The 57,671-nt window shown below is 59.3% G+C and carries 50 protein-coding genes (2 of these 50 running past the window's edge); 14 read left to right on the forward strand and 36 right to left on the reverse strand.

All coding sequences use genetic code 11. From position 1 onward, the window contains the following. Positions 1-90 carry the 3' portion of a DUF3047 domain-containing protein gene (locus MLD04_RS07710; protein ID WP_248156517.1) on the forward strand. 633 nt of this gene lie to the left of the window's left edge, so the window shows 90 of its 723 coding nt (coding positions 634-723); its start codon lies beyond the left edge, outside the window; its stop codon occupies positions 88-90. On the opposite strand, the gene MLD04_RS07715 is transcribed toward MLD04_RS07710, so the two are convergent. The 3 genes from MLD04_RS07715 to MLD04_RS07725 form a co-directional block, all read right to left on the reverse strand. Then, a complete protein-coding gene (locus tag MLD04_RS07715; RefSeq protein ID WP_248156523.1) occupies positions 87-866 on the reverse strand; it encodes a substrate-binding periplasmic protein in 780 nt (259 codons plus the stop codon). The two genes, MLD04_RS07710 and MLD04_RS07715, sit on opposite strands and share 4 nt — an antisense overlap. 142 nt (positions 867-1,008) lie before the next feature. After that, positions 1,009-2,514 (reverse strand): sodium/proton antiporter NhaB, encoded by a 1,506-nt coding sequence (gene nhaB / locus MLD04_RS07720; protein ID WP_008940006.1) that lies wholly within the window; start codon positions 2,512-2,514, stop codon positions 1,009-1,011. A 160-nt stretch (positions 2,515-2,674) separates the two neighbouring features. Beyond that, positions 2,675-3,856 (reverse strand): acyl-CoA dehydrogenase, encoded by a 1,182-nt coding sequence (locus MLD04_RS07725; protein WP_248156525.1) that lies wholly within the window; start codon positions 3,854-3,856, stop codon positions 2,675-2,677. 220 nt (positions 3,857-4,076) lie between these two features. Here MLD04_RS07725 and MLD04_RS07730 point away from each other — a divergent pair, with 220 nt between their 5' ends. Genes MLD04_RS07730 through MLD04_RS07750 form a run of 5 tightly spaced genes read left to right on the forward strand, consistent with a single transcriptional unit; the run spans position 4,077 to position 9,023 of the window. Further along, positions 4,077-5,741 carry an AMP-binding protein gene (locus MLD04_RS07730; protein WP_248156527.1) on the forward strand — a complete coding sequence of 555 codons (1,665 nt, stop codon included), beginning with the start codon at positions 4,077-4,079 and terminating at the stop codon, positions 5,739-5,741. Positions 5,742-5,774: 33 nt separating this feature from the next. Then, positions 5,775-6,542, forward strand: a complete 768-nt coding sequence (locus MLD04_RS07735; RefSeq protein ID WP_248156529.1) for an SDR family NAD(P)-dependent oxidoreductase — start codon at positions 5,775-5,777, stop codon at positions 6,540-6,542. A 45-nt stretch (positions 6,543-6,587) separates the two neighbouring features. Next, a complete protein-coding gene (locus MLD04_RS07740) occupies positions 6,588-7,370 on the forward strand; it encodes an enoyl-CoA hydratase-related protein (RefSeq protein WP_248156531.1) in 783 nt (260 codons plus the stop codon). A gap of 25 nt (positions 7,371-7,395) precedes the next feature. Beyond that, a complete protein-coding gene (gene aliB, locus MLD04_RS07745; protein ID WP_248156533.1) occupies positions 7,396-8,532 on the forward strand; it encodes a cyclohexanecarboxyl-CoA dehydrogenase in 1,137 nt (378 codons plus the stop codon). An 11-nt stretch (positions 8,533-8,543) separates the two neighbouring features. Continuing rightward, positions 8,544-9,023 (forward strand): MarR family winged helix-turn-helix transcriptional regulator, encoded by a 480-nt coding sequence (locus tag MLD04_RS07750; protein ID WP_248156535.1) that lies wholly within the window; start codon positions 8,544-8,546, stop codon positions 9,021-9,023. A gap of 12 nt (positions 9,024-9,035) precedes the next feature. Here MLD04_RS07750 and MLD04_RS07755 read toward each other — a convergent pair whose 3' ends face one another. The 20 genes from MLD04_RS07755 to MLD04_RS07850 all read right to left on the reverse strand — a co-directional run bounded on the left by MLD04_RS07755 (position 9,036) and on the right by MLD04_RS07850 (position 29,512). Then, entirely contained in the window at positions 9,036-9,986 is a 951-nt protein-coding gene (locus tag MLD04_RS07755) for a 5-oxoprolinase subunit C family protein (protein ID WP_248156537.1), read from the reverse strand. Beyond that, on the reverse strand, positions 9,983-10,702 hold the full coding sequence (locus MLD04_RS07760; protein ID WP_248156539.1) for a 5-oxoprolinase subunit B family protein: 720 nt from the start codon (positions 10,700-10,702) through the stop codon (positions 9,983-9,985). Before MLD04_RS07760 ends, MLD04_RS07755 begins: the two co-directional genes overlap by 4 nt. Next, positions 10,699-11,454 (reverse strand): 5-oxoprolinase subunit PxpA, encoded by a 756-nt coding sequence (locus tag MLD04_RS07765; protein ID WP_248156541.1) that lies wholly within the window; start codon positions 11,452-11,454, stop codon positions 10,699-10,701. Before MLD04_RS07765 ends, MLD04_RS07760 begins: the two co-directional genes overlap by 4 nt. Before the next feature lie 21 nt (positions 11,455-11,475). Then, positions 11,476-12,846 carry an amidase gene (locus MLD04_RS07770; RefSeq protein WP_248156543.1) on the reverse strand — a complete coding sequence of 457 codons (1,371 nt, stop codon included), beginning with the start codon at positions 12,844-12,846 and terminating at the stop codon, positions 11,476-11,478. Positions 12,847-12,933: 87 nt separating this feature from the next. Further along, a complete protein-coding gene (gene glmS, locus MLD04_RS07775) occupies positions 12,934-14,766 on the reverse strand; it encodes a glutamine--fructose-6-phosphate transaminase (isomerizing) (RefSeq protein WP_248156550.1) in 1,833 nt (610 codons plus the stop codon). A gap of 30 nt (positions 14,767-14,796) precedes the next feature. Continuing rightward, complete coding sequence (gene glmU / locus MLD04_RS07780) at positions 14,797-16,161, reverse strand: bifunctional UDP-N-acetylglucosamine diphosphorylase/glucosamine-1-phosphate N-acetyltransferase GlmU (RefSeq protein ID WP_248156552.1); 1,365 nt, start codon at positions 16,159-16,161, stop codon at positions 14,797-14,799. Between the two features lie 138 nt (positions 16,162-16,299). Next, the gene (locus tag MLD04_RS07785) at positions 16,300-16,722 is read right to left on the reverse strand and encodes a F0F1 ATP synthase subunit epsilon (RefSeq protein ID WP_008940025.1); all 423 of its coding nucleotides are present in this window, start codon (positions 16,720-16,722) and stop codon (positions 16,300-16,302) included. 47 nt (positions 16,723-16,769) lie between these two features. Further along, complete coding sequence (gene atpD, locus MLD04_RS07790) at positions 16,770-18,161, reverse strand: F0F1 ATP synthase subunit beta (RefSeq protein WP_248156554.1); 1,392 nt, start codon at positions 18,159-18,161, stop codon at positions 16,770-16,772. 54 nt (positions 18,162-18,215) lie between these two features. Next, positions 18,216-19,085, reverse strand: a complete 870-nt coding sequence (gene atpG / locus MLD04_RS07795; protein WP_248156556.1) for a F0F1 ATP synthase subunit gamma — start codon at positions 19,083-19,085, stop codon at positions 18,216-18,218. A gap of 75 nt (positions 19,086-19,160) precedes the next feature. Continuing rightward, on the reverse strand, positions 19,161-20,705 hold the full coding sequence (gene atpA / locus MLD04_RS07800; protein WP_248156558.1) for a F0F1 ATP synthase subunit alpha: 1,545 nt from the start codon (positions 20,703-20,705) through the stop codon (positions 19,161-19,163). 28 nt (positions 20,706-20,733) lie between these two features. Next, positions 20,734-21,270, reverse strand: coding sequence for a F0F1 ATP synthase subunit delta (locus MLD04_RS07805; RefSeq protein WP_248156560.1), 537 nt, complete (start codon positions 21,268-21,270; stop codon positions 20,734-20,736). A 12-nt stretch (positions 21,271-21,282) separates the two neighbouring features. Beyond that, positions 21,283-21,753, reverse strand: coding sequence for a F0F1 ATP synthase subunit B (locus MLD04_RS07810; protein WP_248156562.1), 471 nt, complete (start codon positions 21,751-21,753; stop codon positions 21,283-21,285). A 47-nt stretch (positions 21,754-21,800) separates the two neighbouring features. After that, on the reverse strand, positions 21,801-22,040 hold the full coding sequence (gene atpE, locus MLD04_RS07815) for a F0F1 ATP synthase subunit C (protein WP_008940031.1): 240 nt from the start codon (positions 22,038-22,040) through the stop codon (positions 21,801-21,803). A 61-nt stretch (positions 22,041-22,101) separates the two neighbouring features. Then, positions 22,102-23,028 (reverse strand): F0F1 ATP synthase subunit A, encoded by a 927-nt coding sequence (gene atpB, locus MLD04_RS07820; RefSeq protein WP_248156564.1) that lies wholly within the window; start codon positions 23,026-23,028, stop codon positions 22,102-22,104. A gap of 9 nt (positions 23,029-23,037) precedes the next feature. Continuing rightward, on the reverse strand, positions 23,038-23,460 hold the full coding sequence (locus MLD04_RS07825) for a F0F1 ATP synthase subunit I (protein WP_248156572.1): 423 nt from the start codon (positions 23,458-23,460) through the stop codon (positions 23,038-23,040). A gap of 123 nt (positions 23,461-23,583) precedes the next feature. Further along, positions 23,584-24,459, reverse strand: a complete 876-nt coding sequence (locus MLD04_RS07830; RefSeq protein WP_248156585.1) for a ParB/RepB/Spo0J family partition protein — start codon at positions 24,457-24,459, stop codon at positions 23,584-23,586. Positions 24,460-24,518: 59 nt separating this feature from the next. Beyond that, a complete protein-coding gene (locus MLD04_RS07835) occupies positions 24,519-25,313 on the reverse strand; it encodes a ParA family protein (RefSeq protein WP_248156586.1) in 795 nt (264 codons plus the stop codon). Between the two features lie 20 nt (positions 25,314-25,333). Beyond that, the gene (gene rsmG, locus MLD04_RS07840; protein WP_248156595.1) at positions 25,334-25,978 is read right to left on the reverse strand and encodes a 16S rRNA (guanine(527)-N(7))-methyltransferase RsmG; all 645 of its coding nucleotides are present in this window, start codon (positions 25,976-25,978) and stop codon (positions 25,334-25,336) included. A 9-nt stretch (positions 25,979-25,987) separates the two neighbouring features. Next, positions 25,988-27,874: a tRNA uridine-5-carboxymethylaminomethyl(34) synthesis enzyme MnmG gene (mnmG, locus tag MLD04_RS07845; protein WP_248156597.1), complete on the reverse strand. Its 1,887-nt coding sequence runs from the start codon at positions 27,872-27,874 to the stop codon at positions 25,988-25,990. A gap of 339 nt (positions 27,875-28,213) precedes the next feature. Beyond that, positions 28,214-29,512 (reverse strand): MFS transporter, encoded by a 1,299-nt coding sequence (locus tag MLD04_RS07850; RefSeq protein WP_248156599.1) that lies wholly within the window; start codon positions 29,510-29,512, stop codon positions 28,214-28,216. A 222-nt stretch (positions 29,513-29,734) separates the two neighbouring features. On the opposite strand from MLD04_RS07850, the gene MLD04_RS07855 reads away from it, so the two are divergent. Then, positions 29,735-31,012, forward strand: coding sequence for an EAL domain-containing protein (locus MLD04_RS07855; RefSeq protein ID WP_248156600.1), 1,278 nt, complete (start codon positions 29,735-29,737; stop codon positions 31,010-31,012). A gap of 11 nt (positions 31,013-31,023) precedes the next feature. Here MLD04_RS07855 and MLD04_RS07860 read toward each other — a convergent pair whose 3' ends face one another. The 5 genes from MLD04_RS07860 to MLD04_RS07880 all read right to left on the reverse strand — a co-directional run bounded on the left by MLD04_RS07860 (position 31,024) and on the right by MLD04_RS07880 (position 39,516). Then, positions 31,024-34,173 (reverse strand): efflux RND transporter permease subunit, encoded by a 3,150-nt coding sequence (locus MLD04_RS07860; protein ID WP_248156606.1) that lies wholly within the window; start codon positions 34,171-34,173, stop codon positions 31,024-31,026. Positions 34,174-34,176: 3 nt separating this feature from the next. Beyond that, positions 34,177-35,271, reverse strand: a complete 1,095-nt coding sequence (locus MLD04_RS07865; RefSeq protein WP_248156608.1) for an efflux RND transporter periplasmic adaptor subunit — start codon at positions 35,269-35,271, stop codon at positions 34,177-34,179. A 211-nt stretch (positions 35,272-35,482) separates the two neighbouring features. Further along, the gene (locus tag MLD04_RS07870; protein ID WP_248156610.1) at positions 35,483-37,810 is read right to left on the reverse strand and encodes a bifunctional diguanylate cyclase/phosphodiesterase; all 2,328 of its coding nucleotides are present in this window, start codon (positions 37,808-37,810) and stop codon (positions 35,483-35,485) included. A 36-nt stretch (positions 37,811-37,846) separates the two neighbouring features. Then, a complete protein-coding gene (locus MLD04_RS07875; protein ID WP_248156612.1) occupies positions 37,847-38,671 on the reverse strand; it encodes a tetratricopeptide repeat protein in 825 nt (274 codons plus the stop codon). 284 nt (positions 38,672-38,955) lie between these two features. Beyond that, complete coding sequence (locus MLD04_RS07880; protein ID WP_248156614.1) at positions 38,956-39,516, reverse strand: DUF3833 domain-containing protein; 561 nt, start codon at positions 39,514-39,516, stop codon at positions 38,956-38,958. 251 nt (positions 39,517-39,767) lie between these two features. On the opposite strand from MLD04_RS07880, the gene MLD04_RS07885 reads away from it, so the two are divergent. Together MLD04_RS07885 and thpD are read left to right on the forward strand one after the other, a co-directional pair. Continuing rightward, on the forward strand, positions 39,768-41,588 hold the full coding sequence (locus MLD04_RS07885; RefSeq protein WP_248156616.1) for an acyl-CoA dehydrogenase C-terminal domain-containing protein: 1,821 nt from the start codon (positions 39,768-39,770) through the stop codon (positions 41,586-41,588). Positions 41,589-41,765: 177 nt separating this feature from the next. Further along, positions 41,766-42,701 (forward strand): ectoine hydroxylase, encoded by a 936-nt coding sequence (gene thpD / locus MLD04_RS07890; protein ID WP_248156618.1) that lies wholly within the window; start codon positions 41,766-41,768, stop codon positions 42,699-42,701. A 91-nt stretch (positions 42,702-42,792) separates the two neighbouring features. Here thpD and MLD04_RS07895 read toward each other — a convergent pair whose 3' ends face one another. The 7 genes from MLD04_RS07895 to rpmH all read right to left on the reverse strand — a co-directional run bounded on the left by MLD04_RS07895 (position 42,793) and on the right by rpmH (position 48,232). Further along, positions 42,793-43,461, reverse strand: a complete 669-nt coding sequence (locus MLD04_RS07895) for a TVP38/TMEM64 family protein (protein ID WP_248156620.1) — start codon at positions 43,459-43,461, stop codon at positions 42,793-42,795. Position 43,462: 1 nt separating this feature from the next. Next, entirely contained in the window at positions 43,463-44,209 is a 747-nt protein-coding gene (locus MLD04_RS07900; protein ID WP_248156622.1) for a glycosyltransferase family 2 protein, read from the reverse strand. A gap of 53 nt (positions 44,210-44,262) precedes the next feature. Next, positions 44,263-45,633 (reverse strand): tRNA uridine-5-carboxymethylaminomethyl(34) synthesis GTPase MnmE, encoded by a 1,371-nt coding sequence (gene mnmE, locus MLD04_RS07905; RefSeq protein WP_248156631.1) that lies wholly within the window; start codon positions 45,631-45,633, stop codon positions 44,263-44,265. Positions 45,634-45,710: 77 nt separating this feature from the next. Beyond that, positions 45,711-47,423, reverse strand: a complete 1,713-nt coding sequence (yidC, locus tag MLD04_RS07910; RefSeq protein ID WP_248156639.1) for a membrane protein insertase YidC — start codon at positions 47,421-47,423, stop codon at positions 45,711-45,713. A gap of 4 nt (positions 47,424-47,427) precedes the next feature. Next, a complete protein-coding gene (yidD, locus tag MLD04_RS07915; protein ID WP_248156641.1) occupies positions 47,428-47,676 on the reverse strand; it encodes a membrane protein insertion efficiency factor YidD in 249 nt (82 codons plus the stop codon). Beyond that, entirely contained in the window at positions 47,676-48,083 is a 408-nt protein-coding gene (gene rnpA / locus MLD04_RS07920) for a ribonuclease P protein component (RefSeq protein ID WP_008940053.1), read from the reverse strand. The genes yidD and rnpA overlap by 1 nt, the downstream gene beginning before the upstream one ends. 14 nt (positions 48,084-48,097) lie before the next feature. Further along, entirely contained in the window at positions 48,098-48,232 is a 135-nt protein-coding gene (rpmH, locus tag MLD04_RS07925) for a 50S ribosomal protein L34 (RefSeq protein WP_008940054.1), read from the reverse strand. Between the two features lie 646 nt (positions 48,233-48,878). Here rpmH and dnaA point away from each other — a divergent pair. From dnaA to gyrB, 5 genes are all read left to right on the forward strand, one after another. Continuing rightward, positions 48,879-50,333, forward strand: coding sequence for a chromosomal replication initiator protein DnaA (dnaA, locus tag MLD04_RS07930; protein ID WP_248156643.1), 1,455 nt, complete (start codon positions 48,879-48,881; stop codon positions 50,331-50,333). A 61-nt stretch (positions 50,334-50,394) separates the two neighbouring features. Next, complete coding sequence (gene dnaN, locus MLD04_RS07935; RefSeq protein WP_248156645.1) at positions 50,395-51,498, forward strand: DNA polymerase III subunit beta; 1,104 nt, start codon at positions 50,395-50,397, stop codon at positions 51,496-51,498. Positions 51,499-51,536: 38 nt separating this feature from the next. Beyond that, a complete protein-coding gene (locus MLD04_RS07940; RefSeq protein WP_248156647.1) occupies positions 51,537-52,808 on the forward strand; it encodes an ABC1 kinase family protein in 1,272 nt (423 codons plus the stop codon). Between the two features lie 114 nt (positions 52,809-52,922). Beyond that, entirely contained in the window at positions 52,923-54,056 is a 1,134-nt protein-coding gene (gene recF, locus MLD04_RS07945; RefSeq protein WP_248156649.1) for a DNA replication/repair protein RecF, read from the forward strand. A 72-nt stretch (positions 54,057-54,128) separates the two neighbouring features. After that, positions 54,129-56,543 (forward strand): DNA topoisomerase (ATP-hydrolyzing) subunit B, encoded by a 2,415-nt coding sequence (gene gyrB, locus MLD04_RS07950; protein ID WP_248156651.1) that lies wholly within the window; start codon positions 54,129-54,131, stop codon positions 56,541-56,543. A gap of 43 nt (positions 56,544-56,586) precedes the next feature. Here the strand turns inward: gyrB and MLD04_RS07955 are convergent. Next, positions 56,587-57,671 (reverse strand): IS3 family transposase gene (locus MLD04_RS07955; protein WP_248156653.1). Its coding sequence is split into 2 segments (ribosomal slippage): positions 56,587-57,449 and positions 57,449-57,671, totalling 1,215 coding nucleotides; it runs 129 nt beyond the window's last position; the frame shifts between segments, so codons are not numbered across the junction.

Genomic DNA, 57,671 nt, shown 5'->3' on the forward strand with positions numbered 1-57,671 from the left:
GGCATCGCCATCATGTCGGATTCGGATAATACCGGGGAGAAAGCCACGGCCTGGTACGGGGATCTGACCTTCCAGCCCCGGAACGACTAGCGATAGGCGGCCGGAAAGCCGGGGATGGCATAACCGGGGCCCACGATGCGAACCGGCGGCACTTCATCCCTTTCCACCAGCCTGAGGTAGGCATCGTCAAACGCGTCACGGAGAATCGCTGCCCGGGGCGCCGCCAGTGAGAACAGCCAGGCAGCGTCCCGCTCGCGGATTTTCGATTCTCGGACATTGTGATCGGGCATCGTGCTCAGCAATACCTTCACAGGCTCGTGGTAATCCAGCACATAATCCCCGCGACCCCGCCGCAGCATGTCGATGGCCGCCCGGTGGTTGGGGGCTTCGGTGACCCGGATGCTGTCCGATCCGTTCAGCCACTGGATCAGTCCCGCGTAGGTATAGCCACCAATGGCGATCACGGTCTTCCCGTTCAGCTGATCAAAGTGCTCCAGCGGCGCCGTGCCCTCCAGATACCAGGCACTCAGCTGGGTGACCAGGGGGCTTACCCAGCTCTCCAGCACTTCGCCCTCGAGAGCGGGAATGTCTGTCAGTCCGGGCCACAGATCCACGTTGCCATTCTGGAGATACAGATAGATGCGACTGACCGGGAGCAGCACGAATTCCGGCTCGTAGCCCGCCTCACGGGCCACTTTCCGCGTCATCTCGATCAGGCTTCCGGCCGCCTGGCCATTTTCATCCTGATATTCGATGGGGGGGAACTGGGTATATGCAATCCGGATTGTCCGGGATTCCGGCGTTTCGCCGAAGGCAAACCCACTCATCACGGCAAGCATGATGCCAATGCCCAGTACCCTGGACATTCGCCGCTTTCCGGACCCGAGGGAAAAACGCTGCTTGATACTACTGATCATTTATTGTTCAGCTCTTGCCGTACCGCCTTCGGATAAGACTAACAGAACTGGCAGAGTCTGCACTGACACTTGCCGCAAAACCGGGAGGCGTTCAAATATGGAACGTCACCAGGTACAGCCCGAGTCCTCCCATCACCAGCGTGTAGGGCAACGCCATCCAGACCATGCGGCCGTATGACAGCCGGATCAGGGGCGCTACGGCGGACGTAAGCAGGAACAGGAACGCGGCCTGGCCATTGGGCGTGGCGACACTGGGCAGGTTGGTACCGGTGTTGATGGCCACCGCAAGGTCGTGGAAGTGATCAAGACTGATCGCCCCGGCGTCGAGCGCCTGTTTCACCTCACTGATGTACACCGTCGCCACGAAGACATTGTCGCTGATCATCGACAGCAGGCCGTTGGCCAGGAAGAACATACCCGGCTGCTCGGACGGCGGCAGGGTCAGCACATAATCGATCACCGGCTTGAACAGGTGTTGCTCGTGGATTACCGCCACCACAGCAAAGAACACCACCAGCAGTGAGGTAAACGGCAGGGATTCCTGGAAAGCCTTGCCGATCTGATGCTCGTCCGTGACACCGTTGAACGCGGTGATCAGGATGATGACGAGCAAACCGATCAGACCCACTTCCGCCAGGTGGAAAGCCAGGCCGATCACCAGGATCAGCGCCGCGATTACCTGGATAAACAGCGCTGCCTGATCGGCCTTGGTGCGCTTGGCGTGTTCGTTTTCGGCAAAGTCCTCGAGCACCCGGCGAACCGGCTTGGGCAGGCGGCCGCCGTAACCGAACCAGCGCAGCTTCTCCAGGGCCCAGCAGGTTGCCAGACCGGCAACCAGCACCGGCAGACTGACCGGTGCCATGCTCAGGAAGAACTCCCCGAAATTCCAGCCCACCACCTTGGCAATCAGCAGGTTCTGCGGCTCGCCCACCATGGTGGTCACGCCGCCCAGCGCGGTACCGACCGCACCGTGCATCAGCAGGCTGCGCAGGAAGGAGCGGAAGTTTTCCAGATCTTCCCGGTGCAGTTCGATCACTTCCTCATCGCTGTTGGTGTTGTGATCGGAGTGATGGTAGCCCTTGCCCGACGCCACCTTGTGATAGACCGAATAGAAACCCACCGCCACGGTGATGATCACGGCGGTGACGGTCAGCGCGTCCAGGAACGCCGACAGCAGCGCCGCCGCGCTGCAGAACATCATGGACAGGCCGGTTTTGGAACGGATGCCAATCAGGATATGGGTGAAGGTCACCAGCAGGAGTTCCTGCATGAAGTAGATGCCCGCCACCATGAACATCAGCAACAGGATGACCGGGAAGTTGGTGAGTACCTCCAGGTACACCGCATCCGGCGTGGTCAATCCGATCAGCAGTGCCTCTACCGCCAGCAGGCCGCCAGGGAGGAGCGGATAGCACTTCAGTGCCATGGCCAGGGTGAAAATGAATTCGCCAATCAGCACCCAGCCGGCGGTGCCAGAGCCGAACAGCGTCATCACGATCGGATTGGCCACCAGGAACAGCAGGATGGTTTTCTTGTACCAGACGGGCGCTTTACCCAGGAAATTATGGCCAAAGCCGGCCATCACGGTTTTAGGCATCACGGACATCTTTTCATTGGTTTATTGGAATCGTGTGTCAGACGGCCCCAATCTTCCTTGATCTTTGTGAACTGCAGGTAATGAAAGAAAGGAGCGACCGCAGTTTAACCGATTAAGGGGGCTGTGCGGTCGCTTGTGGCCAAAATTTGGCCAGAGACGGTCAGAAAAATGCCTGAATGCCGGTCTGGGCGCGCCCCAGAATGAGCGCATGGACGTCGTGGGTACCCTCATAGGTGTTGACCACCTCCAGGTTCACCAGGTGGCGGGCGACCCCGAATTCATCGCTGATGCCGTTACCACCGAGCATGTCCCGGGCCAGCCGGGCAACGTCCAGGGCCTTGCCACAGGAGTTGCGTTTCATGATGGAAGTGATTTCCACCGCCGCGGTGCCCTCGTCCTTCATCCGGCCCAGGCGCAGACAGCCCTGCAGGGCCAGGGTGATGTCCGTCTGCATGTCCGCCAGCTTCTTCTGGATTAGCTGGTTGGCCGCCAGCGGCCGACCAAACTGCTTGCGGTCGAGCACGTACTGCCTGGCGGTGTGCCAGCAATCCTCCGCCGCGCCCAGGGCGCCCCAGGAGATGCCATACCGGGCCGAGTTCAGGCAGGTGAACGGTCCTTTCAGGCCACGCACGTCCGGGAACGCGTTCTCTTCCGGCACGAACACGCCATCCATCACGATCTCACCGGTGATGGAGGCGCGCAGGCCGACTTTGCCGTGGATCGCCGGGGCACTCAGGCCTTCCCAGCCCTTCTCCAGCACAAAGCCCCGGATCTGACCCTCGTCGTCCTTGGCCCAGACCACGAACACGTCGGCAATCGGGCTGTTGGTGATCCACATCTTGCTGCCCGTCAGGCGGTATCCGCCATCCACTTTGCGGGCGCGGGTGGCCATGTTGCCGGGGTCGGAGCCGTGGTCCGGTTCGGTCAGGCCGAAGCAGCCAATCCACTCGCCCGATGCCAGTTTGGGCAGGTACTTCTGGCGGGTCTCTTCGTTACCAAACTCGTGGATCGGCACCATCACCAGTGACGACTGCACACTCATCATGGAGCGATAGCCGGAATCCACCCGCTCAATTTCCCGGGCAATCAGGCCGTAGCACACGTAGTTCAGGCCGCTGCCACCGTATTGCTCAGGAATGGTGGCGCCGAGCAGGCCGGTCTCCCCCATTTCCCGGAAGATGGCCGGGTCGGTCTGTTCATTGCGGAACGCCTCCAGCACCCGGGGGCGGAGTTTGCTGTCGGCAAACTGGCGGGCACTGTCACGCACCATGCGCTCCTCTTCGGTCAGCTGCTGGTCCAGCAGCAACGGGTCTTCCCAATTGAAACTTGCCTGGTTGGCCATGTCGCTCTCCCGACGGTCTGTCTGATCAATGCAATGGCGATAGCTCCATTGTGGACATTCCTGCCCGCAATCACCAAGCGGATTGCTATTCCATATTCGTTTATAACAATATATTGACACATTAGCACAGGCAAGCCTATGTTGAAAGAGACAGCCGGGATTGGCCGGCCACGGCTCCACGAATGCCACAACAACAATACGGAGACATGAGGTAAACCCGATGGACAAAGGCATCTTCCTGACCCCCGAACGTCGCGCCGAGATGGTGAGCATCGGCGCCTGGAATGACAAGCTCATTACCGATTATCTGGACGACGCGGTGACAGCCACGCCCGATCGTGACGCCATCATTGGTTACCAGGTAACCCGCGATCAGCGAACGGTTCTCGATTACCGGACATTGAACGACCGGGTTACCCGAATGGCCGCGGGGCTGGCCGGCATGGGCATTGAAAAAGGCGATGTGGTGGCCTACCAGTTGCCCAACTGGTGGCAGACCACGGCGCTGCACCTGGCCTGCATGCGTATCGGTGCGGTCCTGAACCCGCTGATGCCGATCTTCCGGGAGCGGGAACTGCGCTTCATGCTCAAGCATGGCGAGGCCAAACTGCTGGTGATTCCCAAGGTGTTCAGGGACTTCGATTACGAAACCATGATCGACGGCATCCGGGCGGAATTGCCGCATCTGGAAACCCTGCTGGTGATCGGCGGCGAGGGGGATCGCAGCTTCGAACAACGCCTGCTCGACACCCCCTGGGAGGAAAAGCAGGACACCGCGGCGCTCTTTGCCGAGCGCAAACTGACCGCCGACGACGTCATCCAGATTCTCTATACCTCGGGGACCACCGGGGAACCCAAGGGGGTCATGCACACCTCCAATACCCTGTTCTCCAATGTGCGCCCGTACGCCGACCGGCTCCACCTGACCCCGGACGACCGGGTACTGATGGCCTCGCCACTGGCCCACCAGACCGGATTCCTGTACGGCATCATGATGCCGGTTTACCTGGGCTCCACCGCCATCCTGCAGGACATCTGGGATGCGGAGTACGTCTGCAAGGTAATCGCCGCCGAGAAACCGGCTTTCACCATGGCCGCCACGCCCTTCCTGGCCGACCTGGTGAAAGCCGCCCCGCGGCACGAAGGGGAACTGGATTCCCTGCGTATATTCGTCTCCGCCGGCGCGCCGATCCCCAGTGCGGTGGTGGAACAGGCCGGCAAGGTGCTGAAAGCAAAGATTGTCTCCGCCTGGGGGATGACCGAGAACGGCGCCGTCACCATGACCTGCCCGGAGGATCCCGCCGAGCGGGCCAGCCAGTCCGATGGCAAGGCGCTGCCCTACATGGAAATCCGGATCGCCGACTTCAAGGGCAACCCGCTGCCGGCCGGTCAGGAAGGCAACCTACTGGTCCGCGGCGCCAGTCAGTTCGTTGGCTACCTCAAGCGCCCCGAACTCTATGGCACCGATGAAGACGGCTGGTTCAGCACCGGCGACCTGGCCCGTATGGACAAGGATGGTTACATCCGCATCACCGGCCGCACCAAGGATGTCGTGATCCGCGGTGGCGAAAACATTCCGGTCGTGGAAGTGGAAAACCTGCTCTACAAGTTCCCCGGCATCGTCGATGTGGCCCTGGTGGGCTGTCCGGATGAGCGACTGGGCGAGAGGTTGTGTGCGTACGTCACCCTCGACGACAACGCCACAGACCTCACCCTGGAAGAGATCAAGACCTACCTGACCGAACAGCAGCTGTCGAAAAACTACCTGCCGGAGTACCTGGAAGTGATCGAGGCCATGCCGCGCACCGCCTCCGGCAAGATTCAGAAATTCAAGCTGCGCGAACAGGCAAAAGAGGTCCGCCTGGACCCGGCCAAACGCAGCTAACCCATTCATCGAACACGACAGGAGATGATCAATATGAAAGGCCTTAACGGAAAAACCGTCATCGTTACCGGTGGTGGCGGCGGCATCGGACGCGCCGTATCCCTGCGCTTTGCCGAAGAAGGCAGCCTGGTTGCAGTCCTGGACCGTGACGAAGCCACGGCGCAGGCCACGGTGGACCTGATCACCGAAGCGGGCGGCCAGGCCAAGGCCTACGCCGCCGACATCACCGACTATGCCGCCATCACAGACACCGTGGCCGCCATCGAAAGCGATCTGGGCGTACCCACGGTGCTGGTCAACAACGCCGGTTTCGACCGCTTCATGCCGTTCCTGAAAACCGAGCCGAAACTGTGGGATCAGCTGATTGCAGTGAACCTCACCGGTGCCCTGAACATGCATCACGTGGTACTGCCAAAGATGGTCGCCGCCGGGGGAGGCAAGGTGATCAACGTGGCCTCCGACGCGGCCCGCGTCGGCTCCTCCGGCGAATCCGTCTACGCCGCCTGCAAGGCCGGCCTGGTGGGCTTCAGCAAGACCGTGGCCCGAGAACTGGCCACCAAGAACATCTGCCTGAACGTGGTCTGCCCCGGCCCCACAGACACCGCACTGCTCAAGGGCGTGGCGGAAACCGCCCCGAATCCCGAGAAGCTCCTGGAAGCCTTCCGTAACGCCGTACCCATGAAGCGCCTGGCCCAGCCGGAAGATTACCCCGGGATCATCGCCCTGCTTGCCAGTGACGATGCCAATTTCATTACCGGCCAGGTGATCAGTGTGTCCGGCGGCCTGACCATGGCCGGCTGAGCGCCCTTTTCGAACAAACACGAGAACGAATCAGGAGAACGCACCATGAACTACGAAGACATCCTGTACGACGAAACCGACGGCGTCGCCACCATCACCATCAACCGCCCTGAGCGCTACAACGCCTTCCGGGGCCAGACCTGCATGGAGCTGCTGGACGCCTTTCATCGCGCCGGCTGGAACAAGGACATCGGCGTGATCGTTTTGACCGGTGCCGGCGACAAGGCCTTCTGTACCGGTGGTGACCAGGGCGCCCACGAGGGCCAGTACGACGGCCGCGGCCTGATTGGCTTGCCGGTGGAAGAGCTGCAGCGACTGATCCGGGAAGTGCCCAAGCCGGTGATTGCCCGGGTCAATGGGTTCGCCATCGGCGGCGGCCATGTGCTGCACGTGATCTGCGACCTTACCATCGCCTCGGAAACTGCCATCTTTGGCCAGGTTGGCCCGAAGGTCGGCTCGGTGGATCCCGGCTTCGGCACGGCCTACCTGGCACGCGTCGTCGGCGAAAAACGCGCCCGGGAGATCTGGTACCTGTGCCGCAAGTACAGCGCCCAGCAGGCGCTGGACTGGGGTCTGGCCAATGCTGTGGTACCGCTTGAGAAGCTGGACGAGGAAGTTCGCAAGTGGTGCGACGAGATTCTCGAGAAGAGCCCCACGGCGCTGACCATCGCCAAGCGTTCGTTCAACGCCGACAGCGACAACATTGCCGGCATCGGCGCTCTGGGCATGCAGGCCCTGAATCTGTACTACGAGACCGAGGAATCCCGTGAGGGCGTGAATGCCTTCAAGGAAAAGCGCAAGCCGGAATTCCGTAAGTACTACAAGTAAACAGTCCGATAGCCCGGAGAACACCATGAATTTTGGATTCAACGAAGAACAGAACGCCATTCGCGAGATGGTGGCCCGTTTCAGCACCGACGTGCTGGCTCCGGGCTATCGCAAGCGGGACCAGGCCGGAGTCATTGAAAAGGATGTGATCCGGCAACTCGGAGAGATGGGGCTGCTCGGCGGCGAACTGCCCGAAGATTTTGGTGGCAGCGGCATGGACTGCGTCACCAGCGGCCTGATCATCGAGGAAATCTCCAAAGGCGATTTCAACGTCGGCTACATTCCCCTGCTGACGTCCCTGAACGGCCAGATCATTGCCAGCCATGCCGCACCGGACCTGGCAGAGGAATGGCTGCGCGCCATGACCTCGGGCCAGAAGCTGGCCTGCATCGCCCTGACCGAGCCCCACGGAGGCTCCGACGCCGCCAACCTGCGTCTGAAGGCGCAGAAAAAAGGCGACGTCTATGTGCTTAATGGCGAAAAGACCTCCATCTCCATGGCCGATCAGGCGGACGTGGCGGTCGTCTTCGCCCGCACGGGGACGGTGGAGCAGCGCGCCTCCGGCATCAGTGCCTTCCTGGTGCCCATGGATTCCCCGGGCATCACCACCTCCCGGTTCGAAGACAACGGACAACGCGCCATCGGCCGGGGCTCGATTTTCTTCGATAACGTGGAAGTGCCGGAAAGCCACCGCCTGGGCGACGAGGGCAAAGGTTTCAAACAGGTGATGCAGGGATTCGACTACAGCCGCGCGCTGATCGGCCTGCAATGCCTGGCCGTGGCCCAGCAGTCCCTGGATGAAACCTGGCAGTGGCTGACCCAGCGCACCGCCTTTGGCCAGCACCTTTCAGCCTTCCAGGGCCTGACCCACCCGTTGGCGGAATACCAGACCTACGTTCATGCCGCCCGCATGCAGTGCTACCATGCGCTCTGGCTCAAGGACAACGGCCTTCCCCATAACGCCGAAGCCGCCATGAACAAGTGGTGGGGCCCCAAACTGGCTTTCGATGTGGTAAAACAGTGCCTGCTGGCCCATGGCCACACCGGCTGGGGCGAGGACCTGCCCTTTGCCCAACGCCTGCGGGACGTCCTTGGCCTGCAGATTGGCGATGGCACCGCGCAGATCATGAAGAACATCATCGCGCGGGAGTATCTTCCCTGACAGGAGCACAGATGATCGTTAACGAATCCGGCGGCATTCCCAACCGGCTGTTTTTCCGGCTGTTCCAGACCGGCAACATCCTGCAGCGGCAGGTCCAGAACGAGATGGGCATCAGCGCGGTGCAGTGGGCGGTACTGGGTGCCCTGTCGCGGGAGGGGTTCGAACAGGGTACCTCCTTCAACCAGTTGAAGGAGTACCTGTTTGTCAGCCGGCAAAACCTCGACGGCGTGCTCAAACGGATGGAGCGGGACGGCCACGTGGTGCGCGTGCCCGACCCGCAGGATCGTCGCGCCCGCCTGGTGGTGCTGACCGAACCGGGCCGCGCCTATTGGAACCGCCTGCAGGACACGATCACCGAATTCTACCGCCAGGCGCTGGAAAGCATGAGCTTCGACGACAGCGTGAGTCTGCTGCACCTGCTGAAGAAACTGCAGCACGATCTGACGGGTGTTGAGCTGTCGGTTGAGACGGAACAACAACCGGCCGATTAAGCCCTCCCTGTTTCAGACCCAATCCTCGATTCGGGCCCGGAAGGCCCGATACTCCTGAAGCGCCGCCCCCGATCCGGTCGCCTTGAGGCGCACTTCCTGCCCTGGTTTGCATTGGGCCAGACGGGACGCCGACAAGGGCGTCAGTGCGCCCAGTCGTGGATAGCCCCCGATGGTCTGGCGGTCATTCAACAGGGCAATCGGCTGTCCGTCGGGCGGCACCTGGACGCTGCCCAGATTAATGCCTTCCGATATCAGCGACCGGACACGGCAGTCGAGCCGGGGCCCCGTGAGCCGAACGCCCATCCGGTCCGCCCGCTCATCCACCTTCCAGCGGGCGTTGAATGCGTCGTAGAGGCTTTGCCCTGAGAATTCGGCGATTTGCGCACCGGGCAACAGCGACAATACCGGTTCGAGACTGAAATCCGGGCGAACACCGGACGGCGCCTGTTGGGTCGCGGTGTTGTTCGAAGGCCCGGCCGGGTGGACGGTGAGCTGGTCCCCGGTCTGGAGCTTGCTGCCCAGGCCGTCAAACCCGCCAAGTTGTTCGCGCATCACGCAGGCGACGCTCCCCATGACCGGTTCGGCGGCGAAACCACCTCGCACGGACAGATAGGCGCGCAAGCCGCTGACCGGCGACGCAAAGCGCAGGACCTGGCCCTCTTTCCAGACCACCCGTTCCCATAACGGCACAGGCCGTTGATCCAGGGTGGCGCCAAGGTCGGCACCGGCAATGGCGAAGGCCAGGTCTTTCTCGGCGACCAGTTCCAGGCCACCCACGGTGACCTCCAGTGACGCCGCGCCCCAGCGATTTCCAGCCAGCGCGTTGGCCCAGGCCCAGGAGTAGAGGTCTGCAGGCCCGCCCTGGGTCACGCCCAGATGACGCACCCCAAACCGGCCCGCATCCTGAAGCAGGGCCAAGGGCCCGGCCCGCAGTACCCGGACACCAATCGCCGTGTCAGTCATGGGCGCTCCTCCAGGGGCGTGATGTCGCCCCCCTGTCGCTCGAATTCCTCGCGGCTGACCGGAACAAAGCGGACTTCGTCCCCCACCTTGAGCAGGCTCAGATCCTCACGCTGACGATCAAACAGGCGTGCACAGGTACGACCCAGCAGATTCCAGCCCCCGGGTGTCGCCGCCGGGTAGGCTGCGGTCTGACGGGCAGCAATGGCGACACTGCCAACCGGCACCCGCTGCCGTGGTGTGTCCAGGCGGGGGCAATCCAGCCCGGGATCCGTCAGGCCCATAAACGCAAAGCCGGGTGCAAAGCCCAGGGCAAAGACGCGATAGCTCTTGCCGCTGTGCACCTGGATGACCTCTTCGATGGTCAGGCCGGTCTGCCCGGCAACCCGTTCAAGGTCCGGCCCGACGCTGGGGTCGTACCAGGTCGGCAGTTCGTGCACCTGCCCCCCGGCCACCCCGGACGTATCCGGTTCCAGATCGTCCAGCAACACCATCAGCCGGTCACGCGCCTCGGCAGGAGACAGGCTAAGCGGATCAAACGTGATCAACAGAGTGGTGTACGAGGGCACGATATCCACGAGTGCGTCGCCAAACGCCGTCCGGCACCGGTTCGCCAGCGCTGCCAGCCAGGACAGGTTGGCTTCGTCAATGTCGTTGAACAACCGGACGATCCAGCCGTCCAGGCCGGCCGGCTCCAGACGCGGCAACTTATCACTCATCGCTCGGTCTCCAGCGCCCGTATGGCCTGGCGGATCGCCTTGACCGCCGCAATGGATTCGTCGTTGTCGCCGTGGACACACAGGGTGTCCGCCTCCAGTACCAGGTCGCTGCCGTCGACGGCGGTCAGCGGCTCCCGTTTGGCAATACGAACGGCCTGATCGATGATCACATCGGTGTCGTGATGCACCGCTCCGGCCATCTTTCGGGAGACCAGACGCCCTTCACTATCGTAGGCCCGGTCGGCAAAGGCCTCGAACCAGAGCGACACTCCCAGCCGATCGGCGATCTCCTTCTCCATGCGGTTGTCCCGGGCGGCCATGGTCATCAGCGGCAAGGTATCGTCAAAGTCCCGGATTGCGCGGACCACGGCCTCGAACAGTTCGGGATCCTTCGTCATGTCGTTGTAGAGCGCGCCATGGGGTTTGACGTAATGCAGGCGTGTGCCTTCGGCCTGGCAGATCCCCGCCAGGGCGCCGATCTGGTAGAGCACAAGGTCTTCCACCTCGTCGGGCGAACAGGCAATGGAACGGCGTCCGAACCCCACCAGATCCGGATACGCAGGATGCGCACCCACCTTGACGCCATGTTCGATCGCCAGCCGGACGGTCCGGCGGATAACGTGGGGATCGGAGGCATGGAAGCCGCAGGCTACGTTGGCGAGATCGACATAGGGCATCACGTGCTCATCGAGCCCCATGACCCAGGGCCCGAAGCTCTCTCCCATGTCGGCGTTGATCAGTAGCCTGTTCATTGTCGGTCTCCTGAAAATCGGCTAATCGCTAGACAGTACTTTTTCGATGGCAGATGCGGATGCCAGGATCTGGCGATCGAGTCCATTACGGCCAATCAGCATCAGGCCACTGGGCAGCTCGTCACCGGTGTGATTGGGCAACGTTATGGCACAGAGGTCCAGGACGTTCGCAACGGTTGGATTGCGCAACACCAGCAAATTGGTGCGACCGTATACCTTGTCGTCCGAGAGATCACTCAACAGGGGTGGTTCGATCGGGACGGTCGGTGCCAGCAGACCGTCATAATCTGACAGGAAGGCGTCCGCCCGGGACATACTTTCAGCACGGAGATGCAACAGCGCCTGATAATCCGCGGCACTGATCAGGGCTCCCCGCTCCATCCGGGATTTTACCCGGGGATCGTACTGATCGCCGTGTTCCGCCAACCAGTGGCGGTGTCGAAAATACGCCTCGGCCGCGGTGAGTCCGCCACCGGCCAACAGCTCCGGCAGACGATCAAGCACCGGAACCTGCGCCTCGATCACAGTAGCGCCGGCGTCCCTCAAGCGCTTCAGGCTTCGCTCGAAGGCGTTACCCACGGCGGGAGATAACTCATCCAGCATATAGTTCCCGGGAACCACAAAGCGGAGGCCCTCCAGGTCCGGCCGTCGTGGCGGCGGAAAGGGTGTGCCCGCCAGTACGGCATCAAGACGCGCACAGCAGTCGACGCTCCGGGCGATCGGCCCGATGGAATCGTAACTGTCAGAGAGCGGAAAGGTGCCCTGGCGGGGAATTCGATATTGGGAGGGTTTGAATCCCACCAGGCCACAGAAGGCTGCCGGAATCCGGACCGAGCCCCCGGTATCGGACCCGATCGCTCCGGCCGCCATTCCCGCCGCCACGGCAACCGCCGAACCTGAGGAGGAGCCACCGGCGATACGGTCCGGGGCAAGGGGGCTGAGGGGCGTTCCGTAATGGGGGTTGAGACCGAGGCCGGAGTAGGCAAACTCGGTCATGTTGGTGTGTCCGGTAATGACCGCACCGGCTCTTCTGAGCCGGGAGACAATCAGGGCGTCGGTCGACGCAGTCTCGGACCACCATCGGGAACCGGAATGGGTGACTTCGCCCTGCACGTCGAACAGCGCCTTGATCGCAATCGGTAAACCGGCCAGTTCGCCAACGGGTACCTTTGCCTGGCGGAGGGTGTCCACGGCCTCGGCCTCGGCTCTGGCCGTCTCATCAAACCTTTTCGTATAGGCCTGATGAGCCGGTTCATCCCGGCGGTCAGCGGCGCTCAGGCAAGCGTCCAGTATCTGGGCCGCACTCCAATGACGCTGATCCAGTCCCTGAAGCAGGTCGCCGAGAGTAGCATCCGGAAACGACCGGTCAGTCGCGGTGTCGCTTTGAGCCATATTGTCACCATTGGTCTCTCTGAATTCCCGGATAGACCAGCGGTATCAAGACGATAAGTCGCGCTCGCCCGGAGCGGCAGCCTCAACCTATTCGACAGTGACGCTCTTCGCCAGATTCCTGGGCTGGTCCACATCCGTGCCTTTCAATACCGCCACATGGTAGGACAATAGCTGCAACGGCACCGTATAGACAATGGGCGCGGTAATCTCGTGCACCGAGGGCAACGAGAGCACATGGACACTCTCTTCCGGCCGGACCTTTGCGGCTTTGTCGGCGAAGACGAACAGCTCGCCGCCGCGCGCCCGGACCTCTTCGAGATTCGATTTGAGCTTCTCTACCAGGTCGTTGTTGGGCGCTACCGTAACGACGGGCATTTCCCCATCCACCAGCGCCAGAGGTCCGTGCTTGAGTTCACCGGCCGGATAGGCTTCCGCGTGGATGTAGGAAATTTCCTTGAGTTTCAGGGCACCCTCCAGGGCGACCGGGAACTGGGAGCCCCGGCCCAGGAACAGGCTGTGGTTCTTGTCCATGAATGCCCTGGCCATCTCGGCAATGTCGTTATCCAGGGCCAGCACGTCGCTGACCTGGCCGGGTAACTGATGGATAGCGCCGACGATATCGGCTTCCCGGGCCGCATCAAGGCCGTTGTGGCGGGCCAGTGCCAGGGTGAAGATCAGCAATGCGGTCAGCTGGGTGGTAAACGCCTTGGTGGAAGCCACCCCGATTTCAGGCCCCGCCTGGGTCATGATCACCAGATCCGATTCCCGGACCAGGGAACTGCCCGGAACGTTACAGATGGCCAGTGCCGCCCGGAAGCCGGCCTGTTTGGCCTGGCGCAGCGCGGCGAGCGTATCGGCGGTCTCCCCGGACTGGGAGATACACAGGAACAGGGTATCGGGCTGGATCACATGCTTGCGGTAGCGGAACTCCGATGCCACCTCCACAGAGCAGGGCACGCCGGCCAGTTCCTCGATCCAGTAACGGGCGACCATACCGGCGTGGTAGGAGGTGCCGCAGGCAATGATCTGGACGTGGCGGACGTTCTCCAGCAGGTTGGCGGCATCGGTGCCCAGGGCCTGTTCCAACACACGGGAATCGGTCAAGCGACCTTCCATGGTGGCCTTGATCACCTTTGGCTGCTCGTAGATTTCCTTGAGCATGAAATGGCGGTACTCGCCCTTTTCGGCAGAGTCCGTGCCGTGCTCGAAGCGCGCCACCTTGCGCTCGACCGGTGTGCCTTCTCGGTCATGGACGGATACGCCGTCCTTGCGAATATCGGCAATGTCGCCTTCTTCGAGGAACATGAAGCGGTCGGTGACCGGCAGCAGTGCCAGTTGATCCGAGGCGATGAAGTTCTCACCGATACCTACGCCCACAACCAGAGGGCTCCCCTCGCGACAGACGACCAGGTGGTCCGGTTCGTCGGCATGTACGACGGCCAGGGCATAGGCACCGCGCAAACGGGCAATCGCCGCCTTCACCGCGTCGTAAAGCCGGCCGAGATCACGGTAGTTCTTTTCAATCAGGTGGGCGACCACTTCGGTATCGGTTTGTGAGGAAAATTCAAAGCCGTCGGCCCGGAGCTCCTCCCGGAGTTCCTGATAATTCTCGATGATGCCGTTGTGAACGATGGCCAGACGCTCGCCGGACATGTGGGGATGAGCGTTCACCTGTGAAGGCTCGCCGTGCGTCGCCCACCGGGTGTGGGCAATGCCGAGGTGACCACTGAGGGGATTGCTGTCGATGGCATCGGACAACGCGGCAACCTTGCCCACTTCCCGTGCACGCTGGACAAGGTGCTTGCCGTCGATCACGGCCATGCCGGCGGAGTCGTATCCACGGTACTCGAGGCGGCGCAGGCCCTCCAGAAGAATGCCCTGGACGTCCCGTTCAGATACCGCTCCTACAATCCCACACATGTTGCTGTCACCTGCTCGTTAATCGTTCGTTTAGGCTTTTTTCGGTTTTTCCCAGCCGGCAATATTGCGCTGCCGTCCCCGGGCCACCGCCAGTTCATGATCCGCCACATCCCGGGTAATGGTGGAACCGGCTCCAATGGTGGCCTCGGCCGCGACTGTGACCGGCGCCACCAGAGCCGTATTGGAGCCGACAAAGACGCCATCCCCAAGCACGGTGCGGTATTTATTTACCCCATCATAATTGCAGGTGATGGTGCCTGCACCCACATTCACATTACGACCCAGTGAGGCATCGCCGACGTAGCTGAGGTGATTGATCTTGCTGCCCTCGCCTACGACGGCCTTCTTGGTTTCAACGAAGTTGCCCACCTTGGTATTGGCCGCCAGTTCCGTACCCGGGCGCAGGCGCGCAAACGGCCCAATCTGGGCGTTGTTACCGATCACTGCGCCTTCGATCACGCTGTTTGCCTTGATCTCGGTGCCATCGGCGATGCTCGAGTCCTTGATGACACAGCCCGGGCCGATGGTCACATTGCTGCCCAGGTGCACCCGGCCCTCAAACACCACGTTCACATCGATCCACAAATCGTTGCCGATGGTCAGTTCACCGCGCACATCCACCCGGGCGGGGTCGGCCAGGCTGGCGCCTTCTGTCATCAGGCGTTCAGCCTGCTGGCGCTGGTACCAGCGTTCCAGTTCGGCCAATTGCAGACGGTTGTTGACGCCCTGTACTTCGAAGGCGGTGAGCGGCTGGGAAACCGTCACACCCATGCCCTGTTCCACCGCCAGGGCAATAATATCGGTCAGATAATATTCCCCCTGGGCATTGCGGTTCGAAAGTGTGGGCAGCCAGCTTTTCAGGTGCTTTGCGGACACGGCGAGAATGCCGGTATTCACCTCATGGATGGCCTGCTGGTCGGCGCTGGCATCTTTCTGTTCCACGATCGCACGGACGTTACCATCACCGTCCCGGACAATCCGGCCATAGCCGTGGGGGTTATCGAGGTCTACGGTCAACAGCGCCAGCGTCTGGTCATCGAGACCGCTCACCATCGCTTCCAGGGTTGCGGCACCGATCAGGGGCACATCGCCGTACAGAACCAGAACCCGGGCGTCGTCCGGCAGTCCGGGTAGCGCCTGGGCAACGGCGTGGCCGGTACCCAGCTGTTCTTCCTGCAGCACCCAAGTGACCGAGGCATCGTCCAGGGACTCACGAACCCATTCCGCGCCATGACCGATCACGGTGTGAATTTGCTCCGCCCCGAGCTGCTTTGCCGTGTCAATAACGTGGTGCAGCATTGGCTTTCCGGCAACCGGATGCAGGACCTTGGGCAGGGCGGATTTCATTCTCGAGCCCTGGCCGGCGGCCAGGATCACAACGTGTAACGGGCTCATGGACACTTCAGGCTCCCGGTCTGTTCATGATGTCAAAAAAAACCGCAACCTTCGGGGCCGGAGTTCCGACGCCGGGCGTCGGGGTTCCAGCCGCTCAGGATGCGGCTTTGGTGTTCGGCAAACCCGAAACGAGATGGTTTAACGCATCTTGTTCCGCAGCTGCTGAATGGTACGAAGCTGCGCAACAGCTTCCGCCAACTCTGTAGCTGCACGGGAATACTCGAATTCACCGGTCTTGTTGGCAAGCGCCTTTTCCGCCTGTTTCTGGGCTTCAAGGGCAGCAGCCTCGTCAACATCCTTGGCACGAACGGCTGTGTCTGCCAGCAAAGTCACCAGATTGGGCTGGACTTCCAGATATCCGCCGGATACGTAAAGAATCTCTTCTTCACCACCCTGCTTGATAATCCGAACAGGACCAGGCTTCAGTGCGGTGAGCAGGGGCGCGTGACCCGGGGCAATACCCAGGTCACCGTCCGAACCCGCTGCAATCAGCATTTCAACCAATCCGGAATAGATCTTTGTTTCGGCACTTACTACGTCACAATGTACGGTCATACTCACGTCAGTCGCCTCTTTGATCGATCCGGAAACTAGGTACTCGGGTCAGATTACTCGCCCTTGCCCTTCATTTCCTTCGCTTTCTCGACCGCCTCCTCGATGCTGCCGACCATGTAGAAGGCCTGCTCGGGCAGGTCATCGTAGTCGCCGTTCAGGATGCCCTTGAAGCTGCTGATGGTTTCCTTCAGCGGTACGTACTTGCCGGGCGCTCCGGTGAAGACCTCGGCAACGTGGAACGGCTGGGACAGGAAACGCTCGATCTTCCGGGCACGGGCAACGGTCAGCTTGTCGTCTTCAGACAGCTCGTCCATACCCAGGATCGCGATGATGTCCTTGAGTTCCTTGTAACGCTGCAGGTTGGTCTGTACGCCGCGAGCCACTTCATAGTGCTCGTGACCGATGACCAGCGGATCCAGCTGACGGGAGGTGGAGTCCAGCGGGTCGATCGCCGGGTAGATACCCTTGGAGGCGATGTCACGGCTCAGAACCACGGTCGCATCCAGGTGCGAGAAGGTGGTTGCCGGAGACGGGTCGGTCAAGTCATCCGCCGGTACGTAGACCGCCTGGATGGAGGTGATGGAACCGTCTTTGGTAGACGTGATCCGCTCCTGGAGCTGACCCATCTCTTCCGCCAGAGTCGGCTGGTAACCTACCGCAGAAGGCATACGGCCCAGCAGTGCAGATACCTCGGTACCGGCCAGGGTGTAACGGTAGATGTTGTCAACGAACAACAGTACGTCACGACCTTCGTCACGGAACTTCTCGGCCATGGTCAGGCCGGTCAGTGCCACACGCAGACGGTTTCCGGGAGGCTCGTTCATCTGGCCGTAGACCATCGCTACTTTATCAAGGACGTTGGAGTCCTTCATTTCGTAGTAGAAGTCGTTACCTTCCCGGGTCCGCTCACCAACACCCGCGAATACGGAGAGACCGGAGTGCTCTTTCGCGATGTTGTTGATCAGCTCCATCATGTTTACGGTCTTGCCCACGCCGGCGCCGCCGAACAGGCCAACCTTACCACCCTTGGCGAACGGGCAGATCAGGTCGATAACCTTGATGCCGGTTTCCAGGAGGTCGGCGGAAGCCGACTGGTCGGCGTAGCCCGGTGCCTTCCGGTGGATGGCCCAGCGCTCTTCCTCGCCGATGTCGCCCTGCTCGTCGATGGGACGACCCAGAACGTCCATGATCCGGCCCAGGGTCTGAGTACCCACGGGTACGGAGATCGGCTTGCCGGTGTTTTCTGCTGTCAGGCCACGCTTGAGGCCCTCTGTGCTGCCCATTGCGATGGTACGAACAATACCGTCACCCAGCTGCTGCTGGACTTCCAGGGTTGTTTCGCCACCTTCAAGCAGCAGTGCGTCATATACCTTGGGTACGGAGTCACGTGGAAATTCCACGTCGATAACCGCGCCAATGATCTGAACGATTTGTCCGCTACTCATGCTCGGTTCCTCGTTATATTGAAAGTCAATAAAACCAGTTGGATCGTGGCCGCCTTAAACTGCGGTCGCGCCGCTCACGATCTCTGAAATCTCTTGGGTGATGGCTGCCTGACGTGCCTTGTTGTAGGCCAACTGAAGCTCGTCAATGATGTTGCCGGCGTTGTCGGTCGCACTCTTCATGGCAATCATCCGAGCGGCCTGCTCGCAGGCCAGGTTTTCCACCACGCCCTGATACACCTGAGATTCGATGTAACGTATCAGGAGGCCATCGAGAATCGGCCGGGCATCCGGCTCGTAGATGTAATCCCACTGGCTTTTGTTGACGTCTTCACCGCTCTCTTCTTCCTTCGGCAGCGGCAAAAGCTGACTTACCGAAGGCGTCTGTGTCATGGTGTTCACAAACTCGTTGCTCACCAGGTACAAGCGGTCAATCTTGCCTTCCTGAAACGCGTCCAGCATCACCTTGACGGTACCGATCAGCTGATCGGCACTGGGCGAATCGCCCAGGTGCGTCAACGCAGAGATGACGTTGCCACCGTAGTTGCGGAAGAAAACAGCGCCTTTTTGACCGATCGCACAAAGATCAGCCTCGACGCCCTTGTCCTTCCACTGTTTCATATCGCGAACCAGTGCCTTGAACACGTTGATGTTCAGACCACCACAGAGCCCACGATCAGATGAAACCACGATGTAACCGACACGATTGGCCTCACGCTCGTCCATGAATGGATGGGCGTACTCGGCGTTGGCCTTGGCAATGTGCCTGATCACCTGCTGCATCTTTTCCGCATACGGGCGAGTTGCCTGCATACGCTCCTGAGCCTTACGCATCTTACTCGCCGCCACCATTTCCATGGCGCTGGTGATCTTCTGCGTGCTCTTGATGCTGGAGATCTGATTACGTATTTCTTTTCCGACGGCCATAACTCACTGCCTTTTCAAGTTAGACACTCGAGCCCGAAACCAACAGAGCCCGCCGGAGGGGCGGGCAATCTGTGTTTACCAGGTCTGAGTGGTCTTGAATTTCTCAATTGCAGCTTTCAGGCCTGCGGCGATTTCGTCGTTGTAATCGCCTTTCTCGTTGATCTTGGCCAGGAGCTCACTCTGTTCAGTGCGCATCCAGTCCAGCAGGGCGGCTTCGAAAGACACCACCTTTTCTACATCAACGTCGTCCAGGAAACCTTCGTTTGCTGCGTACAGAACCGTACCCATTTCAGCCACAGACATCGGGCTGTACTGGTTCTGCTTCATCAGTTCGGTAACGCGCTGGCCATGCTCAAGCTGCTTACGGGTCGCGTCGTCCAGGTCAGACGCAAACTGGGCGAACGCCGCCAGTTCACGGTACTGAGCCAGGGCGAGACGGATACCGCCACCCAGCTTCTTCATGATCTTGGTCTGGGCCGAACCACCTACCCGGGAAACCGAGATACCCGCGTTCATCGCCGGACGAATACCGGAGTTGAACAGGTTGGTCTCCAGGAAGATCTGACCGTCGGTGATGGAGATCACGTTGGTCGGTACGAACGCAGACACGTCGCCGGCCTGGGTTTCGATGATCGGCAGAGCCGTCAGGGAACCCGTCTTACCTTTGACTTCGCCGTTGGTCAGCTGCTCTACATACTCGGCGTTCACGCGGGAGGCACGCTCCAGCAGACGGGAGTGCAGGTAGAACACGTCACCCGGATAGGCTTCACGGCCCGGCGGACGACGCAGCAGCAGGGAGATCTGACGATACGCAACGGCCTGCTTGGACAGGTCGTCGAATACGATCAGGGCGTCTTCGCCGCGATCCCGGAAGTATTCACCCATGGAAGTACCGGCGTACGGCGCCAGGAACTGCATGGCCGCCGGATCGGCAGCACCCGCCGCAACCACGATGGTGTGGTCCATGGCGCCGTGCTCTTCCAGCTTGCGCACAACGGCGGCAATGGAAGACTGCTTCTGACCGACAGCAACGTAGATACACTTGATGCCGCTGTCTTTCTGGTTGATGATCGCGTCGATCGCAACCGCGGTCTTACCGATCTGGCGGTCACCGATGATCAGCTCCCGCTGACCACGACCGATCGGCACCATGGTGTCGATGGCCTTCAGACCGGTCTGAACCGGCTGATCAACGGACTGACGAGCGATAACGCCCGGCGCCACTTTTTCGATCGGAGCAGTCAGGTCGGTGTCCAGATCGCCGTTACCGTCGATCGGGTTACCCAGTGCGTCCACAACGCGGCCGAGCAGTTTCTCGCCCACGGGAACTTCCAGGATCCGGCCGGTACAACGGACCTTCTGGCCTTCCGCCAGACCTTCATAGTCACCCAGAACAACCGCACCTACGGAGTCACGCTCAAGGTTGAGCGCCATGCCGAAAATGCCGTTGTCGAATTCAATCATCTCACCGTACATGACGTCGGCGAGACCATGGATCAGCACGATACCGTCGGAAACCGACAGGATGGTGCCTTCGTTACGTGCTTGAGAAGAAATATCGAGTTTCTCGATTCTCTTCTTGATGATGTCACTGATCTCGGATGGATTCAGTTGCTGCATGCCTTTATCCTCAAACCGTTATCTGCAATCAGGAACCTATCGCTTCCGCCAGCTTTTCAAGCTTGCCCCGAACCGAGGCGTCGATGACGACGTCGCCCGCGCGAATCACAACTCCACCAATCAGCGACTTATCGGTAGTGGTAGACAGGTTCACTTTACGGCCCAACTTGCGGGAGAGTGCTTCCACCAATTTGGCGTCTTCGTCGCTCGATACATCGAACGGAGAAGCCATCTCAACATTCACAGAACTCTCCAACTGAGCCCGCAATCCTTCGAACAAGGCATTGATTTCCGGCAAGAGGGGCAATCGCTTGTTCTCAGCCAGCAACGCAATGAAATTGCGTCCCTGCTCTGACAATTTACCCTCGCAGAAATCGGCGAATGCCGACGCTTTTTGCTCGTCCGGAAGTGTTGGATGCATCACCAGAGCTTTTGCCTGGGGATCGCTTGCCACCGCACTGGCGAACGCAAGCATCTCGGACCACTCGTCGAGTGTTCCGGAGTCCTGCGCAACCGCGAAGGCGGCGTTGGCGTAAGGCCGGGCTAGCGTTATCAACTCTGCCATGTCAAACCTCGTTTACAGTTGCGCAGACAGCTTGTCCAGCATCTCGCTGTGAGCTTTGGCGTCGACAGAAGTTTCCAGGATCTTTTCTGCACCGATGACGACCAACGAGGCCAGTTCCGCGCGCAGGGCTTCCTTCGCACGATTCTGCTCCCGTTCAATCTCGCCACGAGCCTGAACCAGAATACGCTCGCCTTCTTCGCGGGCATTCTCTTTGGCTTCGTCGATCAGTCGGGCTGAACGCTTGTTGGCTTGCTCAATGATCTCGGCCGCTTTTTGTTTGGCTTCACGCAGTTCCTGTGACGCTTTTTCCTGCGCCAGCTCCAGATCACGATTCGCGCGGTCAGCCGCGCTCAGGCCATCGGCAATCTTCTTCTGCCGGTCTTCCATAGCCTTGGTGATCGGAGTCCACACGTACCGCATGGTAAGCCATACAAATACGGCAAACGCGATCATTTGGCCGATAAATGTAAGGTTAAAACTCACACCGCTTCTCCACTAAATGGAATGAATTAGGTGGTCAATTTCGGTGCTTAGCCTGCAACAACGAACAGGATGTAGAGCCCCAGACCAACGCCGATCATCGGTACCGCGTCAACAAGACCCATTACAACGAAGAACTGGGTACGCAGCATCGGGATCAGTTCCGGCTGACGGGCACCGCCTTCCAGGAACTTGGAACCGAGGATACCTACACCGATCGCGGCGCCAACGGCTGCCAGACCCATCAGGATACCGCTTGCCAATATGATCAGAGCTTGTGCTTCACTCACTGTCTTATCTCCTACTTAATGGTTTAGCTTGGGTTAGTTGGTAAATGGATGTAGAACGATTTTAGTGGCTCTCACCAGTCTCGAACGACTGTGCCATATAGACGATGGTAAGAACCATGAAAATGAACGCCTGCAGAGAAATAATCAGGATGTGGAACAACGCCCAGACTATCTGCAGACCACCGCCAAAGATGCCCAGCGCCGGTCCGGCACTATACATCAGGGCAATCAGAATAAAGATCATTTCACCCGCATACATGTTGCCGAAAAGCCGCAGCCCGAGGGAAACCGGCTTGGCAATCAGGTTTACGAACTCGAGAACAAAGTTGATCGGAATGAACAGCGTCTGAACCACCGGGTTCTTGTGGCTGAACGGGTGCTTCGTCAGCTCACCCACGAAGCCGCCGAAACCTTTCTCCCGGATGCTGAAGAACAGGATCAGCAGGAAGACGTCGAACGCCATACCGAGGGTGATGTTGGGATCGGTCGACGGGACCACCTTGAAGTAAACGTGATGCGGGTCCATCCCGAAAACGTGCTCGCCAACCACGGCGGCTGCCGCCGGCAGCAAATCGACCGCAATGAGGTCCATGAAGTTCATCAGGAACACCCAGACCAGAATGGTCAGGGCCATAGGGGCGATGAGGGGATTCTTGTAGGGGAACATGCCTTTGACGTTATCCTGGACAAAATCCACGACCATCTCGACAAAGTTCTGGAATCCGCTGGGCGTATCAGAGGTCATGTTCTTCGCGACTTTCCGGAACATCACGAAGAAGATCAGCCCCAGCAGAAGGGACCATCCCATCATGTCCACGTGAATCGCCATGAAGCCCATCTGGCTGGCTTCGTGGCCATTCTGTGCCAACGTCCACACCGCCTGATCCTGACCAGGACGGGTGCCGGCCGGCAGCTGCCCAAACGTCAGGTTCGTGAGGTGGTGATCGATATAACTGCCCGCAGTTAAGGTCTCGCTTTCTCCTGCCATGTCAGTCTCTCAAGCCCTAAGTTTCAAAGATTTAGACCCCCAAAGCGCCGGGGCCAATGAATTCGTCAGCAACACCAGGATGAACGTGATGAAGAACATCCTGGCGTCCAGGGGATCTGCCCACTTAAAAACGGCCGCGAAACAAAGAGCCGTGAGCACTAACTTGACAACCTCACCCCGATAAAACGCTTTTACAATACTGCCTATCGCCCGAGCCGGCCGATAGCGAAAAACCTGTTGTGTGAACAAGGCGTTGGGCAGGGTGTAAGTCAGCCCTCCCAGTAACGCCGAATAAGCCATAACCAATCCGGCCATCAGATACCCTGCGATGGCCATGGCCAGGGTCACCCCCAATTGCACCAGGATCAGGCGATGAACCGGGGGACGCATTCTGTCCGTTTTCTGTCCCGGTTTTCTGCGTGAAATCTGCATCGTCCTGGCCACCTGTCGGGTTGCCGGCCACTTTCTGGCTTTCATGTCAACGGGGCGGGATTATATGTGTTAAGTGAGGCAGGTTCAATATGAACTGTTGTTAATCGAACACGAAAAATCCGCTTACTTGATATGGCCCAGAATGCCATCGAGTTCGTCGAGACTGCTGTATTCAATCACCAGCTTTCCCTTGCCCTTCGCGCCATGGCTGATGGCAACGCGGGCGCCAAGCCGCTCGGCCAGATCGTCCTGCAGGCGACGGATGTTCGGATCGGTGTCCTGGGAACGGTTATTCGACTTTTTGGGGGTTTCCTGCTGGAGCCGGCGGACCAGCGCTTCGGTCTGACGAACCGAGAGCGATTTACCCACCACCTGGCGAGCGACCTGCATCTGCAATTCCGGCGGCAAGGTGAGCATGGCCCGACCGTGGCCCATTTCCAGATCACCGTGTTCCAGCATCAGCCGGACGTCTTCCGTCAGGCCGATCAGGCGCAGCAGGTTGGTGATGGTGGTGCGGGACTTGCCGACGGCTTCGGCCACCTGGGCCTGGGTCAGGCCGAATTCGTCCTGCAGACGCTGGAGCGCAAAGGCTTCTTCAATAGGATTGAGGTTTTCCCGCTGGATGTTCTCGATCAGCGCCATGGCAATGGCGGCATCGTCCGGAACGTCGCGGATGATGGCGGGAATGTGGTCGAGTTCCGCCATCTGGGAAGCACGCCACCGACGCTCGCCCGCGATCAGCTCGTAGCGCCCTTCATCAATCGGGCGGACGACGACCGGCTGCATGACCCCCTGCTGACGGATCGAGTCGGCCAGCTCCTGGAGCGCGGCGGGATCCATATCCCGGCGTGGCTGGTAGCGGCCACGCTGGATCAGATCAATGGGAACGTCGCGAAGTTCACCGTCGTGATCCTTCACTTCCTGGTTCAGGTTCACCCTGGAGCCCTGAAGCAGGGCGCCCAGCCCGCGTTCACCCAGTCCTCGTTTCTTCGCCGCCATGGTGTCTGTCATTCTTCCCGTTGAAATCGTTATCGATGCTGTTCCGAAGGCGGCCTATGTTACACCGCAACCGGCGCGGATGTCTTTTTTGTGCCATGGCGACGCACCATTTCGCCGGCCAGTGCCAGGTAGGCCACGGCACCCTTGGAGGCACGATCGTATTTGAGCGCCGGCAGCCCGTAACTCGGCGCCTCGGCCAGACGGACGTTACGGGGAATCACCGCACGGTAGACCTTGTCGCCAAAATACTCCGCCAGCTGCGCTGACACATCGAGGGTCAGACTGTTCCGGGGATCGTACATGGTACGAAGCAGGCCTTCGATCTGGAGATCGGGATTCACCGTCTCCTGGATCTGTTCAACGGTGTTCATCAGGGCGGCCAGCCCCTCCAGTGCGTAGTATTCGCACTGCATGGGAATCAGTACGGAATCGGCCGCGGAAAGCGCATTGACGGTCAACAGGTTCAGCGAGGGCGGGCAGTCGATCAGGATGTAGTCGTAATTGTCCCGGACCTTGTTCAAGGCCAGACGTAAACGGTGTTCCCGGCCGATCTCGTTCATCAGCTCCACCTCGGCGGCGGTCAGATCGCCATTGCCGGGCATCAGGTCAAAACCCGCTGTGTCCACAGTAATGGCGACATCCGCGACTTCCGCCCGCTTGGTCAGCACGTCGTAGCCGGAGAGTTCCAGGGCATTCTTGTCCACGCCGCTGCCCATGGTGGCATTGCCCTGGGGATCCATATCCACCAGCAACACCCGGCGTTTGGTGGCAGACAGGGAGGCAGCCAGATTGACGCAGGTGGTGGTCTTGCCCACACCGCCTTTCTGATTGGTCACTGCAATCACGCGCGCCATGTTTTACCTCCTGTTGCGGATTACCGGGAATGCTCGGCCCGGGCCACGAGCAGCAAATGTCGCTCGCCATCGGCCCCGGGTACCTCCAGTGAATGGCTGGATTTTACCTGCCAACCGGCCGGAAGGGCAGCCACCTCATCATCCGGAAACTGACCTTTCATGGCAAGGAACTCTCCCTCAGTTGCCAGCAAGGGACCGCACCAGGTGACCAGGTTTTCCAGCGCGGTGAACGCCCGGCTGCTGATCTGGGCAAAGGGTTCGGACGGCTGGCAATCCTCGGCCCGGCCGTGGATCACGTCCACGTTATCCAGTCCCAGTTCCAGCACGCACTGATTGAGGAACCGGGTTTTCTTGCCGTTACTGTCAAGCAGCGTGAAATTCGTCTCCGGCAGCGCAATGGCCAGCGGAATGCCTGGCAGGCCGCCACCGGCACCCACGTCCAGCAGGTGATCGGTGGTCACCCACGGGAGAATACTCAGGCTATCGAGCAGTTGCCGCGACACCATCTGACGCTCGTCCCGCACCGCGGTGAGGTTATACGCCTTGTTCCATTTATTAAGCAACGCCAGGAAGGCCAACAACTGTTGTTGCTGGCCCTCGGTAAGAGAAAGCTGCATTCGGGCCAGTCCGTCACGGAGCTGACCCTGCCAGAGAGAAAGATTCATGGGTGGAGATCAGGCACTCTGCTTGCGCAGCAGGTCCCGCTTCTTCAGGTACACCAGAATCTGGCTTACCGCGGCGGGTGTCACGCCCTGAATCCGTGAGGCCTGGGCGACCGTCTCGGGCCGGACATCCTTGAGCTTCTGCTTGATCTCGTTGGACAGGCCACCAATCACATCGTAATCCAGATCAATGGGAAGCGACGTGTTCTCATTCTTGCGCAGGCGTTCGATCTCGTCCGCCTGACGGGAGATGTAGCCCTCATACTTGATCTCGATTTCGACCTGATCCGACACGTTCGGATCCTCGGCCCGCTCGCCGCCGATGTCAGCGATCTGGTCGTAGGCAATCTCCGGCCGGCGCAGTAGTTCCGCCAGGGAGTGATCCCGGTTCATGGGCTGCTTGAGAAAACCATTGGCCCGCTCACCCGCCTCGGTGTCGGGATGAATCCGGGTGGATTCGAGCCGGCTGCGTTCCCGGGCGATACCTTCACGCTTGTCGTTGAACTTCTGCCAGCGCTCGTCATCCACCAGGCCGAGGTTGCGACCGGTCTCGGTGAGGCGCAGGTCGGCGTTGTCTTCCCGCAGGATCAGCCGGTATTCCGCGCGGCTGGTAAACATCCGGTACGGCTCGTTGGTGCCCATGGTGATCAGGTCGTCCACCAGAACACCGAGGTAGGCTTCATCCCGGCGCGGATACCATTCGTCTTTTTCCTGGGCCCGCAGGGATGCGTTGATGCCCGCCAGCAGGCCCTGGGCACCCGCCTCTTCATAGCCGGTGGTGCCATTGATCTGGCCAGCAAAGTACAGGCCCTGGATAAACTTGGTTTCCAGGGTGTGGCGCAGGTCCTGCGGGTTCAGGTAATCGTATTCGATGGCGTAGCCCGGGCGTGTGATGTGGGCGTTCTCGAACCCCGGAATCGAGCGCACGGCCGCCAGCTGGATATCGAATGGCAGGCTCGTGGAAATACCGTTGGGGTAGAGTTCGTTGGTGGTCAGGCCCTCGGGCTCCACGAAAATCTGGTGCGAGTCCTTGTCGGCAAAGCGGTTCACCTTGTCTTCAATGGACGGACAGTATCGGGGGCCGACGCCTTCAATATTGCCGGCGAACATCGGCGAGCGGTCAAAGCCGCTGCGAATGATGTCGTGGGTCTGCTCGGTGGTCCGGGTGACATAACAGCAGATCTGCTCCGGATGTTCTCCCCGGTTGCCAATGAAGGACATGACCGGAAGCGGGTTGTCACCCCATTGCTCGTCCATCACCGAAAAATCGACGGACCGGGCGTCAATCCGCGGCGGGGTCCCGGTTTTCAGCCGCCCGACATTGAACGGCAATTCCCGCAGACGTTTGGCCAGCGCGTTGGCCGGTGCGTCACCGGCACGGCCGCCGGAATGGTGCTGCATGCCGATGTGGATAACGCCGCCCAGGAAGGTCCCGGTGGTCAGGACCACGGTCTGCGCATTGAACCGGATACCGGTCTGGGTCACGACACCCACCACACTATCGTTTTCCACAATCAGATCGTCCGCCGCCTGCTGGAACAGCGTCAGGTTCGGCTGGTTCTCGAGCATGTGACGAATGGCCGCCTTGTACAGCACCCGGTCGGCCTGGGCACGGGTGGCCCGCACGGCCGGCCCCTTGCGGCTGTTGAGGACGCGGAACTGGATGCCCGCACGGTCGGTAGCACGGGCCATGGCGCCGCCCAGTGCATCGATTTCCTTGACCAGGTGGCTCTTGCCGATCCCGCCGATCGCCGGATTGCAGGACATCTGTCCCAGGGTCTCAATGTTGTGGGTCAGCAGCAGGGTTTGCGAACCCATGCGCGCGGCCGCCAGCGCGGCCTCGGTACCGGCATGGCCACCACCAATGACAATGACATCGAAACGGGTCGGAAACTCCACTCTTCACCTCGGAAATCGGGGGATAAAAACAGGGAGGCGAGTATAACGCCTCACCCGGCAAATTGCAGTCGGAATGCGCAAATTTTAACCAGATACGGCAAGCCTTCAAAGGGCCGGCCCGGCCCCGGCTGTTGAAAACCGACTCAAAAGCGGCTTGAGGGCGTAAGTAATATCCGAAATTTGCGGTTTTTCAGTTGCTTGTCGGCATCTTCTCAGAAAAGTTTTCAAAAAGTTTTCCACAGGAAAAACGACCCGAAAAACACCACTTATAACTCATTATAGTATTGTTTTTATTAGATATTTAGTAATTGTTTCAGAGTTTATCCGAAGGTTGTTCCATTATTTGTCCACAGGATGAGCGCCGGATCGGCGCCGGAGTCGCCAGACCACCAGCAGTACCGCAGCGTTGGTAACAGACAGGATCAGGAAGAACTCGGGAATCGACCGGCCCAGCCCACCAAGCACCACCATTCCCGCCAGGGCGCTGGCGACCATGAACAGCGCATTGATCACGTTAAGCGCGGCAATGATCCGCGCCCGCTTCGGGGCCGGGGTCTCGTGCTGGATGAAGGCATAGAGCGGCACGATAAACAGGCCACCGCAAACGCCGATGCCCACCAGGTCCACCAGTACCCTGAAATAGTCCGCATCCAGGAAAAATGTCTGCCACGACGAGGCCACGGGCGTCACGGGCACGGCAAAAAACACATCGACGCCGAACAGGGTCAGTCCCAGTGCGCCCCACGGCACCGGCACGAGGGTGATCCGGTGCCTCGTCAGACGCTCACAAAGTACCGAACCGATCGAGATCCCCATGGTGAAAAGCGCCAGCAGCAGAGTAACGACGGTCTCATCGCCGGCCAGGTTGGTCTTGGCAAAGTTCGGAAACTGCGTCAGGTAGGCCGCGCCCAGAAACCAGAACCAGGAAATCGCCAGTATGGCCAGCAATACCGGCCGACGTTCCGAGGCAACCAACATCAGATGCCAGGTTTCTGCCATTGGGCGGAAGCGGACACGGAGCTCCCGGTTGTCTTCGCCGGTGTAGGGCACCTGGCATGCTGCCAGGTAACCCAGGATTGCCATGACAATGACTCCGATGGCCGTCACCTGCGCCGCCATCTCGAATCCCATGATCAGGCCGGCAGCGATGGTCCCGAGCAGAATGGCGACAAACGTGCCCATACCGACCAGGCCATTGCCACCCACCAATTCGTCGTCCGCCAGCACCCTCGGAAGAATGGCGTATTTGACCGGGCCGAAGAACGTGGACTGGGTGCCCATCAGAAACAGCAGAAACAGCAGCCAGCCGTACCAGCCAAACCACAGGCCGATCGCTGCGAGGCCCATGATTCCGATCTCCGCCAGTTTCACCAGGCGGATAATCCGGGACATTTCATAGCGATCCGCAATCTGGCCGGCGATTCCGGAGAACAGGAAAAACGGCAGAATGAACAGGAACGCCGCCAGATTGACCACCAGGTTCACCGACAGCCCCATGACGCTGCCCGCGCTGTAGGTAATCAGCAACAGCAGGGCATTCTTGTAGAGGTTGTCGTTGAACGCTCCCGAGAACTGGGTGAGGTAGAACGGCAGAAACCGGCGTTGACCAAACAAGCGAAACTGATTGTTGGGAGGCATGGGTATTCCTGTCCTGGTGCATTCCTTGGTAGTCATTCGTCCGACTCGCACCATTCCGGTGCAAGGTGTGCGGTCAGACAATCCCGATAACGTTGCGCGGGCTCACCAGTGCGGGCCCTTGTCACTGTCTGGCACGGAATTCGCCTGTGCATAGAGTTCCATGAATTGACTTGTGTGGCCAGGACGGCTCGCCAAACATCAACAGCCTACAGGTTCCTGACCATGAGCAGTGTCGTCAGACTCTCACGGCGTAAAGACCGGCGCGGACGAACCGCCGTCATGCCGGATCTTGTCGAAAGCCACGATTTCCAGTCGGTCTACCAGCCCATACTCAGCCCGACGCACCAGAAACTGGTGGGCTACGAAGCCCTGGTCCGGATCCGGCAACGGGACGGCACACCGGTATCACCGCCCGAACTGTTTGATCAGGCCCACCACAGGGACCAGACCGCAACCCTGGACCGGCACCTTCTCAATCTCCACCTGGGTAATTTTCCGGCGGAGGATCAGTCCGCCTGGCTGTTCCTGAACATCAACCCGCACTCATGCACCCATCCGGAAACCTCCCTGGACCATCTGGCCGACCAGTGTCGGGATTTCGGAATTCCCCCCGACCGGATCGTTCTGGAACTGGTGGAAACCGCATCGGAAAATCCCGAAGCCCTGCTCCGTTTCATCGACAGGGCCCGGGAACAGGGTTTCCAGATCGCGATCGACGATTTTGGCATGGGTGACTCGAATTTCGAACGTCTCTGGCGGATCAACCCGCTGATCGTGAAGCTCGATCGCAGTCTGCTGGTGAACGCCGAGCAGAACAACCGGGCGCGGCTGCTGCTCGAGAGCCTGGTGCATATGATCCGGGAAAGCGGCAGTCTGGTGTTGCTGGAGGGTATCGAGACGCCGCAGCAGGCCCGCATTGCACTGTCCACCGAGGCGGACCTGTTGCAGGGGTTCCTCTTCGCCCGGCCAGGGGGGATATCCGAAACTACGTCGAAGGAGACCGAGTCCCGGCTGAAAGCGGTGGTGTCCCAGTCCAGCGAATGGTCGCTCAAGGACAGCCAGGATCACCAGACCTATCTCCAGCTACTGCGTTTTGAAGTTCTGGAAGCCTGCCACCTGATCGTCCGGGAGGTACCGTTTGCCACCGCCTGCCAACGCCTGCTCCGGCTCGATGGGGTCAAACGCTGTTTTGTGCTGGACCGGAACGGCATCCAGCTGGGCAACCTCGCCCGGGCGAATCCCGACCTCCAACGGGCAAGGTTCAACCCCCTGTATGAATCCGCCGGTGCCTGCTGGGCCCACCGGGAATATTTCATCAACGCCCGGGAACGACCGCAACAGGTTACCTGTTCACGGCCCTATGTCGGCCTGCCGGATGCCAGACGCACCGTTACCTTATCCACAACCCTGCCGTCGGCTTACCAGCATGAGGTTCTGTGTGTGGACATCCATCCCGACGCGGTCTTCGGGGGCCAGCTGACCTTCCCCGATATCCTGTAGCCAGGGCCCGCTCAGAAATCGTCCGCCCGCTTTGACGGCGTCGATGTCATACCGGCCGCGCCGCCACTGCCCACCGAGGCCTGGCGTTCCAGCTCCCGTTCCACCGCATTGGCGGATTTGGCGAACCGGGCAAGAAGGTTGTACAGCACCGGAATCAGAAACAGCGTCAGGGTCGTCGCGAAAACCAGCCCACCAAGAATGACCATGCCGATGGCGGCCCGGCTTTCGGCACCCGCACCGGTGGCAACCACGAGCGGCACCGCGCCGAAGATCGTGGAAATGGTGGTCATCAGCACCGGGCGGAACCGCAGAACCGCTCCCTCGAGGATGGCGTCACGAACCTCGTAACCCTTGTCCCTGAGCTGGTTGGCGAACTCAACGATGAGGATGCCGTTCTTCGCCATCAATCCCAGCAGCATGATGATGCCGATCTGACTGTAAATGTTCAGACTGATGCCGGACCAGAGCAGCGCAAACAGGGCCCCGGTAACCGCCAGTGGAACGGTCAGCATGATGATCAGGGGATGGATCCAGCTCTCGAACTGCGCCGCCAGCACCAGGAACACGATGATGAACGCCAGGCCGAAGGTAACGTAAATGGCGTTGGAGGATTCCTGGAACTCCCGGGACAGTCCCTGGTAACTCACCCGGGCCTCGGGTGGCAGGTTATCCACAGCCAGATTGTTCAGGTAGGTGAGCGCCGACCCCAGGTCGTACCCTTCCGCCAGGGACGCGCTGATCACCACCGCGGGCAGCCGGTCGATCCGGCGCAGGTCCGGATTGGCGCCGATTTCCCGGACCGACACCAGGGATTGCAGGGGGATCAGACGACCACCGTCCCGGGGCCGCAGGAAAATCTGGCCCAGGTCTTCCGGTGTGGCCCGGTCACTGTCAGCCGCCTGGACAATAACATCGTACTCCCGGCCCCGATCCAGATAGGTCGTCACCTGCCGGGAGGCGAGCATGGTCTGCAGGGTCAGCCCCACGTCCTGCACGGTGATGTCCAGGTCTGCCGCCCGTTCCCGGTCGATATTGACCCGTAACTCCGGCCGGGTCAGTTCAAAATCGGTCTCCAGGTTCAACAGTTGTGGATTGTCCTTTGCCCGCTCAACGATCTCCTGGCTCCAGCGCTGGACCGATTCGTAGTCCGGACCCGCGACCACGAACTCCACCGGCTGGCTGAAACCACGCTGGCCCAGACCAGGCGGATTGATGGCCACGGTGCGAACGCCGGAAATATCCCCGAGTTTGCGTCGGATCTCGTTGGTCACCTGCTGCTGTTTGATGTCTCTCTGCTCCCAGGGAACCAGCCCCATGATCATGAACGCGTTGTCTTCCTCATCCCGGAAGCCAACGATGGACAGCAGGCGGTTGGCAATGCCGTCGTCCAGATAGGGCAACAGTTTTTCTTCCGCCTTGCGGACATAGAAATCGGTGAATTCGACGGTGGAACCGCGGGGCGCCTTGGTGGGCATGATAATGACACCCCGGTCCTCGGTCGGAGCCAGCTCCTGGGGCAGTCGCGGGAAAATGGCCACCGCGGCAATCAGCCCGGCCAGACCAAGGCCAATCAGCAGTCCCGGCCGGGCGAGCGAGAAGCGCAACAGGCGGGCATAGCCCTGGGTCAACCCGTTCAGGACTTTCTCACTGGCGGCCCACAACCGGTGCCCCTCGGCGGTCTCCGGACTGTGCCTGAGCCATTTCGAGCAGAGCATTGGCGCCAGGGTCAGGGCCACCACGCTGGAAACCACCACCGCCGCCGCCAGGGTGAACCCGAATTCGGCAAACAGCCGTCCGATGTTGCCTCCCATAAAGGAGATCGGCACGAACACGGCCACCAGGGTCAGGGTGGTGGCAATCACCGCAAACGCCACCTGTTTCGCACCCCGGTAGGCGGCCAGTAGCGGTGGCTCGCCATTGTCGATGCGGCGCTGAATGTTCTCCAGCATGACGATCGCGTCGTCCACCACGAGACCGATGGCCAGGATCACCGCCAGCAGGGTCAGGACGTTGATGGAAAAGCCAAGGAATCCCAGACCGATAAAGGCGCCAATCACCGCCACCGGAATGGTCACGGCCGGAATCAGGGTCGCGCGCCAGGAGCGCAGGAACAGGAAGATCACCAGGATGACCAGGGAGACGGCAATCGCCAGGGTGGTCATTACTTCCTTGATCGATGCCCGGATAAAAATGGATTCGTCGTAGCTTTCGGCAATGGACACTTCCGGGGGCAGTGTGTCCCGGATCCGGTCGAGCTCCGCCCGAACCGCGTCGGAGACCGCCACGGTGTTGGCCTTGGACTGCCGGATAACGCCCATGCCGATGGCGGTCTGACCATTGGCCCGAAGACGGCTGACATCGGACTCTACCCCCATCTGGACGTTGGCAACGTCGTCCAGGCGCAACAGGTCATTGCCATCCCGGCGAATCACCAGGTTTCGAAACTGCTCCACGGTGGATAACCGGCCCTCTGCCCGGACGGTGAAATTACGGGTCGAGGAATCCACCGAACCCGCCGGCAATTCCACGTTGTTCGCCCGCAACGCCTGCTCCACCTCGGCCACGGTAATATCCCGGGCCGCGAGGCGCTCCCGGTCCAGCCAGATCCGGATGGCATAACGCCGCTCGCCACCAATACGCACATCTGCCACGCCATCCAGCACGGACAGGCGATCTGACAGCACCCGGTCGGCATAGTCACTCAGCTCTGCGCTGTCCCAGACCGAGCTGCGCAGGGTGATCCACATCATTGGCCGGGCGTCGGAATCGGCCTTGCGCACCACCGGTGCATCGGCCTCGTCGGGCAGCTGGTTGGCCACCCGTGAGACAGCATCCCGGACATCGTTGGCGGCAATGTCCACATCCCGGGAGAGGTTGAACTCGATGCTGGTCCGGGATTCGCCCTGCTCGGTGGAGGATTCGATGGAGCGGATGCCTTCGATGCCACTGATGGCCCCTTCGATCACCTGCGTAATCTGGGTATCCACAACCTCCGCGGCGGCCCCGGTGTAATCGGTGGAAATGGACACCACCGGGGGATCAATATCCGGGTATTCCCGGACCGGCAGGCCCATCAGGGCGGACAGGCCGAAGACAACAATCAGCAGGCTGAGGACCGTGGCGAAGACCGGCCGCTTGATGGAGATGTCGGAGAGGATCACGGATCAGGACTCCCGCGCGGGATCAAACCGGTTCGGCGGTATCGCATTGTCCCCCTCGAGGACGCGAATCCGGTCTCCGGAGCTGAGCCGGTCCTGACCGGTAACAATCACCGGATCGTCCGGTGCCAGCCCGGAGACCACTTCCACCAGACCGGGCTTGCGGGAGCCCAGCGTCACCGAGGTACGTCGGGCGACGCCATCGCGGGCCACGAACACAAAGGTCTCATCGCCCCGGACCAGGACGGCCTGTTCCGGAATGACCAGGGCCTGGCGCTGCTGCAGGGTCAGGGTGGCGGACATGAACTGGCCCGGACGCAACCGGCCTTCGGGGTTGTCGATCCTGGCCCGGACCGGCAGCGTCCGGCTCAGCTCGTCTACCCGGGTCCCCAGTTCCACCAGTTCGCCCTCGAAGGTTTCGCCCGGATAGGCCGGGGAACTGCCCCGGACCTCCTGCCCCTGGCGCACATGCCCCAGGAACCGCTCGGGTACCGAGAAGTTCAGTTCCATCTGTTCCGTGGAGTCCAGCGTGGTGATACGGGTGCCGGCGGTGATATAGGCGCCGATGGAGACATCCGAAAGCCCGACCACACCCTCGAACGGCGCCCGGATCCGGTGGTTCTCAAGGCTCACCTGGGCCGCCTGACGTTGCGCATGTGCCACATCGACGGCGGTCCGCAGTTCGTCCACCTGGGACTGGGAGATGCTGTTGTTGGAGCGCAACCGGGACGCGCGTTCCAGCTGACGGCGGGCGTCCGCCAACCGGGCCTCGATTTCCGCGATATCGGCACGGGCCTGACGATCATCCAGGCGCAGAAGCAGTTCGCCCTGTCGGACCCGGGCACCGGCCTCCAGATGGATCGCCACGACCCGGCCACTGACTTCGGTGGTCAGCCCGACCGCATCCGGGGCTTTCAGATTGCCCACTGCGTTCACCACATCCCGTACCCGTTCTTCGTGGGGCAGGAGGGTGTGCACGGCAGCGGGTGGCCGCTCCCGGCTGGCCTGGGCAGCGTCTCCCTCACTCAGATTCAGGTATACCATTGCCCCGGCAACGGCCACCGCAACCAGACACAGCGCAACCAACCACTGTTTCCACATAGGCTTTCCAGACGTTCTCTAATCGGTTTCTTCAGGTGATGTCCGGGCATGGCCGGCGCCTGAGTGAGCAAAACGCACCAGCGACATTATAGAAACCGCGACCGGCTTCCACAGCCCGGGCGAGGCGCTTTGCACGACTTTTACACTTTCAGTCCCGGAATGGCATTCGGGTGTGGACTGGTAATAGATACGTCAGGCAGGGCCCCGGCGATCAGAGTTCCGGTCGGGCCATACCGAAAAACTCACCCTGGGAGAAATCGATGCCCAATTCTTCAACCCGGGCCTGTACCTGTTCGTTATGAACAAACTCTGCCACGGTCTGGATATTCAGGCTCCGGGCAAACTGGACAATGCCCCGGGTAACGAGAAGGGCAGTCTCGTCCTCATGAATGTGGCGAATCAGACTTCCGTCGATCTTGATGAAATCGACTTCCATACTCAGGATGTGACTGAAATTGGAGTAGCCGGTCCCGAAATCGTCGATGGCGATACGGCAGCCGTAGGGACGGACCTGATCAATGAACGAGTGGATTTCGTCGTAATTTTCAATACCGTCTGATTCCAGAATCTCGAAAATGACGCGGTGACCCATTCCCGACGCCTTCAGAACGGTCAGAATCCGGTCCACGGTGGTGGGATCGGCGATATCGCCATAGGACAGGTTGATCGAGAACTCTTCGTCCCGCTCCCGGAAGATCTGGAAACACTGTTCCACCATCAGTGCCGTAATGGCGCGGTTGAGCCGGAGTTTGTAGGCAATATCAACAAACCGGCCGGCGCTGACAATATCGCCATTCGGCTCACTGATCCGCACCAGACATTCGTATTTGGTGATCCCTCCCCGCCGGTTGTCATGAATCGGCTGGAACCAGGGCACCAGGCAATTCTGGGAAATGGCCTCCTTCAGGCGATTGGCCCAGAACAGGTTGTGCTCGTAGGACTCTTCGATACCACTGTCCGGATCGTGCAGGCGTTTGTATTGCCCCTGTTCACGGGCCAGTAACACCGCCGTCTTGGCCTGACTGACCAGCTGGTCCGCGGGTGCACCGGCCTGGGGTGTCTCGCGAATCGCCATCCCGACGCTGGCATCAAGTGCCAGGGGCTGATTCTTCCACTGCACCCGCTGTTCCGACACAAGATCCCTCATGGCATCCGCCATTGTCTGGACCTCCTGCTCGGAGGAGAACTCCATCAACACCGCGAACTCATCGCCCGGCAGGCGATAAATCGATCTGACCGAACGGTATCGCTTCAATTCTGAAAACCGGGTGGCAATGGCGATCAGCACATGATCACCACACAGTGTCCCAAACAGGCTGTTAATCTGATTGAACCGATCCAGGTTCAACAACAATAATGCAGCGCCCTGGCGGGCTTTCAGATCCCTCAGGAGGCGGGCCCGGTTTGGCAGCCCGGTGAGTTCATCCGTGTAGGACGCCTGGAGTTCCCGAATCAGAACCACAATACGGTAAACCAGAAAACCACTGATCAGCAGCAGGGCGGCTACCGTGGCCAGAAGAATCTGCCGGTTGATCTGCTCCATCGGCCGCAATACTGCCATGACCTCGGCCTCCGGTACGCCCGCTCCGTAGACCATGCCACCAGCGGTGCCGGCGTAATAGAGTTCGTACCTGATCCCGGCCACATCCAACGACTGATCGGCGAGGCTCGATGGTCCATCCCCGGAGCGATCGGCCAGGGAATCGCCCAGATGCCTGGCCAGAATGGCATCGATCAGCGCCTGTTCCTGCCGGCTGTCCTCACCCTGACTGAGGCTCGACAGGTTTCGGTTATTCTGGTCATTGAGGAACGCAAAACTGTTAGGCGTTACGGTTACCTGACTGACCAGATCGATAATACTGCTCGCGTTCCACTCTGTGGTGGCCATACCCAGGAGGCGACCGTTCTGGTCAAACATCGGACTGGCAAGGGCCAACACGGCACGCTCCGTACTGAGATCAAAATACACCGGCGACCAGTAGACCTGGCCGGTCCTGGCGTCGTTCAGTTCGGGTCCATCGCCGAGGGTATGGGCATACCAGGGCGCTTCATGGTAATCAACGTAGAGGGCTTCGGTGTTCTGCCGAACCGGTTCCCGGTTATCCGGCGCCACGGTGTAATAGGGCATATAGCTGCGACCACCCTCGCCCAGTACACCCGGCTCGAACCAGAGACCTGCCGCCGATACACCCTGCAAATCCGCAAGATGTGCCTGCAGCGCCTTTTCGATGTCGGCCCGAAGCGAGGCGGTGTCCGACGCAGCCCGGTTCGCCGACAAGCGGTAAAAACTTTCTCCGATGTTGGCAAGGGTGACCGTATAGCTGACCAGGGCTTTCTGCCGCGCATCGATTCTGGCCAGCCCGGCCGACACCACTTGCCGGATTTGCTCACGACGCAACTCGGAGAGGGCGTCCTGGGAATAACTGAGGTTGAGGCGGGACAACAACAGGAGACCGGCAAGAAAAACCACGATCAGACTGGCAAGCAGCCACAGGATGACATGCCTGAGTGTGGGAGCCCTCAAAAATCGAAATGGCATTCGCTCGTCCTCTGGGCCCGTCTACCCGGTGTCTGATCAGTGTTTTGCCCGGGCAGATTGGGTGAGTAGCGCCTGGAGGGCAGTCTGGGCGTCCTCATTCCCGAGATCGATCGCCTTTCTGTACCATTGCGCGGCAAGCTCAGTGTCGGCTTCAACGCCCAGACCTGATTCGTACAGCCGACCCAGGACCAAACAGGCTTCTGCAGATTGCGGCGCTGCTCTCCTTGCCCAGGCCACGGCTTCCGGATACTGCTCGAACGCCCGGGAGATAACGGCCATATTGGCCTGCGCCCTGACATCACCTTGCTCGGCCGGTTCCAGGCAGGCCTGTTTCGCCTCTGTGAAATTCCGGATGCTGGTAAGCAGATAACAGTTGCTGCGCTCACTGGGTGCAAGTTTCGGGTTCTTGTCGGTCTGCCCCGACGTCGCCCTGTGCTGCCTGACGCGTTGGGCAAAATCACGGACCTGCTGCGGGCAGGAGTATTGATAGCCGGCCCGGTAGGTCTCCAGCGAAGCCTCGGTCGGCGGTTTGCTGTCGTACTTTCGGGCCACAGCTTCGCAACGTCTTGCCCGCTCCTGCCTGACGTCGTTGACCAGGGCGGCCCGCGACCGATCACCTTCATGGGCGCGAAGGTAATCCGTCAGCGGGTCGATGTAAGGCTGGTTGAACAGGGAATTCCGTTCCGCCTCGAGGGTGATCATGGTTTTATCAGTGCCAGCGGTCCGATCCGTCGGCTCCGAAGAAGGCCCGGCGGTCGAAGCCGGCTCAAAGGTGGCACAACCCGACATCAGCAGCGCAAGCGCCACCACCAGGCAGCCCGGATGGAGGTGAAATTTTCGGTGATCAGAACCTGAGGCCATGGTGTCGGTTACCAATGCAAACACTGCTGGAAATTGTGCATTCAGACCATCGGCCCAACTCGCGCCGGTAATCTGTTCGTGCGTCCTGCGCAGCCCTGAGATCCCCGGCCAACGATTCGCCAGCACCATCGCCTCGAAACTGATTCTCTCCCTGCAACGTCGTCTGTTCAGTGGGCTCGGACAGGCCGGAACCTCACCAGGTCAGCAACCACGATACCGTGATTGTTTCAGATATGCCCACATAAGCTCAAGGCTGCCTTTCGCAGGGACGCCACGACAGTCCGTTACTGCTTCTGGATCACCAGCACCAGTTCACCGACATCGACACCCCATTTACTCATGGTCGTCTGGTTGATCACGGTTCCCGGGGCCACCAGATACATCCAGTCGTCCATACGCAGGTCAATGGTGCCATCGCCGTAGGCCACCCTCAGGACATAGTTCATATTGATGGCGTTGCCCTGCCAGCGCATGGTTCCCGGTTCCACCACATCCCCGGCGTTGGCACGGTACCCCTCATCGTTGGGCGTCAGCGTCCAGACCCGTTTCTGGATCTCACCATCGCTGAACCGGAACACCTCGTTCAGGGTTCCCACACCATTGCTGTCCCACGAGGCCTCGATGTCTGCGTCAAAGGTCCGGATGACTTTCCCCGAGAAATTTTTCACCACACCACGGGCAGACAGGGTGCCCTGGAAAAACTGCTGGGGCACCAGCGTTGGGGTGCGCCCCCGGTAATCGTCGAGCGACGGAGACGCACAACCGCTCAGGATCGCCACCGCAAAAGACAGACACACCAGCGTTTTCAGCTCAGATTTCCATGCTCGAACCGCAGACCTTTGCATGATGTTTTCACTCCCCGATTGTCGCGTTGGTCGGAACAGACTCCACAGTGCATACGCTGGGCGCTGGCGCTTCGATCAGACGAGTACGGCCGTCAGAGTCTGGTGTCGTCATTTCGGCCAATTGTCTTTGGTGACAGACCGACCGGTGCTTTTCGTCAATGGCAGACCGTGGGGATTGGCGTAAAACAAAAAGCATTGGAGGACCACCTCCCGCGGAATTCATCACAGATAATCGTTACCGAGGATTCGTTATGCCGGTTTACAAGGCGCCCTTGCGCGACATGAAATTTCTGCTCAACGAAGTGTTCAACTACCCCGGGCATTACGCGTCCCTGGAGAGCGGCGCGAACGCGACGCCGGACATTGTCGATGCCATTCTCTCCGAGTGCGGCCGCTTCTGCGAGGAAGTCCTGAGCCCGCTGTACCAGTCCGGCGACGAGGAAGGCTGCAAACTCGAGAACGGCGAAGTCACCACGCCCGCCGGCTACAAGGATGCGTACAACCAGTACATGATGGGTGGCTGGCAGGGTCTGTCGGCGCCAGAAGAATACGGTGGCCAGGGCCTGCCGGCCTCCATGGGCCTGTTCAAACAGGAAATGATGGGTACCGCCAACTGGCCCTTCTCCATGTATCCGGGCCTCTCGCTGGGGGCAATGAACACGATTTATCTGCACGGCAGTGAAGACCAGAAACAGACCTACCTGGTCCCGCTGACCGAAGGTCGCTGGGGGGGCACCATGTGTCTCACCGAGCCCCAGTGCGGCACAGACCTGGGCCAGGTGAAAACCAGAGCGGAACCCCAGGAAGACGGCAGCTACCGGGTCACCGGCACCAAGATTTTCATTTCGTCCGGGGAACACGACCTGACTGAAAACATCGTCCACATCGTGCTGGCCCGCCTTCCGGATGCCCCCAAGGGGACCCGGGGTATCAGCCTGTTCATCGTGCCCAAGTTCCTGCCCAACGAGGACGGCGGCGTGGGTGAGCGTAACGGCGTGACCTGCGGCAGCCTTGAGAAAAAAATGGGCATCAAGGCCTCCGCCACCTGCGTGATGAACTTCGACGACGCCAAGGGCTTCCTGATCGGTCCGAAGAACCAGGGCCTGGAGTGCATGTTCACCTTCATGAACACGGCCCGGATCGGCACCGCGATCCAGGGCGTTGGTCCGGCCGAGCTGTCCTACCAGTGGGCGCTGGACTATGCCCGGGAGCGTCGCTCCATGCGGGCACTGTCCGGCAAAAAGGACCCGGATCAGGTGGCCGATTCCATTCTCCACCACGCCGACGTCCGCCGGATGCTGCTGACCCAGAAGGCCGTGGCCGAGGGTGGCCGGGCCATGCTGTATTACGCCGCCCGGCTGGCCGACCATATGGTGGAGGGTCACACCCAGGGCGATGACAAGAAGGTCGAGAAATACGACGACAAACTGGGCTTCCTCACCCCCATCCTGAAAGGCTTCCTGACCGAGCTTGGCTACGAGTGCACGAACCTGGGCATGCAGGTATTCGGTGGCCACGGCTATATCCGCGAGCATGGAATGGAACAGATCGTCCGGGATACCCGCATCGCCACACTGTACGAGGGCACCACCGGTATCCAGGCGCTGGATCTTCTGGGACGGAAAGTATTGCTGATGACCCAGGGTGGCGCAGTCCGTGACTTTACCCTCAAGATTGCCAATTTCGCCCGCAAGCATGTGGCGGACAAGCGTTTACGCTCGTACTCGGTGGAACTGCTCAAGCTCACCGCTCAGTGGAACGTCCTGACCATGCGCCTGATGCTGGCCGCCCGCAAGGACCGCGACCTGGTCAGCGCCGCCTCTAACGATTTCCTGATGTACAGCGGCTACGTCACCATGGCGTTCATGTGGTTGCGCCAGTCCGCCGTGGCTGTGGATAAACTCGATAACGGCGGTGAGCAATCCGAAGATTTCTATCGGGCCAAACTGGCCACTGCCGAGTTCTATTTCGAACGCCTGCTGCCGCGGGCCCAGACCCACGCCACCAGCATGCTCAGCCCGGCGAAAAATCTGATGCAGATCGAGCCGGATCAGATGGCCTTCACCGATTGACCCACCGGTGAGTTTTGCCCCGGAGGATTCACCTCCGGGGATTTTTCCTTGAAATTGACGCGGACAACCCCATACTCACACTGCCTTTCCGGTATACCTTCATTAACTCTCTGAGGTGAAAGGGAAATACAGAGATAAGAACCAATCATACGGAACATAAAAGAAGGAGGTTCGAATATGGAAACTCGTACTGACGACTTTTATCCGACCCGCCTGGAACGCCCGACACCGAGCTTCGAACGCAAGGACCCTGTGGTTCACAGCACCGACGAAGATCGCCGGGACGGTCCGCTCAGCGAAGCCGAGCTGGCGCAATACGAACGCGACGGCTTCCTGGTGTTCAACAACTTCCTTGATCCGGCCACCGTCCGCCAATTCCGGGACGATCTCAGTGCCTACGAAGACGACGACCGCATTCTCCGCTCCGAGGGCACCATCACAGAACCGGGCAAACAGGAAATCCGCTCGATTTTCGGCATTCATGAACTGTCTGACCGATTCGACCGGCTCACCCGTGATCCGAAGATCCTGGCCATGGTGCGCCAGCTGCTCGGCAGCGATGCCTATATCCACCAGTCGCGGATCAATTTCAAACCCGGGTTTCATGGCAAGGGTTTCGACTGGCACTCCGATTTCGAAACCTGGCACGCGGAAGATGGTATGCCCAGGATGCGCGCGGTGAGCTTCTCCATCGCCCTGACCGACAATACGCCATTCAATGGGCCGCTGATGTTGATTCCGGGCTCCCACAAGCGTTTTGTGCCCTGCGTCGGCCGCACGCCGGAGGACAACTATCAGTCATCCCTGAAAAAGCAGGAACTCGGTGTACCCAATGACCAGGATCTGGCGCGCCTGGCGGATGAACACGGTATCAAGGCACCCACCGGGCCAGCCGGTTCCCTGATTATCTTCGAGTGCAACACCCTGCACGCGTCCAACGCCAACATGTCGCCCTGGCCAAGGAGCAATCTGTTCTTTGTCTACAACAGTGTGGAAAACCAGCTGGAGGCACCATTCTGTGGCAACAAGCCACGGCCGGAATTCCTTGGTAACCGGACCAATACCGAGGCACTCACCCCCTTCGAGAGGAACCATTTCCAGCGGACCGGTTAAACTCGGTTGAAGGGCCCCGTCCTGAAATAGTTTTAAAGCGATTTCAGGACGGGCCAGAACGGAAACATTCTGGAAACGGGCATAGGACTCGTTAGAACTCGTCAGACACAGTGGCGGAAAGATTCCGGACACGGCGGTTACGATACAGCATGGCACCGATGGCGGACGCAACAACAAAACCGGCAGCCCCCAAAAGCACCGGATAGTGATTGGCGTTGCCGAACCCCGCTCCGGCCAGGGCAAACACCAGCATCTGGGGAATGTACCCCAGGGCACTGCCGGCCAGGAAGGGAAAAGCCCGGATGCCGGAGGCTCCGCCCACCAGATTGGTCAGCAGGTTACTGCCCACCGGTAACAGGCGGATGAGCATAATTTTCAGCAGGGGATCGTCGATCACCGCCCGGTCAAACGCAGCCATTCGACGCCCGAAACGGCGGGTCAGGGTCGGCCGCAGCAGCAGGCGAGCGGTATAGAAACAGGCGGCGGCGCCCAGCGTGGTGGCCAGGGTGGAAAACACCGTTCCCAGGGACACCCCCATTGCAAACCCACAGATAAAGGCCAGCAACTGACGGGGGGCACCCAGGGCGGTATATACGCCCCCGGCCAGGGCAATCAACAGGTACCCGGTCACCCCGTGTTCGTTGAGGTAACGGGAAAGTTGCTGCTGGTCTGCCAGAACATCCAGCCAGCCCTGGCTGATGGCAAAAGCGCCCACTCCCGCCACCAGGAGAAACAGAACGGGTTTGACCCAACGTTTCATATCACGAATGCCCGGTTTCCTGATGTTCGCTGATGCGGATCACCGGGGTTCGGCGGGTCAGCCACATGACCCCCAGCAGATCTACCAGACCGACCCAGGCACGGTTCCAGGCGTTGTATTTGGAGACGCCCTGTTCCCGAGGCCGATGGTTGACTTCGACGACCTCAACGGTGCCACCCAGTGCCCGCACCAGCGCGGGGATAAAACGATGGCCGTGATTGAACCAGGGAAAATTCAGGAAGGTTTCCCTGGGCAACAGTTTCAGTCCGCAACCGGTATCGGGAACCCCATCGTGGAGCAGGGCATCGCGGACCCGATTTGCCACCCGTGACTGGAAGCGCTTCCAGGAGGTGTCCTTGCGGTTTTTCCGATAGCCGGCCACCACATAGTCACGTGCTTCGATGGTATCGGCTTTGGCCAGCATCGCAGGAATATCCGCCGGATCGTTCTGGCCATCACCATCGATGGTGACAATGAGTTCGCCCCGGGCGTAACGGACGCCGGTTTTCACCGCAGCGCTCTGGCCCCGGTTCTGGGCGTGCCGTACGGCCTGCAAAGGACAATCAAGCGATTTTGCAGTGGACATGGCCACTTCCAGGGTCTGGTCAGTGCTGCCGTCGTCGACGACCACAATCTCGAACCCGGGATAGTCCTTCAGTGCCGCATGAATTTCGGTGATCAGCTTGGCGATGCTGTCCGCTTCGTTCATGACGGGGATGACGACGGAAAAGGATTTACCTGGGCCCATTATGATGTGACCTAGCCTTGAAGGTTCTCGGCCGGCAAAGGAAACCGGCCATGCTATTTACCAATACAGAAACTGGAGAAAATTTTACCAAGCAGCTCATCCGGTGTCAGGTGACCGGTGATTTCACCCAGCGCATCCTGGGCGCTGCGAAGGTCCTCTGCCAGCAATTCTCCTGCGCCAAATCCCTCCAGTTGCGCCTGCCCCTGACGGAGCGAGTCCTGCGCCCGTTCCAGTGCATCCAGATGGCGGCGCCGGGCCAGGAAGCCACCTTCGGTGGTGGTGACAAACCCCATACACTGCTTCAGGTGATCCCTGAGAACCTCCAGCCCCTCGGCCGATTTGGCCGCCAGGCGAATCACCGGTGCGGCCTGGTGGGGTTCGGAAGCAATGCCCACCGGCTCACCGGAGAGGTCGACCTTGTTGCGAATGACGGTAATTGGCGCCCCCACGGGCAGGCGATCGATGAAATCCGGCCAGATATCATGGGGTTCGGTCTTGTCCGTGGTAGTCGCATCCACCATCAGGAGGATGCGGTCGGCACCGCGGATTTCATCCCAGGCCCGGGCGATCCCGATCTGCTCCACCTCATCGGGACTGTCCCGCAGACCGGCGGTATCAATGATGTGCAACGGCATGCCATCAATGTGAATATGTTCCCTGAGGACATCGCGGGTAGTGCCCTCAATGGCTGTGACAATGGCAGCCTCACGACCGGCCAGGGCATTGAGAAGGCTGGATTTTCCAGCATTGGGCCGACCTGCGATCACCACTTTCATACCGTCCCGCAGAATGGTGCCCTGCTGGGCTTCCTGGAGGATCGTTCCAACCTGTTCAATCAGATCCTTCAGGTCTGCCGCGACTTTGCCATCGGCGAGAAAATCGATCTCTTCCTCTGGAAAATCGATCGCCGCTTCCACGTAGATCCGGAGATGCGTCACAGCTTCAACCAACGCATCAATCCGACGGGAGAACACACCCTGCATCGATCGTACCGCACACCGGGCGGCCTGCTCCGAACTGCTCTCGATCAGATCGGCAATAGCCTCGGCCTGCGCCAGGTCCAGTTTGTCGTTCAGGAACGCCCGCTCGGAAAATTCCCCGGGGCGGGCGAGGCGGGCACCCAGGCTGCACACTTCCCGAAGCAGGAGGTCAAGAATGACGGTGCCACCGTGGCCCTGTAACTCGAACACGTCCTCGCCGGTAAAGGAGTGCGGGTTCGGGAAAAACAGCCCGATGCCCTCGTCAATCAGTGCGCCCCGGGAATCCTGGAAGGGACCGTAGTGGGCATAGCGGGGACGGGGCTGGAAACCAAGCATGGTTTCAGCGATTGCCCGGGCCTCAGGGCCGGACACACGAACGATACCGACGCCGGCCTGGCCCGGAGCGGTGGCAATTGCAGCAATGGTATCGGTGGTGTGTTGCATGGCAGTCGCTTTCCTTTGAAATGACAGAGGCTCCCGGAAGGAGCCTCTGTCGGATCAGCATTCAGGCATGAGCCGGGTCAGCTCTTCCTGGCTGCCGTTTCCGCCTCGATCTTGCGGGTAATGTAGTACTGCTGGGTGATCGACAGAATGTTGTTGGTCAGCCAGTACAGTACCAGACCCGCCGGGAACCACAGGAAGAAGACGGTAAAGACCAGAGGCATCAGCTTCATGATCTTGGCCTGCATCGGATCCGGTGGTGTCGGATTCAGATGGGTCTGCAGGAACATGCTCGCACCCATCAGAATTGGCAGTATGAAATACGGGTCCATCTGTGACAGATCGTGGATCCACAGGATGAACGGTGCATGTCGCAACTGAACACTCTCAAACAGTACCCAGTACAGGGAGATGAAGACCGGCATCTGCACGAGGATCGGGAGGCAGCCGCCCAGCGGATTGATTTTTTCCCGCTTGTAGAGCGCCATCATCTCCTGCGACATTCGCTGACGATCGTCGCCGTAGAGCTCCTTCAGGCGGGTAAGCTGAGGTGCCACTGCCCGCATCTTCGCCATTGACCGGTAACTGGTGGCGGACAGATGGAAGAACAGCGCCTTGACACAGACCGTCAGGAGAATGATTGATACGCCCCAGTTGCCGAGCAGGCCATGGAACCACTGGAGGACGTAGAAAAGCGGCAGGGAGATAAAGAACAGCCAGCCGAAATCAACGGTACGGTCGAGGTTCGGAGCAACGGTCTCAAGACGGTCGATGATTTTGGGCCCGACATAGATATTGCCACCGACCTCGGCGGTTTCTCCAGGCGCGACTTCGGTTGCCGGGTAAACAAAGCCCATGACATTCAGATTGCCACGATGCGTGCTCTGGAACTGGGCAGGAACGTCTTTCGTCGGAATCCAGGCGCTCAGGAAGTAATGCTGGAGAAACGCCATCCAGCCGCCATTGACCGTTCGATTGATCTTGGTGTCCTTCAGATCGTCGAGGCTGTGCTTTTCATAGGGATCTTCCGGCGAGCTGAGCACCAGTCCCAGAAACGAGCGAATCCCCATGCTGGTCTGTGCGGTGGGATCCGGAGACTGATCGCGAACGATCTTGCCGGTGAAGTTCGCTTTCCAGGGCTGGTCGGTGGTGTTGTCAATCAGGTACCGAACACCGATTTCGTAGCTGTCCCGCTGGAACTGATAGCGCTTGGTGATTTTGACGCCATTGTCGGCTACGAATGTAAGGTCGACCGTCAGTTGATCGGTACCGTCCTCGAGCTGGTAGCTGGTGGCCCGGCTCTGGTAGACCGGGGCTTGGCCATTACGCTGGCTGTCCGGTCCGTCCTGGCCAATCAGACCACTTTCCAGAACGTAGGTACGCTCCTGGGTATTGTTCAGAAGCTTCAGCGACGCTTTGCTGTTCAGGGACTTGGAGTAGTTGAGCAGGGAAGCCTGAACCAGGTTGCCACTCACGCGATCGATTTTGAGGTCATAAACGTCGGTGCGAACGGTGATGTAACGGTTTTCAACCTGATTGCCATCAGTTGCAGCCGGTGCGTTGGACTGATGGGTTTCCGGCGTGGTCAGTTCTTCGCCGGTTGCCGTGCCCGAATTGTCCCCGGGCAGCTGCATGCCGTCGGTACCACTGTGCGAAGCAGAACCGTCTGCTTGTGACACCTGTGCCGTTTCGGTCGGCTGGGGCGCCTGGTGATAATCCTCGTTCCAGGCCAGCACCATCAGATAACTGACAATCGCCAGGCCGGCAAACAATACAATGCGTTTAATATCCATAGGATTACTGTCTGGTCTGGGGGGTTTGAGTGAAACGCTCAGTGCCTGGAACCGGATCGTAGCCGCCTTCACTCCAGGGATGACACCTGCCCAGACGCCGGACAGTCAGATAGGAGCCTTTCAGTGCTCCGTGATGACTGATGGCCTCAACGGCGTATTGCGAACAGGTGGGATAATGGCGGCAGTGACTCGCCATCATGGGACTGATTGCGTACTGATAGAAGCGAATGGGCAGAAGCAATAATTTGCGCATTACCCTGTTCCTCTACCGGCAGGCTGTGACTCAGCTGCACGGGATGGCGATGATTGGTGGTACTTTTTTTTCAGGCGGCGCCAGAGATCATTCAGGATGCTCTGGAGGGTCGGATTATCGAGAGAGGCCAGTCCCTGTCTTCCAAGGAGCACAATATCCACGCCTGGGAGGTCGTTCTGGTGTCTGAACGTCTCCCTGACCTGCCGTTTGACCCGATTTCTCTGGACCGCAAGTTTGAGGTTCCGTTTTGAGAACACCAAACCGACCCTGGCATGACCGAGATCATTCGGTGTAGCCAGGATCAGAAAGTTCCGGTGCGGAACCTTCAGCTTAACGTCGTCGAAGACTTTGCTGTAATCCGCAGGCCGTAACAGACGGTGTGATTTCGGAAAACCCAAAGCCTTCATCAGGCGAACAGGGCTTACGCGGACAGACGTGCGCGACCCTTGGCACGGCGACGGGACAGCACCTTCCGGCCGTTGGCAGTGGCCATACGGGCACGGAAACCGTGGACGCGCTTACGCTTCAGGACGCTCGGTTGAAACGTTCTTTTCATGGTGACGATCTCACAATTCAAAGTTGGGAATTCAGTAACTGGCTGGAAAATGTACAGCCAAAACAGGAGCGGCATTCTATGCAACTGGCGGGGAAAATTCAATGGTTATTGGCAGTGTCGGGTCGGATTTTGTCGGTGTTGGCGTGGATCGCTCGACACTAACAAATTCAATAAGTCTTTTATGAATTCTTTAAGGATTTATTATTACTGTTATTAGGCCCGACCTTTTCTGTGGAAAACCGGATTTTAGTCCGATTAATCAATAACGTGTACCGTTGACAAGGGTTTTGAAAAGACCGCGTGAGCCCTGTGGACGAAGGCCTTACGAAATGTGGGAAAGTGGCGATCGTATCTGAATCCTGAGTTGTCCACGGATCCGTCCCGCGGTTTCACACAGGCTTGAAGGCGGTCTGTACACACAGGGGTGTGGGTAACTCATCGAGAAAGAATTTCCTGTACACAAGGCTGTCAGTAAGTCTGTAACGTTATGGTTTTAAAATAAATAAATTTCCACAGGCTGTTCATGACTCCGGATTCGGGCTTTCACTGCCAGGCCGGCTCGGGGTAGAATCCGAGGTCTTCTCTTGCTGCCGGAGCGTCGTTGTCCGGTACTAAGACTTTTCAGTGAATTCGGGAGTGGGCGGTCGTGCCGAACAGCGTGTGGCATCAATGTCTTGACGTACTCCGGGACGAGTTTCCCGCACAGCAGTTCAACACCTGGTTGCGTCCCTTGCAGTCGGATCACCGTGACGGGCAGCTGGTGTTGTTCGCCCCAAACCGGTTTGTCATGGACTGGGTGAACGAGAAATACCTGAGACGGATCGAGGAAGTACTGAAAGATCTGAACGGGGGTCAGGCGCCACGGGTCAATATGAAGGTCGGGTCCGCTCCCCGGGAAGAAGCGCCGGTGAGTCGTTCGCGCGATCCCCGGCCATCGACAGGAAGCCTTCGGGACGAGACGGGTGGCCAGGTCACGGAGGAAGAAAAAGGCGTTGCCGCAACGGTGGCGGGCAACTCAACGGTTCGCCCCAAAAGCGGAGGCGATCGCAGGGAGGTTCAGGTTGAGGGAGATATCAAGCATCAGAGCTTCCTGAACGAAGGCTTCACCTTTGAAACGTTCGTCGAGGGTAAATCGAACCAGCTGGCGCGGGCCGCGTCCATGCAGGTGGCGGAAAATCCCGGCGGGGCCTACAACCCTCTGTTTCTCTATGGTGGTGTCGGCCTGGGTAAGACGCACCTTATGCATGCGATCGGCAATGAAATTGTCCGGCGCAATCCCCGTGCGAAGGTGGCGTACCTGCGATCCGAGCGTTTCGTGGCCGATATGGTCAAGGCGCTGCAACTGAACGCGATCAATGAATTCAAGCGGTACTACCGGTCGGTGGATGCGTTGCTGATCGATGATATCCAGTTCTTCGCCCGCAAGGAGCGGTCCCAGGAAGAATTTTTCCACACCTTCAACGCGCTGCTGGAGGGTGGTCAACAGGTCATCGTTACCTGTGACCGGTTCCCGAAAGAGATTTCCGATATGGAGGAACGGCTCAAGTCACGTTTCGGCTGGGGGCTGACGGTGATGGTGGAGCCGCCGGAGCTGGAAACCCGGGTCGCCATCCTGATGAAAAAGGCGGAACAGGCGAATGTGAAGCTCAGCAGCGAAGCGGCGTTCTTCATCGCCCAGAAAATCCGGTCCAATGTTCGTGAGCTAGAAGGAGCGCTACGTCTGGTGATAGCGAATGCTCACTTCACAGGGTCTGAAATTACCCCCTCGTTTATCCGGGAAAGTCTCAAGGATCTTCTGGCACTGCACGAAAAGCAGGTGAGCATCGACAACATTCAGAGAACCGTGGCGGAATACTACAAGATCAAGGTTGCCGATCTGCTGTCCAAGCGCCGTACCCGTACTGTTACGAGGCCGAGACAGGTCGCGATGTCGTTGTCCAAGGAGCTGACCAACCACAGCCTGCCGGAAATCGGTGACGCCTTCGGTGGCCGGGACCATACGACGGTTCTCCATGCCTGCAAGAAGATTTTGGAGTTGCAGGAGACCGATCCGGGCATCCGAGAGGATTATCAGAATTTTATGAGACTGCTGACCACCTGATGCGGGGCGTTGGCTGCTACATTCATCCTTCCAATCCACAGATAGAAGAAAGCTGAGTGCCATGAAACTGACGATCAGCCGTGAATCCCTGCTCACGCCTCTGCAAAGCATTGCCGGGGTGGTTGAGAAAAAACAGACAATGCCCGTGCTGTCCAACGTATTGTTGGTGGCCGAGGACAACACACTGACCATGACCGGTACCAATATGGAAGTCGAGCTGGTCGGTCGGGTCACCCCGGTCCACGTGGATCAACCGGGGCGCATTACCGTGCCTGCCCGAAAGCTCGCGGATATCTGTCGGGCCCTGGGTGACGAGGCACCGATCGAGCTCTCGGTAGAGGGAGACCGGATGCACCTGCGGTCCGGGAACAGTCATTTCACCCTGTCCACGCTGCCCGCCGAACATTTTCCCAATGTGGAAGACGAAGACGAGAGTTTCCGGCTTGAGCTGCCGCAAAAGGAACTGGGCCGGATGCTCGATGCCACGGCTTTTGCGATGGCCCAGCAGGATGTCCGTTATTATCTGAACGGTCTGCTTCTGGAAGTATCGTCCGATCACGTTCGCACAGTGGCCACAGACGGGCACCGTCTGGCAATGGCACACCTGGAACTGGCGACCAACTGTCCCGAGCTTCGGCAGGTGATTGTGCCGCGGAAAGGGGTACTGGAGCTCGCCCGCCTGTTGGACGATGTCGAAACGCCGGTAACGCTGGTGATCGGGGACAATCACCTTCGGGCGACGGTGGGTGCCTACACCTTTACCTCGAAGCTGATCGAAGGCAAATTCCCGGACTACAACCGGGTTATCCCCCGTGGTGGCGACAAGGTGGTTCTGGCAGATCGGGCAACGCTGAAGAACACCCTGCAGCGTGCGGGCATTCTGTCGCACGAAAATATCCGGGGGGTGCGGCTGAACCTGTCGCCTAACCAGCTGGAAGTGTTTGCCAACAACCCGGACCAGGAACAGGCCGAAGACGCGCTCCCGGTGGAGTATCAGGGCGAATCACTGCAGATCGGGTTTAATGTAGGCTACCTGGTGGATGTGATGAACGCACTGGACGATGACCAGGTGAAGCTGACGCTGTCCAACCCGAACAGCAGTGCGTTGATTGAGTCGGAAAACGATAACCGGTGTCTGTACGTGGTCATGCCGATGCGGCTGTAGCCGATCGGACAGGGACCGGATACGGGAGAGAGAACACCATGGGTACTGTGACGAATGGAATCAAAGGGGCGTTCCGGATTGGCCAGACGTTGTCGGTCCTCGGGCGCACGGGGCTGAACTGGGTCCGGGGTGATCGGCCCCCTGCCCCGCGTTTGCTGCGTCAGACGTTTGAATCGCTCGGCGCTACCTATATCAAGCTGGGTCAATTCATTGCCAGTTCTCCCACCTTTTTTCCCAAGGAATACGTGGAAGAATTCCAGTACTGTCTGGACAGAACCCCGAGCCTGCCTTACGGCGTGATCAAGAAAATCATCCGGGACGAACTCGGTCGGCCGATTGAGTCGGTGTTCTCGGAAATTGATCCCGTGGCGCTGGCGTCCGCGTCGATTGCCCAGGTGCACGCGGCCCGGCTGGTCACCGGGGAAGAAGTGGTGATCAAGGTCCAGAAGCCCGGTGTCGAGAACATTCTTCTGACCGACCTCAATTTCCTGTATCTGTCTTCACGGATTCTGGAAACCCTGGCTCCGAAGCTGTCCTGGACGTCGTTGTCCGGCATTGTTGAGGAAATCCAGCGGACCATGATGGAAGAATGTGATTTCATCAAGGAGGCAAACAACCTCAAGGTATTCCGGGCGTTTCTCCACAATACCCATAATGAAGAAGCCACCTGCCCCCGGGTGTACGAACATTGCAGTACCCGCCGGATTCTGACGATGGAGCGCTTTCACGGCGTTCCGTTGACGGATCTGGAGAGTATCCGGGGCTATGCGCGTGATCCCGAGCATACGCTGATCACTGCAATGAACACCTGGTTTGCCAGCCTGACCCAATGTGAATTTTTCCACGCGGACGTACACGCCGGAAATCTGATGGTACTCAAGGATGGCCGGGTTGGTTTTATCGATTTCGGCATTGTGGGCAGAATCAAACCGGATACCTGGCAGGCGGTCAGTGATTTCATTTCTGCGATCATGGTCGGGAACTTCGAAGGAATGGCCGACGCCATGGTCCGGATCGGCGTGACGCGGCAGACTGTAAAGGTTGGCGATCTTGCCGGTGATTTGCGGCGACTCTATCAGCAGATGGATAAGATGGTGCCGGACCAGGTGCCTTATGAAGCGGAACAGGCCGAGGATGATGTAAACAACATCCTGATGGACATGGTAAAGGTTGGCGAAAGCCATGGTCTGCACTTCCCGAGGGAGTTTGCCCTGTTGCTGAAGCAGTTCCTGTACTTTGACCGTTACGTCCACATCCTCGCCCCTGAAATGGATGTGTTTATGGACGAACGGCTGAACATGCTGCACTGAGGATTCGGTCGCCTTAAACGCACAGGTTTTGTACACTAAGACAGCGCCGGGGAATGGTCCCCGGCGCTGTTTTTCGTTCTGTCCGTTGCCCTCCCCTGGAATGCCAATTTCTGTATGGCTCTTGTAAGACTCCAGACTGAAGATTTCCGAAATCTGTCACCGGATCCGGTGACGTTCTCGCCGTCTTTTAACCTTTTATACGGTGCCAACGGGAGCGGCAAGACCAGTATTCTGGAGGCCATCGGTTATCTTGGTCTTGGTCGTTCCTTTCGGGTAAGTCGACACAAGGCCGTGGTTCGCCACGGGCAGACACGGTTTACGGTTTTCGGTGGACTGGATCGCGGTAACAGTGACGCTGAAGGCTGGCATTCAGAGAGTGCAGGGCTGAGCCACCGCCTCGGGATTGCCCGCGATGTCACGCTCAAAGAAACAGTGTTACGTGTTGACGGCGAGAACGTGCGAAGCCTTTCCCGACTGGCGAAACACCTGCCTGTTTCTGTGATCGATCCCGGCGTTTTCGATATCGTCGCAGGTGGCCCCGGGAAACGAAGACAGTTCCTCGATTGGGCAGTGTTCCACGTGGAACCTTCTTTTGCCTCGATCTGGCAACAGTGTCAGAGAGTCACGTCACAGCGGAATCAGACGCTGAGAAATGGTAGACTGGACGAATCCCTGTTACGTGTCTGGGACAGCCAATATGCGCAGCTCAGTGAACAGTTGAGTGAGCACCGGCAAGACACCTTTGACCAGTTCGCCAGGGCGTTTGAGCGTCTGGTCGATGAAGTCGATGTTCCGTGGACCCGCGGTCTGAAACTGGAATTCTTTCCGGGCTGGGACCGATCACAATCTCTGCCTGAGATTTTGATGAGTCATCGTGAGCAGGAATTTAAAATTGGGCATACGTTGTATGGACCCAACAGAGCGGACATTCGCCTGAAGTTTCAGGGCCGTCCCGTCGCCGAAACATTTTCCCGAGGCCAGCAGAAAACACTGGTGATTTTGATGAAAATCGCGCAGGGCATGGTTCTCAGTGGATTGGGTCGACAGGTCACGTTTTTACTCGACGACATCAACGCCGAACTGGACATGGGCCACCGGGCCATGTTGGCGCAGAAACTTCGGTCGCTCGGCAGCCAGGTCTTCATCACTTCGATTGAACACCCGGCACCAGAGTCTCTCTGGGGAATGGGCGACGTACCGGAATACAGAATGTTCCACGTGGAACATGGCAAATTGACGGAAGAATAAACCGGCTTCGCCGGGCCTGATAATGTCAGGACCCAGGGCGCCTACCGGTCACTACCCTTCAGGAGTCACCGAATGAGTGAACAGAACTACAACTCCTCCAGTATCAAGGTTCTCAAGGGCCTGGATGCGGTGCGTAAGCGGCCCGGCATGTACATCGGCGATACCGATGACGGCACCGGCCTTCATCACATGGTTTTCGAGCTGGTAGATAACTCCATCGACGAAGCGCTCGCGGGCTATTGTTCCGAAATCGGAGTGGTTATTCATCCGGATGAGTCGGTTTCTGTCAGGGATAATGGTCGGGGAATCCCCACAGACCTCCACGAGGAAGAAGGTGTCTCTGCAGCAGAGGTCATCATGACCGTCCTGCACGCGGGAGGTAAATTTGACGACAACACCTACAAGGTGTCCGGTGGTCTGCACGGTGTGGGCGTCTCGGTGGTGAATGCCCTCTCCTCAGTCCTGACCCTGACCATTCGTCGTGATGGCAAGGTCTGGGAACAATCCTATTCCCACGGTGTGCCCAACGCTCCGTTATCCGTCGTCGGTGATACCGACGCCTCCGGTACCAAGGTTCACTTCATTCCCTCGGAAGAAACCTTCTCGAACATCAAATTCCATTACGACATTCTTGCCAAACGTCTGCGTGAACTGGCGTTCCTGAATAGCGGTGTCCGCATTCGCCTCACGGACGAGCGCTCCGGCAAGGAAGAGGTCTTCGAATACGAAGGGGGTCTCCGGGCTTTCGTAGAGCATCTGAACACCAGCAAAACCCCGATCAACCGGGTATTCCATTTTACCCGGGAACGGGAAGACGGGATTGCCGTGGAAGTGGCGATGCAGTGGAACGATGCGTTCCAGGAGAACATCTACTGCTTCACCAATAACATTCCCCAGCGGGATGGCGGTACTCACCTTGCCGGTTTCCGCGCTGCCCTGACCCGCTCCCTGAACAACTACATTGACCACGAGGGCCTGGGTAAAAAGGCCAAAGTGGCGACGTCCGGGGATGATGCGCGGGAAGGCCTGACGGCTATCATCAGCGTCAAGGTGCCGGATCCGAAATTCTCGTCCCAGACCAAGGACAAGCTGGTTTCCTCCGAGGTAAAAACCGCTGTTGAGCAGGAACTCTATCAGGCCTTCAGCGATTTTCTGCAGGAGCAGCCCAACGAAGCCAAACTGATCGTCAACAAGATGATCGAGGCGGCCAGAGCCCGGGAAGCAGCCCGCAAGGCACGGGACATGACCCGTCGGAAAGGCGCCCTGGACATTGCCGGACTCCCCGGCAAGCTCGCCGATTGTCAGGAAAAGGACCCGGCCCTTTCAGAACTGTTCATTGTGGAGGGTGATTCTGCGGGTGGATCGGCCAAGCAGGGTCGTGACCGGAAAACCCAGGCAATCCTGCCCCTCAAGGGTAAGATCCTCAACGTCGAAAAAGCCCGGTTCGACAAGATGCTGTCGTCGGCTGAGGTGGGCACATTGATCACCGCACTGGGGTGCGGTATCGGTCGGGAGGAGTTCAATCCCGACAAACTGCGTTATCACTCGATCATCATCATGACCGATGCCGACGTGGATGGTTCCCACATCCGCACGCTGTTGCTCACCTTCCTGTTCCGCCAGATGCGCGAAATCATCGAGCGCGGTCACGTGTTCATTGCCATGCCGCCGTTGTACAAGGTCAAGCGCGGCAAGCAGGAGCAATACATCAAGGATGAGAAGGCGAAGGAAGCCTACCTCACCCAGAGCGCGCTGGAAGGCGCCCAGTTGTATGTGAACCCCGAGGCTCCGGCCATCAAGGATTCAGCGCTTGAGACCATGGTGAAGGATTATCAGGCGATTATGGCGATGATTGACCGGCTCTCTCGCGCCTACCCGGCCAAGGTTCTGGAGCAGATGTTGCAGAACACCACGCTGAAAGCTGCCGACCTCAAAGACGAAGCGGCCGTTGCCCGGTGGGTTGGCCGCCTCGGCGAAGGTCTGGATCTGGACACCCGGACGGGCACCAAGTACACCTTCTCGGTCGCCCGGGATGAGGAACGGGACCTGTTCCTGCCCAAGGTCACCATCTATGTGCATGGCATTCCCCATGAGCATGTGTTCAGTCACGATTTCTTCGACTCCTCATCCTACGCGGCAATCGCCCGCATGGGAGAGACGCTCGATGGCCTCATTGAAGACGGCGCCTACATCCAGCGGGGCGAACGCAAGCAGGCGGTTCTCTCGTTTGAGGGTGCCCTGGAGTGGCTGATGAAAGAAGCCCAGCGAGGCCTCAATATTCAGCGCTACAAGGGGCTGGGTGAGATGAATCCGGAGCAGCTGTGGGAAACCACCATGGATCCCGAAACCCGTCGGATGATGAAGGTAACGATCGAGGACGCCATTGCGGCGGACCAGATCTTCACCACCCTGATGGGCGACGATGTTGAGCCGCGTCGGGAGTTCATCCAGACCAATGCCCTGGAGGTTACCAACCTCGACGTCTGAGGGTATCCGGGTGTCTAGTCCTGAAATAGGTTTACACCTATTTCTATCGAAACGCCCGGTGCACCGCATCGGGCGTTTTGTATTTTAAGGCCAGATGTGGCCGTCTTGTGTTATAGGTCTGCACGGACTGATCAACCATCTTTTGAGCTTCCGCCAAGTTCTTGGGAAGCACCAGTAAGAACTCTGTTTTTAGTATCCCATTCACCCTCTCGGCCAGCGCATTCTGGTAGCAGTCGTAGCCATCTGTCATCGAACAACGAATACCGTACTTGGCATGAAGTTGCTGATAAGGGGCTGAGCAGTAATGGACGCCCCGATCCGAGTGATGAACCAGCCCTCCAGAGTATTGCCTACCCTTCAACGCTTTTTGCATGGCTTGTATTACGGCCGCCGTATGGAGCGTGTCATGCACGTGGTGGCCCACGATTTTGCGTGAGAAGGCATCCGTAATCAGGCTGAGATAGGCTGAGCCTTGACGTGTCGGCAAATAGGTAATGTCTGCCACCCAGAGCTGCTCGGGCGCGTCTGGCACGATTTGCTCCGGGCCTTTCAGTAGGTTGGGGTGGCAGCGAAAGTGGTGATGGCTGTGCGTAGTCTTATGATAGGCCCGCTTACGAGGAACCAGTTGTCGGTGAGCTCGCAGGAGATCAAATAGTCGGTCCCGGCCTATGTGCAGAGCCTTCGGTTTAAGGAGTGAATGCAGCTTGCGGGTGCCCAGACGGGGCTGGTGCAGGCGCTCTTCCCGTACAAAGTCCAGCACCAAGAGATTGTGAGCCTGACGAGCTGCATCAGCTTTGAAGTGCTGGTAATACGCCTGTCGGGAGAAACCTAGATATCGGCAAGCCCGAGTAACGTTCAGGCCTTGGATCTGCTTTTGCGCGAGGACTTGCCGGACCGCTTTTTTATAACGCGACAGCCATAGTCTTTCTGTAGTACATCCACAACGGATTCAAAGAACTGGGCTTTCTGATTAGCTTCATCCAGCTGCTGTTCCAATTCTTTGATGCGTTGCTCGGGTGTCAGTGGAAGATCCGGCTTGGCCATTGCAGCCCCCTTGCGAGCGAAGAGTAAGGCCATCAGGCTCCAGTCCTGCTGACCATGCTTACGTAACCACGTTAGCACCGTCGA

The organism is Marinobacter koreensis, from assembly GCF_023156285.1.
Classification (GTDB): domain Bacteria; phylum Pseudomonadota; class Gammaproteobacteria; order Pseudomonadales; family Oleiphilaceae; genus Marinobacter; species Marinobacter koreensis.

What these genes read in the sequence shown, in the direction of transcription:
- atpA (WP_248156558.1), bottom strand. Translation starts at nt 20,705, where the DNA reads ATGCAGCAACTGAATCCATCCGAGATCAGTGACATCATCAAGAAGAGA.
- aliB (WP_248156533.1), top strand. Translation starts at nt 7,396, where the DNA reads ATGAATTTTGGATTCAACGAAGAACAGAACGCCATTCGCGAGATGGTG.
- yidD (WP_248156641.1), bottom strand. Translation starts at nt 47,676, where the DNA reads ATGCGCAAATTATTGCTTCTGCCCATTCGCTTCTATCAGTACGCAATC.
- recF (WP_248156649.1), top strand. Translation starts at nt 52,923, where the DNA reads ATGGCTCTTGTAAGACTCCAGACTGAAGATTTCCGAAATCTGTCACCG.
- glmS (WP_248156550.1), bottom strand. Translation starts at nt 14,766, where the DNA reads ATGTGTGGGATTGTAGGAGCGGTATCTGAACGGGACGTCCAGGGCATT.
- rsmG (WP_248156595.1), bottom strand. Translation starts at nt 25,978, where the DNA reads ATGAATCTTTCTCTCTGGCAGGGTCAGCTCCGTGACGGACTGGCCCGA.
- MLD04_RS07760 (WP_248156539.1), bottom strand. Translation starts at nt 10,702, where the DNA reads ATGAGTGATAAGTTGCCGCGTCTGGAGCCGGCCGGCCTGGACGGCTGG.
- MLD04_RS07805 (WP_248156560.1), bottom strand. Translation starts at nt 21,270, where the DNA reads ATGGCAGAGTTGATAACGCTAGCCCGGCCTTACGCCAACGCCGCCTTC.
- atpB (WP_248156564.1), bottom strand. Translation starts at nt 23,028, where the DNA reads ATGGCAGGAGAAAGCGAGACCTTAACTGCGGGCAGTTATATCGATCAC.
- nhaB (WP_008940006.1), bottom strand. Translation starts at nt 2,514, where the DNA reads ATGCCTAAAACCGTGATGGCCGGCTTTGGCCATAATTTCCTGGGTAAA.
- MLD04_RS07900 (WP_248156622.1), bottom strand. Translation starts at nt 44,209, where the DNA reads ATGGGCCCAGGTAAATCCTTTTCCGTCGTCATCCCCGTCATGAACGAA.
- MLD04_RS07735 (WP_248156529.1), top strand. Translation starts at nt 5,775, where the DNA reads ATGAAAGGCCTTAACGGAAAAACCGTCATCGTTACCGGTGGTGGCGGC.
- MLD04_RS07940 (WP_248156647.1), top strand. Translation starts at nt 51,537, where the DNA reads ATGGGTACTGTGACGAATGGAATCAAAGGGGCGTTCCGGATTGGCCAG.
- MLD04_RS07830 (WP_248156585.1), bottom strand. Translation starts at nt 24,459, where the DNA reads ATGGCGGCGAAGAAACGAGGACTGGGTGAACGCGGGCTGGGCGCCCTG.
- atpD (WP_248156554.1), bottom strand. Translation starts at nt 18,161, where the DNA reads ATGAGTAGCGGACAAATCGTTCAGATCATTGGCGCGGTTATCGACGTG.
- MLD04_RS07730 (WP_248156527.1), top strand. Translation starts at nt 4,077, where the DNA reads ATGGACAAAGGCATCTTCCTGACCCCCGAACGTCGCGCCGAGATGGTG.
- MLD04_RS07725 (WP_248156525.1), bottom strand. Translation starts at nt 3,856, where the DNA reads ATGGCCAACCAGGCAAGTTTCAATTGGGAAGACCCGTTGCTGCTGGAC.
- MLD04_RS07875 (WP_248156612.1), bottom strand. Translation starts at nt 38,671, where the DNA reads ATGGCCTCAGGTTCTGATCACCGAAAATTTCACCTCCATCCGGGCTGC.
- MLD04_RS07880 (WP_248156614.1), bottom strand. Translation starts at nt 39,516, where the DNA reads ATGCAAAGGTCTGCGGTTCGAGCATGGAAATCTGAGCTGAAAACGCTG.
- gyrB (WP_248156651.1), top strand. Translation starts at nt 54,129, where the DNA reads ATGAGTGAACAGAACTACAACTCCTCCAGTATCAAGGTTCTCAAGGGC.
- MLD04_RS07835 (WP_248156586.1), bottom strand. Translation starts at nt 25,313, where the DNA reads ATGGCGCGCGTGATTGCAGTGACCAATCAGAAAGGCGGTGTGGGCAAG.
- thpD (WP_248156618.1), top strand. Translation starts at nt 41,766, where the DNA reads ATGGAAACTCGTACTGACGACTTTTATCCGACCCGCCTGGAACGCCCG.
- rnpA (WP_008940053.1), bottom strand. Translation starts at nt 48,083, where the DNA reads ATGAAGGCTTTGGGTTTTCCGAAATCACACCGTCTGTTACGGCCTGCG.
- MLD04_RS07855 (WP_248156600.1), top strand. Translation starts at nt 29,735, where the DNA reads ATGAGCAGTGTCGTCAGACTCTCACGGCGTAAAGACCGGCGCGGACGA.
- MLD04_RS07885 (WP_248156616.1), top strand. Translation starts at nt 39,768, where the DNA reads ATGCCGGTTTACAAGGCGCCCTTGCGCGACATGAAATTTCTGCTCAAC.
- MLD04_RS07825 (WP_248156572.1), bottom strand. Translation starts at nt 23,460, where the DNA reads ATGCAGATTTCACGCAGAAAACCGGGACAGAAAACGGACAGAATGCGT.
- MLD04_RS07750 (WP_248156535.1), top strand. Translation starts at nt 8,544, where the DNA reads ATGATCGTTAACGAATCCGGCGGCATTCCCAACCGGCTGTTTTTCCGG.
- mnmE (WP_248156631.1), bottom strand. Translation starts at nt 45,633, where the DNA reads ATGCAACACACCACCGATACCATTGCTGCAATTGCCACCGCTCCGGGC.
- MLD04_RS07765 (WP_248156541.1), bottom strand. Translation starts at nt 11,454, where the DNA reads ATGAACAGGCTACTGATCAACGCCGACATGGGAGAGAGCTTCGGGCCC.
- MLD04_RS07740 (WP_248156531.1), top strand. Translation starts at nt 6,588, where the DNA reads ATGAACTACGAAGACATCCTGTACGACGAAACCGACGGCGTCGCCACC.
- MLD04_RS07755 (WP_248156537.1), bottom strand. Translation starts at nt 9,986, where the DNA reads ATGACTGACACGGCGATTGGTGTCCGGGTACTGCGGGCCGGGCCCTTG.
- MLD04_RS07850 (WP_248156599.1), bottom strand. Translation starts at nt 29,512, where the DNA reads ATGCCTCCCAACAATCAGTTTCGCTTGTTTGGTCAACGCCGGTTTCTG.
- dnaN (WP_248156645.1), top strand. Translation starts at nt 50,395, where the DNA reads ATGAAACTGACGATCAGCCGTGAATCCCTGCTCACGCCTCTGCAAAGC.
- MLD04_RS07715 (WP_248156523.1), bottom strand. Translation starts at nt 866, where the DNA reads ATGTCCAGGGTACTGGGCATTGGCATCATGCTTGCCGTGATGAGTGGG.
- glmU (WP_248156552.1), bottom strand. Translation starts at nt 16,161, where the DNA reads ATGAGCCCGTTACACGTTGTGATCCTGGCCGCCGGCCAGGGCTCGAGA.
- yidC (WP_248156639.1), bottom strand. Translation starts at nt 47,423, where the DNA reads ATGGATATTAAACGCATTGTATTGTTTGCCGGCCTGGCGATTGTCAGT.
- MLD04_RS07865 (WP_248156608.1), bottom strand. Translation starts at nt 35,271, where the DNA reads ATGTGGAAACAGTGGTTGGTTGCGCTGTGTCTGGTTGCGGTGGCCGTT.
- MLD04_RS07895 (WP_248156620.1), bottom strand. Translation starts at nt 43,461, where the DNA reads ATGAAACGTTGGGTCAAACCCGTTCTGTTTCTCCTGGTGGCGGGAGTG.
- MLD04_RS07870 (WP_248156610.1), bottom strand. Translation starts at nt 37,810, where the DNA reads ATGCCATTTCGATTTTTGAGGGCTCCCACACTCAGGCATGTCATCCTG.
- MLD04_RS07770 (WP_248156543.1), bottom strand. Translation starts at nt 12,846, where the DNA reads ATGGCTCAAAGCGACACCGCGACTGACCGGTCGTTTCCGGATGCTACT.
- rpmH (WP_008940054.1), bottom strand. Translation starts at nt 48,232, where the DNA reads ATGAAAAGAACGTTTCAACCGAGCGTCCTGAAGCGTAAGCGCGTCCAC.
- atpG (WP_248156556.1), bottom strand. Translation starts at nt 19,085, where the DNA reads ATGGCCGTCGGAAAAGAAATACGTAATCAGATCTCCAGCATCAAGAGC.